This is a genomic window from Terriglobia bacterium (genome assembly GCA_020073085.1).
In the GTDB taxonomy this organism is placed as follows: domain Bacteria; phylum Acidobacteriota; class Terriglobia; order JAIQFV01; family JAIQFV01; genus JAIQFV01.
Genome location: JAIQFV010000017.1, coordinates 1 through 57,671, shown reverse-complemented (window position 1 = coordinate 57,671; position 57,671 = coordinate 1). Strand labels below are relative to the sequence as shown.

The following is a 57,671-nucleotide window of genomic DNA, read 5'->3' as shown; positions in this document are numbered from 1 at the left end:
TGAGCTGCTGCTTCAGAGTGGCCAGCTCCTGCATCAACTCGTCGTCAAGGTGAAGCCGGCCCGCGGTGTCGATCAGAAGCACGTCGTAGCCCGAGAGGCTCGCCTCCCGCAGCGCCGCTTTCGCCAGGGCCAGGGGCTCATCGATCCCTTCACCGGGAAATATCTTGGCTTCCACATCGCGCGCGATGACGTTGAGTTGTTCCCGCGCGGCCGGTCGGTAGACGTCAACCGAAAGAAGGAGCGGCCGGTGGCCGTTCTTCATCATCCACTTGGCGATCTTGCCGACGGAGGTGGTCTTCCCGGACCCTTGAAGCCCGACCACCAGAAAAACGGACGGCGGGTTCTTTGAGAAAAGAAGCCGCGCTTCAGCATCCCCCAGCGTGGCGATCAGTTCGTCCCGGACAAAGGAGATGACCTGCTGCGCCGGAGACAGCGCCGTCATCACCTCCGTTCCGAGACACTTGGCTCGAACCCGGTCTATGAAGTCCTTGACGACCTTGAAGTTGACGTCTGCTTCGAGCAAAGCCAGGCGAATCTCACGCATGGCAAAATCGACATTGTTTTCCGTCAGCTTCGCTTCCCCTTTCAGGGTCTTGAAGGTCCGCTGAAGTTTTTCAGTCAAGATATCAAACATTGAATTTCTTGGTCCTCTCCTTGTCTCTGCCCGATGAATCGGCTGGTGCCTCCCGGCTTCCGTCCCGGGACCGGCCCTGACATCGTTTCAGTATACAACGCCTACACACGCCCGCCAACCGTCGCTGATTTCCACTCTCAATTTCTACCCGACGGCTGCTTGGGAGACAGGGTCTCTCTCAAACGGCAGTTGCACCTCGCCGGTTCCCTCGTCTCCATCGATTCCAGCTTTTAGGGCTCAACTCGAAACCGCCTGCTTCAGGCCCCGAAGGTATGCCAGAACGCACACGATCTGGGCGAGCACGGCACCCGCGGAATCAATCGCCACATCGATGGGAGAGGCCATCCGCGTCGCGACAAAGGACTGATGCAACTCGTCGGATGCGGCGTAGAGAACACCCACAAGCAACGAACACAACGCCCAATGCCAGGCCCGGGTGTCCCGGGATCCTCCGCGAAAAGCACGGAACAGCGCCACCCCGAGGATAAAATATTCTGCCACATGCCCGCTCTTGCGTATAGCCCTGTGGACCAAATCCACCATTTGCGGGGAAATGTCGGGAACCAGGAACCGGAGCAACGGTCCAAAAAACAACGCCGTGTTCTCCGAAGAGAATGTCCCGGTGGACATCAGAAAGATGAAGGCCATGACAACAATGACCGGAATCCAAGATTTCAGATATAGGTTGGAAATCATTTCAATCCGCTCACTACGCGCGATAACGTCCTGGAGATGACTTGCTCGGGAGCGCCACTATACAATAGGAAGGCGCTTGGGTATATTGGATTCCCCGGTGGACCTCCATTCTCCCTGCCCCGGAATGTTCGGCTGACTGATCTCCCCGCGTGTTCTCCCCGCGTTGACCCTCAGATGAAATTCTGTTATTTTAACTGTTCTTTCTTGAGAAGTTTTTGTCATTCTCCTGGTGTGGATGCAGGGATTCAGTCGGCAGTTGTTTGCTGCACCTGATCACAGGTTTTCGAGACTCTTCATCCCTGTATCCGGGTTTAGCCCAGGTTCATGCGGATTCATACGGAAGCAGGACGTATTGAACGGAAGCACTCGTTTTTTTCCGAAATCCAAAATCCGCATTCCGAAATGAAATCGGCCGCCGCATGTCGTTGTGAGAATCGTTCTGCACAGATTGGAACAGTGAGATTCTATGATCCAAATCACTCTGCCTGATAACAGTCAGATCCAGATGCCCGACGGGGCCACGACCGGTGATGTGGCACGAACGGTGAGTCCGCGCCTGCGCGAAGAGGCTTTGGTGGCCAAGGTGGACGGTGTCCCGCGCGACCTTACCTACCAGCTCAAAGGCAACGAGCGCGTGGAAATCTTGACCCCGCGCTCCAAAGACCCTGATGCTTTGGAGGTGTATCGTCACAGCACCGCACATCTGCTGGCGGCCGCGGTTCTTGAACTCTTCCCCGGAACCAAGCTGGGCATTGGCCCCGCCATTGAAAACGGCTTCTTCTATGATTTCCACCGTGACGAGCCGTTCACCCCCGAGGATCTCGAGAAGATCGAGAAGAAAATGAAGGAGTTGGCCGACCGGGATCTGCCTTACGGCCGGAAAGAGTTTCCTAAAGAAGAAGGGCTCAAGATGTTCCGGGAGATGGGCGAGGGGATGAAGTGCGAATTGATCGACGAGAAGGCGGATCAGGTCTTCTCCTGTTACACCCTGGGCGATCACTTCATCGATTTCTGCCTGGGGCCCCATGTACCGTCCTCCAAGAAGATCAAGGCGTTTAAGTTGTTGTCACTGGCAGGCGCTTACTGGAAGGGCGATGAACACAAGGAACAGATGCAGCGGATTTACGGCACGTCGTGGTTCAGCCAGAAGGAGCTGGACGAGTATCTGAAAAAGCTGGAGGAGGCCAAGCGCCGCGACCACCGCCGGTTGGGCACTGAACTCGACCTCTTTAGTATTGAAGAAGAAGCCGGACCCGGGCTCATTTTCTGGCACCCCAAAGGCGGCCTAGTGCGGAAGCTCATGGAAGATTGGTCGCGTGAAGAACACCTGCAGCGTGGATACAACCTGGTCTTTACCCCGCATGTCATGCGACTGGATCTTTGGAACCGCAGCGGCCATACCGGCTTCTATCGTGAAAACATGTTTGGCGCGATGGAGGTCGAAAAAGCCGAATACCAGCTCAAACCAATGAATTGTCCCGGGCACATCCTGATTTACAAATCGCGTCTGCGCAGCTACCGCGATCTCCCGCTCCGTCTCGCCGAGCTCGGCACGGTTTATCGGTACGAGCGCTCCGGCGTGCTGCACGGGTTGTTGCGCGTTCGCGGGTTCACCCAGGACGACGCTCATATCTTTTGCACGATGGACCAACTCGAAAAAGAAATCGAGGGTTGTGTGGACTTCGCCTTTGCCGTGCTCCGAACTTTTGGGTTCGACCGATTCGAGGTTGAACTGTCGGCGCGGGATCCGGCCCACCCGGAGCATTACGCCGGCACGGCCGAGGAATGGGAACGCGCTGAGGGGGCGCTCCGCAACTCGCTGAAGCGGATGGACGTTCCGTTCAAATACATGCCCGGCGAGGCGGTGTTTTACGGCCCCAAGATCGACATGAAGCTCGTCGACGCCATCGGCAGACCGTGGCAGCTTTCGACAGTCCAGTTCGATTTCAATCTCCCCCGGCGGTTTGAACTGGGGTACATCGGCGAAGACGGCAGCCGACACCAACCGGTCATGGTCCATCGGGCACTCTGGGGATCGGTGGAACGGTTCTTTGGCGTGCTCATTGAACATTACGCCGGGGCCTTCCCCACCTGGCTGGCACCCGTTCAGGTACGCCTGCTGCCCATCAGCGAACGCCACCTGGGTTACGCCAGGGAGGTGCTCGGGCGGCTTCAGTCAGCGAGGGTTCGCGCCGAGGTGGATGAGCGGAACGAAAAGGTCAACTTCAAAATCCGGGAAGCGCAACTGCAAAAGATCCCTTACATGCTCGTCGTCGGGGACCGCGAACAATCTTCCGGGACCGTGGGCGTCCGCAGCCGGAGTGAAGGTGACCTCGGACCTAAATCCATTGATGAATTTCTGACCTCGCTGGAGCAAGTCATCGCGAGCAAAGCGCCGGCTCCCTGACCCGCCCCTTTTGATTTGACAATCGCCGGGGAACAGGTGAAAATTGCGTCGCTTGAGAGGTCCTGCTCTTTCAGGGCAGAGATCCATCTCTCGAGGGTGTGTGGCCGCTTCCGCTTACACTTGCAGCCCTAAACGTTAAACCATCAAGCCGCTCGGTCCCCGCCGGGGAGGAGACGGCAAGGAGGAGTTTTATTTACGACAAGTCGATTCGCACGAATGAGCGCATTCGTGTCCCGCAGATTCGGGTGATTGATGATCAGGGGAGTCAACTCGGAATCATGCCGCCGTATGAGGCGCTCAAGATTGCGCGTGAACGCTCGCTCGACCTGGTTGAAATCTCGCCGCAAGCCCAACCGCCGGTTTGCAAGATTATGGACTACGGCAAGTACATCTACCAGCTCAACAAAAAAGCGCACGAGGCGAAGAAACACCAGAAACAAATCCAGCTCAAAGAAGTCAAGTTCCGGCCTCAGACCGATGAACACGATTATGAGTTCAAGAAAAACCACATCCTCGATTTTTTGAAGGATGGGGACAAGGTCAAGGCGAGCGTGCGGTTTCGCGGGCGCGAGATGGCCCACAAGGAGATCGGGCGGAAGCTGCTGGATCGACTCGTCACCGATGTCGGCGAGGCGGGGATCGTGGAGTTCTTCCCCAAGTTCGAGGGACCCAACCTGTTCATGGTCCTGGCGCCGAAAAAGAACTAAGCCGGGGAACAGCTTCAAACCGACTCCGGGGATCAGGAGCGTCCAAGCTGCGGGTTCCCGGTTGTTGCTCGAATCACGGAGTGACTCGGGTGTCCCCGCCCGGAAGCAGGCTTGCCTGATTTGTATTTTCAAAGGGAGTTTTCATGCCGAAACTAAAGTTGAAAAGCCATCGCGGGGCCGCCAAACGATTCAGGTTGACCGCGACGGGAAAGGTCAAGAGGGGTCATGCCTACGCGCGTCACCTCCTGGCCTCAAAAACCACGAAAGTGAAACGCAAGCTCGACAAGGACACCCTGGTCAGCAAGGCGGATGAAAAATCGGTCAAGCGCATGCTGGTTTACGGCTAGGCTGAGAACCGGCCTTCCGGCTGCCCGTCAGAATTGCCATCGATCGCGAACGGCCCGTTTCATCGATTTTGATCTTTGATTCATTTCATTTCGTGCGAGCAGGCGGCTTCCTTCGCTACGTCGAATGGAACACACGGTGCCTGCAAGCCGATTCCACATCGAAAGGAGAAAACCGTGCCCCGAGTTAAACGAGGTCCCAAGCGCGCCCGAAAGCGCAAGAAGATTTTAAAACTGGCTTCCGGATACGTCCTCACCAAGAGCAAACTCTACCGCTCCGCCAAAGAATCCGTTCAAAAAGCCCTGAAGTATTCCTACCGTGACCGCCGTGTCCGTAAACGGGACTTCCGTCAGTTGTGGATTATTCGCATCGGCGCTGCGTCGCGCGAGAACGGCCTTTCTTACAGCCGGTTTATTGCCGGGTTGAAAAAAGCCGGAGTCGCGCTCGATCGCAAGATCCTCGCCGACCTGGCCCTGAATGACGCCGCAGCGTTTGCCAAACTTGCGGAAACCGCCAAACAAGCGAGTTCAGGTCCGGCGTCCGCATAAGTCAGCGTCTTCTCCCTGCACGGGCTCTGGCTCTGACAGGGGAACCCCCTGGAGTTCCCCGGGCGTCGATCAAAGACTCCATCGGGATCGAATTATCTATGACCCTGGATGAAAAGCTCCAAAAACCGCTTTCGGAAATCGGCGTGACGTCGCCCGGGCAGTGTCAGTCTCTGTTCGAAGAGTTGAACCAAAGGCTTCAAAGAGACTCGGCGGCTGCCGATTCGTCTGCAAAAGTCGAGGAGTTCAGGATCGCCTGGCTAGGACGTAAGAACGGCCGCCTGTCTTTCTTGAGCGATAACTGGTTGAAGACGGCGCCGTCTCCTTTGAAACCTTTTCTTGGCAAGCTGCTAAATACCCTGAAAGGCGATGTGGAAAGGATTTTTAATGAACTCAGGGCCAAGAACTCCGGCAGAATTGACCTGCCATTAAGTGATGACCTCAAGAATTGGAAGGCCGGGGTCGAAACGGAAGTCCGTGTCAGCAGCTCTGTCACTGGGAACATTGAGGCGTCGCAAAGGAACCCGGACATCACCCTCCCCGGCCTGTCGCGTCAATTCGGCGCCAAGCATCCCCTCACCCTGGTGCGTGAGCAGATCGAGGAGATCTTCATCTCCATGGGCTACACCGTCGAGGAGGGGCCGGAGATCGAAACCGCTTATTACAATTTCGAGGCCCTCAACACGCCCGACAACCATCCCGCGCGCAGTGAGCAGGATACATTTTTCATCAAGGATGGCGGGGCGGGACGCGACGAGTTGCTCCTGCGGACGCACACTTCGCCCGTCCAGATCCACACCATGGAGCGTCTGAAGCCGCCCGTCCGGGCAATTGTTCCCGGCAAGGTCTACCGGCGCGACAACCCCGACGCCACGCATACCCCGATGTTCCATCAGATCGAAGGGTTCGCCGTCGATGTCGACATCTCTTTCTGCGAATTCAAAGGCACGCTGGAGTATTTTCTGAAGGCCTTCTTCGGCCCTGAGAAGCGGGTGCGCTTCCGCCCGAGCTATTTCCCGTTTACGGAGCCCAGCGCGGAAGTGGATATTTCGTGCGGCATCTGCGGCGGGACGGGCCGCACCAATCAGGGAGTTTCCTGCCGGGTCTGCAAACAGAGCGGCTGGGTGGAAGTGATGGGTGCGGGAATGATTCATCCGGCCGTCTTCCAATATGTCGGCTACGATCCGGGAAAATATTCGGGATTCGCGTTTGGCCTGGGACTGGATCGCTACACGATGCTGAAGTTCAATATGCCCAGCCTCGATTATTTTTTCAACAACGACATCCGGTTCCTGGAGCAGTTCCGATAAGCATCCACCGATTACGTAGATTGCACCTGGGAATCGAAGAAAAGATCGGACTGCCGCAGAATTGACTCGCCATCGGGGTTTCTTCGGCTTCCTTTGGAATCTGTGCTATCCGCGGACTGATGTACCATGAAGATTTCTTATCAGTGGCTCAGGCAATTCGTCGATGTCCCCGTCGAAGCCCGGAGGCTCGCCGATGACCTCTCGATGGCCGGCCTTCCGGTGGAGTCGATCGAGGCTCACGACGACGACTTCGTCATCGAGCTGGAGCTGACCGCCAATCGAGGTGACTGCTTGAGTCACTGGGGAGTGGCACGAGAGGTGGCCACAATTTACCATCTCCCTATGAAGCCTCCCCAAATCGCTTTTCAGGAGACCGACCGTGTGGTGAGCGAGTCCGCCACGGTCGAAATCTCCGATCCCGAACTTTGCTACCGGTACTGCGCCCGGGTTGTGACCGGGGTAACGGTGGCTCCTTCCCCTCCCTGGCTGGTCCGGCAATTGGAGGCGGTAGGCCAGCGTTCCATCAACAACATCGCGGACATCACTAATTACGTGCTCTTCGAGATGGGTCACCCGCTGCATGCGTTTGATCTGTACCGCCTCACCGGACGAAAGATCATCGTGCGGCGCGCAAAAAACGGTGAGCATCTCACTACCCTCGATGGGGTGGATCGAACCCTGTCCACCGAAAATCTTGTAATTGCGGATGCCGTGAAGCCTGTCGCCCTGGCTGGCGTCATGGGTGGAGCAGAGAGCGAGATTTCAACGTTGACCCGGAACGTGCTGATTGAGAGTGCCTGGTTCCTGCCGACCTCGATCCGCAAGACCGCACGGACCTTTGGGATGCACACCGAGGCGTCTCACCGCTTTGAACGCGGGACCGACATCGAAAATGCCGTCACGGCCATGAATCGATGCGCCCAGCTGATCCAGGATGTTTCCGGAGGTTCCATCCAAAAGGGATTCATCGATTGTCATCCCACTGTGGTGACGCCTCCAGACCTCGTCTTGCGGCAGGCCGAGCTAAGACGGCATCTCGGCATTGATGTCGAGTCCGAGCAAGTGGATCGAATCCTGAGCTCACTGCACTTTACGGTCGTCTCGAGACAACCCGAAGGCAAGACGTGGCGCACGCCCACCTGGCGCAATGACGTCACCCGCGAGATTGATCTCATTGAAGAGGTTGCCCGACATTACGGATATGACAAGTTTCCTCCCCGACTGCTCCGGACCTCGACCCGCGGCCAGAACCTTCCGTCCGCCGCCGCCGTCTCCCGATTGAAGGAGCGTCTGGCAGCTTTGGGTTATTTCGAAGTCATTGCCTTCCCGTTTCTTGACGTGGAAGAAGCTGCCCGATTTACGCGGCGCATACCGGTTGAACTGGCGAACCCGCTTTCCGAAGTCGCGGGCGCTTTGCGGCCCACGGCCCTCCCGTCACTGCTGGAGATGGTGCGCCGGAATCTGAACCGGGGCCAGCGTGACGTCCGCGTGTACGAAGTCGGAAAAATCTACTTTCGATCGGAAATGAACAAAATGGTGGAACGGTCTGTTCTCGTGCTCGGGGCCGCGGGAGATTACCGCCCCAAGGTTCTGCATGAGGTCCGCCCCGAACCTTACAAATTCCAGTACTTCAAGGGGGACGTCGAACAGACCCTGGGCCTGTTTGAAACACCGGATTTGAAGTTCCGCATACCCGAGAACCCGTTTCACACTTACCGCCAGGGCCATTCCAGTGATGTTTTTGTCGAAGGAAACTTCATTGCCACCTTCGGAATGCTGGACGCATCACTCCTCGAACGCTATAAAATCAAACAGGACGTGTTTGCGGCAGAAATTGATTTGGAATGGTTGCTGAAGAAAGGCCTGCGTCAGATCGCGTTCAGCCCCTTGTCCCCTTTCCCGGCAGTGGAACGGGACCTTTCGTTTGTTCTTTCAAGCGAAATTTCATTTGAGAAGGTACTGACGACCCTTTCACGGCTCCGGGTTGAAAACCTTTTCGAAATCAAGCCGGCCGATAGTTATCATCATTCATCACTGGGTGATGGAAACTACAGCCTGTCTCTCCGCTTCGTTTTCCAATCTCCCGATCGGACGCTCGTCGAGCAGGAGGTCACACCTCAGGTCGAAAAGGTGATGCGTGCCCTCGAAACAGAGCTAGGTGCCAGAATAAGGAAAGAAACGTGAACCCCAAAGACCAGTTCGCAGAGCTCGAGCGCAAGATTCAGCAGGCCGGAGAAAGGCTGAGGTCCGCCCGCCAGAAGCACGCCGATCAAACAGGTGATATGGAGCGCCTGCGTTCCGAGCTGCTGGCGCTGGAGCAGGAAATTAAGGGCTTGAAAAAGGAACGGGAACTGGTTAAGAATAAGGTGGAACAGATCCTCAGCGCCATCAATCGCGTGAGCGGTGAATGAATAATCCCGACGACAGTATCCCGGTTGAAATCTACGACCAGACCTACTACCTGCGCGGGGGGCCTGATCCGGGATATGTGAAGCGGCTGGCCGAATCCCTCGACGAAAAAATGCGCGAGATTGCGGACGCCACGCGAACGATCGATTCCTTGAAGGTGGCGGTACTCGCCGCACTCACCATGGCGGACGAGGTGGAGCGGTTGAAACAGGAGAATGTGGAGCTTTCCGCCATGCTCACTGAGAAAACCGAGGCTTGCATCAAATTACTCGATTCCGTAATGCACGATTCGTAGTAAGATCGAGACAGCGTTTCCACAGGTTAGGAGTAGTCTGCAGGGTGCGTCAGGTGGTACGTTAATTTTTGAGCCTAACTATTTGAACGGGAGTCCGCGTCTCATCGCTGTGTGCTCAGTCCCGCCAAGCGAGACTGCCTAATGCGCTGAGTAGGGCACCCACCTTTGAAGCAGGGTTCAAATAGACGACCCCAACGGCCCACGTGGATTACTCCTAAGGTTTTTCCCGCCGTTAGCCGCAGAGAGTCATAAAAACACTGGATTGCCTGGAGGCGAGGTATCCGTGTGTTTCTATTGCTCTTTTGTGGCCATTCGCGTTTTGCAGTCGTTTTTCTCCGTTTGCTTTTCGACGAGATTTGCGTAAACTCACGGATTGCCGTTTTGAAACAGCGCGTCTTCCTGGGACGCCGTTTGAAAGGTTGATCGAATGAATATTCTGGTCATCGGCGATGTAGTGGGCCGGCCGGGACGTGATATGGTCCGCGACCATGTGGATCTCCTGCGGCGCGATCGCAAGATCGATCTCATCATCGCCAATGTGGAAAACGCCGCTGCGGGGTTTGGTCTGACACCCCTTATTGCAGAGGATTTCTTCTCCTGGGGGGTCGATGTGCTGACCTCGGGAAACCACATTTATGACAAGAAGGAAATCATTGAGTACATCGCGCGGACCGCGCGCCTCCTGCGCCCAGCCAATTATCCGCCCCAATCCCCTGGCTCGGGCCTCTTTATCGGGAAGACCTCGAAGGGTATTCCCTATGCGGTCATCAACCTCCAGGGCCGCATCTTCATGCCCCCGAGTGACTGCCCCTTCCAGACCGCCCAGAACACCCTTGAGAAGATCCCCGATGACGTGAAGGTTCGCCTGGTTGATATGCACGGCGAGGCCACCTCTGAGAAACAAGCCATGGGATGGTATCTTGACGGGAGGGTTTCGGCCGTCGTCGGGACCCACACGCACGTCCCGACCGCCGATGAACACATCCTTCCCCGCGGAACCGCCTTCCTGTGCGATATCGGCATGACCGGCCCCTACGATTCCGTCATCGGCGTCGACAAGAACCAGATCATTCAAAAATTCTTCGATCAAATGCCCCGCCGCTTCGAAACCGCAACAGGAGATCCGCGGTTGAGCGCTGTGCTGATCGAGGTGGATGAACTGATGGGCCGCGCCCGCTCCATTGAGCGTGTGGTCATCCGAGGATAGCTAACAGGACCGCGAATCATGATCGAATACAGGGTTGGTAACGACCTGAACATCGACGAAGTGATTGACCTGTACCGGGCATCCACGCTGGGTGAACGCCGGCCCATCGACGACAAGGATCGCATGCTCCGGATGGTGAAAAACGCCAACCTTGTCATCACGGCATGGGACCACGATCTTCTGGTCGGTATTTCCCGGTCGCTCTCAGATTATAGTTATGTGACTTATTTGTCCGATCTGGCCGTCCGGCAGTCCCACCAGAAACAGGGGATCGGCAAGGAGCTGATTGTAAGAACACAGCAGGAAGCGGGTCTCGCAGCGACCCTGGTTCTGCTCGCTGCGCCCGCCGCCGAAGAGTATTATCCCCACATTGGATTTACGCACCATCCCCAGGCGTGGTGGTTGAGGCCCGGGGAAGGCGTTCGATGAGACAGGAAACCTTGCAAGCGGTTGTTTCTCCTTGGCGAACTGCCCTCTGGGGACGTCGTCTCCCTGAATCCACAGAGGCCTAACCACTTAAACTCCCCGTGCCACCCCCATAGTCTTTGAACTGGAAATATTTTGCGACTTCCAGCTCGAGGTGTCCGTAGCAGGGGTATGATGAGCGCAATCAATATTGTGGAAAGACCGCCCTTCTATTGGCCACGGCCACAAGCCAATATTCCGATGCCAGTATCGCCCACAGCTACCGACCAGGAGATTGCACTGCAGGTTCGCGGTGGAAATCGCGAGGCGATCAGCATTCTGATAAACCGGTACTCCCCTTCACTCTACCGCTCCCTGGTCCATCTGACGGGGGACCCCTCGCTGGCGGAGGACATCCTCCAGGAAACGTGGCTGAAGACGATGGAGCACCTCGACCGTTATGATCGGGGATAATGACGTAGTTTCTTCTGATACTCATCAGCTGGGGGCGCGGCATGCTGTTCGACCGTTATTCGTTTCAGGGAACGGAACGGTTTCGGGAGAACGAGGAGCCTTTGCTGTCCTTCGCGATCCGGAAGGTCGTGCAGTCATCATCACTGAGGTCGACTGATTTTCGGGGCAGAGGCGAATGGCACGATCAGGGTGAACTCGACCTCCTCGCCGACTAACGTAGACGTAATCCACAGCCCCTTCAATACAGGCGGGGAAAGACCCCGTATCCCCCTGGCTGAACCCGGGGGGAATGGTCCCCTCCTTGCGGGATTGACTCCCCTCGCTAGTCCTCCGGCTGAAAAAGCCCCTACCCTTGAAACCTTTTTTGTTATAGCCTTTGGGCAGGAATTCGGTGGTGCTACCGCCGAAACGAAAGAGGAGGCCTTCGAACTTTCGCCCTGACCGCCACAGGCCGGGAGGTTGCCGGATTGTGCAGCACCTTTATGGGCCTGACAGGGCATCTCAATAAACGGGTGAAATTACCCGGCGCATCAGAAGACATATGGGCAAAAGACAGCATAGAGGGTCTTCGTGCGCCCCTTTGTCCCGATGACCTATGAAGAAGCGAACCGCATGGATCTGGATCGTCGCCCTGGTAACCCTGGGAAGCGGGCTCTTTAACATTGTCTCGGTGATGGATCCCGCCTTGCCCCACCACCGCGAGATTTGGGGACTCGTCGTCCCATTGGAGTTTCTCCGCCTTCGCCGATTTTTGACCTTGTTCATTGGATTTGCACTCGCCGTCTCCTCCCTCAACATTTACAAGCGGAAGAAGCGGGCCTTTCAAGGGGTGCTGGCACTGGGATGCCTCTCCGTCATTGTCCACCTCCTGAAGGGACGCGACTACGAGCATGCCCTTCTTTCACTGGTTCTTGTGATCGTGCTGCTGTTGAACCGTAAGAGCTTCACAGTCAAGAGCAGTATCCCCGATCTCCCGGGGGGACTCCTTCGCTTCGGGACTGCGGCACTGATCGCCCTGGCATACGGCGTGGCTGGGTTTTGGGCCCTCGATCCAAGACATTTCGGCATTAATTTCAACATTTGGGAATCCATCCATCGAACCCTGTTGTTTTTTTCATTGCTCGGCGATCCAGCCATCACTCCACACACGAGGTATGCTCACTGGTTCGTCGACTCGCTCTATGTCATGGGCATCACCGCCTTCAGCTATGCCGGCTTTTCCCTGTTTCGACCCGTGATCTATCAGTATGCGATGCTCCCCCACGAACGGGCCCACGCGGTCCATCTGCTCGAAGAACATGGCCGCTCGTCCTTAGACTATTTCAAGATCTGGCCCGATAAATCGATTTTCTTCTCCCGGTCGCAAAACTGCTTCCTGGCTTACCGTGTTGCAGGGAATTTCGCAATTGTGCTGGGGGACCCGGTGGGTCCGGATGAAGAAATTGGACCAGCCATCCACGAGTTTACCGACATGTGCAGGGAAAACGATTGGGGGATTGGCTTTCATCAGACCCTGCCTGATTTTTTGTCCGTGTATTATCGCTTTGGATTTAAGAAGCTTAAGATCGGGGATGACGCCGTGGTGGATCTGGCGCAATTCAGCCTGGAAGGGAAATCCATGAAGAAATTTCGTCATACCATCAACCGGCTGGAAAAAGCCGGAATCCACACCCGTCGATACGACCCTCCCCTTCCCGATGGGGTGCTCGCTCAGGCCAGGGAAGTCTCCAATCAATGGTTGCAGATCCCCGGCCGTCGCGAGCGCGGATTCACGCTGGGCCAGTTCGATCCCGATTACATCCGCAAGACCCCCTTGTTTGTCGCCGCCGGAAGAGATGAACGGGTCCTGGGCTTTGTGAATATCATCCCTTCGTACCGAAAAGGGGAATCCACCAGCGATCTCATGCGGCATAGGACCGACGCCCCAAATGGAATCATGGATTACCTTTTTTTGAATCTGTTTTCCCATCAACGGGAGCAGGGATTCGAGAGATTTGATTTGGGCATGGCCCCGATGTCGGGTTTTGCGGAAAAGGAAGCGGCTTCACCGGAAGAGAGAGCTGTCCATTTTTTCTTCCAGTATCTGAATTTTCTCTTCAGCTACCGCGGTCTGCGGCAATACAAGGCCAAGTTTGCAACTTCCTGGGAGCCCCGATACGCCATCTACCGCAACCCCCTTGACTTGCCTCGACTGGCCATCGCTTTGAGCAAGGTCAGCGCCTCCGTGGAAGAGGAAATCCTGTATGCCTAGACGTCTCATCGCGACCACCCTTCTGTGCTTCCTGGCGGCGGAGACAGCCTGCTTCGCCGGGGGACCCGCGCCCGTCCATTACACGTGGATCATTCGTGGCCAGAAACAAGATGTCTACTTGATCGATGGAAGCCCTTCCACAGCGACCCCTCGTCCGAAGATCCTTTTTGTTCCGGGAGACGGGGGTTGGCGAGGCTTCGCTATCACGATCGCAGAGACGATGGCTTCCTGGGGAAACGATGTGTATGCGCTCGACACAAAACGTTATCTTGAAGGTTTCAGCGGGAAGACCAGCCTGACGGTTCCGGATGTCATGAAAGACTTCAAGTCAATGGCAGAATTGATTGTGAAGGACAAGAAAGAAAGTCTGACCCTGGTGGGATGGTCGGAAGGGGCAGGGTTATGCCTGCTCACGGCGGCAGCTCCAGAGAACAAGAAGAGCTTTAATGGACTGGTTACCATCGGCCTGGGCCCTGTTAATATTCTGGGCTGGCGGTTGGCGGATTACCTCACTTATGTGACCAAGAAAATCCCCCAGGAACCCCGCTTTCAAAGCGCCGAATATCTCCCGCAAGTGACTCCCCTTCCCCTCTGGATGATCCAATCAAGCCACGACGACTACGTGCCTGTCTCAACGGCCCGGGACTTGTTTTCAGCCGCAAAGGAACCCAAACGGTTTGAACTGATTGAGGCCAACGATCACCGTTTCGATGGAAACACAACGGACTTCTTTAGAGCTCTTCGAAAAGGCATTGAATGGATCCAGTCGGCGACACAGTGAAGGACGCAGCTCTCTCCCGGCCGGGAGGTGTTCGGCGGTGGATCCAACCGGCAGCCGGATACGCCATCGCCCTCGCCTGCTTGATTTGGGTCTTCCATGATATTCGCGCCGAATACCTGTTCCGGAACATGAAGAGCATCCGCTGGGAATGGGTCGCCTTAGCCATCCTCTTGGATGTTCTGAACTACGTCGCCCAAGGGTGGCGGTGGAAACTGTTGCTCGTCCCCGTGGGACACACGACCGTCTGGCGCTCGACGCAGGCGATTTACGTGGGTCTCTTTACGAATGAAGTGCTGCCGATGCGTTTCGGCGAATTGGTCCGCGCCTACCTTGTATCGCGATGGATTCCTGTCCCCTTGAGGGCGGTCGTCCCCTCCATGATGGTGGAGCGATGGCTTGATGGTATCTGGATGGCCCTCGCCATCGGGCTCACCGCCATCCTCGTCCCCTTGCCGAAAGACCTCCTCGAAGCCGGAGATGTCCTGGGGGTCCTCGTTTTGGTGGCTACCGCCTTGTTTGTGTTTGTCGTCCTCCGCAGGCAAAGGGCCGATCCCGGACCGAAAGATGAGAAGTCAGAAGGCTTGGGACTGTGGCGTCGCGCGGGCTCGGTAGTGACTGGTCTTGCTGGCGGATTGAAGGCGATCGGCCTGTCGCGTCCGTTTTACCTGGCCACGATCGTCTCCCTGGTCATGCTGGGACTCCAAGCGGTGTCATTCTGGCTGGTCATGTGGGCTTACGGATTGCCGCTCTCGTTGTGGGTGGGTGCGGTCGTTTTTCTGATTGTGCATCTCGGGACAGCTCTGCCCAATGCGCCCGCCAATGTGGGCACCTACCAGTTCTTCACGGTGGTCGGTTTGACCCTCTTTGGTGTGGACAAAACGCTTGCGACCGGTTTCTCCGTCGTAGTGTTTGTCCTGCTGACCTTCCCGCTCTGGATTCTTGGATTTGTGGCCTTGAGCCAAAGCGGAATGACCCTGCTGGCCATCCGAAAAGAGATCGCCAAGCTGCGCCCGGGTATGAACTAACCCTGAATTCCAAAGTCAGGGCCCGTAGTTTGGAGTGCGGCCCGCCGCGGCGGGCCGCTTTCCTGCCGTGAATCTCGCTTTGCGCTCATTCGCTCCGCATGGCAAGCTGCGCCGAACCAAGGAACCAGCAAGCTCGCGCACTCCTGCTGCGTCCGCTAATTTATGGTCCCGCATAAAAAGGGACTGTCCCTCATAAAAAGGGACTGTCCCTAGTGCCTGTCCCTAGGGACTGTCCCCTGAGATTGAAGCGCAATCGTCGGGGCGAGCTTTAGTGGGAGCGCTTGAATGGATATGAATCGACTGAAATGGTCCATTTTGCTGGCATTGTTTTCTGCCCTCCTTCTCTGTATCTTGCTTTTCCTTCATGTCATCATGAAGATAATCTTCGGCTTTTACCTTGGGACTTTCATCGTCGCAGTTCTCACATTTGCACTGTTTTATTCGATCATGTCAATTGCAAAACAAAAATCAAGAAATTCAAATTAGGACGTTGCCGCTTGCCTCGCCGAACCGAAGCACGAGCAAGCTTGCGCACTATAAATGTGGAATGGTGCATTTAGCCTTGACGCGCCTCAAAGAAGTCGATAAGGTTTGTGTTGGAAGGCCTGTTTCCCCCGCTTAATTTTTCCCCCTCGATCTCAACTACCCCCTCATGAAGACATGACCATGTCAACACTCGAAACCCTATCGCTCGGAACGGAATGTGCTGCAACCCTCACGCTTGACGCCGCGTTCAACGTCCACAGAATTCTTGGGCCCGGCTTGCTCAAATCAGTTTATGAGCTTTGCCTCTCGTATGAACTGAAAAGGCGCGGGGCGAAGGTGCAGAATCAAGTCATCATCCCGATTACCTATAACGGAGTCCGGCTGGAGGGAGGCTTAAGGATCGATATGCTCGTGGATGATCAACTCGTCGTTAAAATCAAAGCGACGGAAGCTATCATCCCACTCTACGAAGCCCAGCTCCTCACCTCTCTCAGACTGAGCAGAAGACGTCAGGGTTTGTTGATCAACTTCAATGTTCCCCAGCTGAGAGACGGGATCCGGAGAATCATGGCGTGATTCGATGGCTGCGGATTGCGCATAGTGTTGCCGTCTCCCCGGCCGAGGGACCGGAAAAGGCGACGCGCCATATCGGTCACTTCCCCAACCGTGATACACTGGAGTTCCACGGAGACTAAGGTCGCCGTGAACAGGTGTCTGAACTGCGGGGAAGGCCTTCTCCCACCGACTGCAATGCCGCCAGGAAAAACCAAATCACGAAAGACTCACCCACAGGCGCCTGTCTCCCATCGTGTCCACGACTTCCGGGACATGTCGAGTCGAATTCTTCAGTTGGCAACACGAGGTCTCCTGCGAATTGATTTCCTGCGGGAAGTCTCAGAGATCTTATTGATTTCTTCCAAGTGTGACTCTGTTGCGATCCAATTAGAGGAGCACGACAACTGCTACTGGACCGAACTGCAGCGTCGTCGCAAGCCCCCGTTCCATTACGAAGTGATTCCGGACCGGCAGGGGATTGGCAGCGTCCGGAACGGAGACCTCAGACAGGATTTGCCTCTGAAGGCGTGGCGCTCGGCGCTCCTTGGGCGCATCCGAGCTTTGACCCTTCCGCCCCTGACAGAGAAAGGAAGCCTCTGGATAGGTGATGTGCAAAAGCTCTCAAACGATCGTTCGCCGGTCCGGAAGAAGGTCTCCGGACGCCCCCCGCGCGCCCCGGGAGATTTTCGTTCCCTGGCCATGATCCCGATTATGGATGATCGAAAAAAGATCGGCTTGATTGAAATGAGGAGCGCTCGTCCAAATTTCTTCTCAAAGGATCAAATCGAGCTGTATGAAGGGATCGCACAAATATTAGGCGTCGCCCTCGTCCACCGGATCACCCAGGTGAAACTGCGGGAACGAGTCAAAGAATTGACCTGTCTGTATGGGATTTCTCAGTGGGTGGAACGTCCCGGCGTTTCCCAGGATGAAATCCTTCATGGCATTGTGGCCCTGCTTCCTCCCGCCTGGTTGTATCCGGAGATCGCCTCGGCCCGAATCCTTCTCGATGACCGCACCTATGCCTCAACCAACTTCCAGGAAGGATGTCATCAGCAGAAGGCTGAGATCATTGCCAACGGAGACCATCGCGGCGTTGTCGAGGTGACGTACTCGGAGCAGAGGCCGGAGATCGATGAAGGGCCTTTTCTCAAGGAGGAGCGAAGCTTGATCGACACCGTGGCCAAGGAGGTGGCCCTTCTCATCGAGCGCCTCCAGGCTGAAGAGGAAAAGATCAAGCTGCAAGACCAGCTCCGTCATGCCGACCGGTTGGCGACGATTGGCCAGCTGTCTGCAGGAGTGGCCCATGAGTTGAACGAACCCCTGGGCAGTATTCTGGGGTTTGCCCAGTTGGCCATGAAGTCGGCGGAGCTGCCCCAGCAGACTGTTCAGGATCTTGAGAAAATCGTTGCGGCCACCCTCCACGCCCGTGAGGTGGTCAAGAAACTCATGCTGTTTTCACGACAATTGCCTCCCCGGACCGATAAAGTCGATTTGAACCAGATGGTCGAAGATGGCCTTTACTTTCTTGAGACCCGCTGCATTAAAGCGGGGATCGAGCTCGTGCGTGACCTGCACCCCGATTTGCCCAAGGTGACCGCCGATCCCTCGCAGCTCCACCAGGTGTTGGTCAATCTGGTGGTCAATGCCCTGCAAGCCATGCCGGAGGGCGGCCGGTTGACCATCAGGACGATGGCCTCGAACAGCCACGTCTCTCTCATCGTGGAAGACACCGGGACGGGAATGACCAAGGAAGTCTTGCAGCAGATTTTCATCCCTTTTTTTACCACCAAGGAAATCGGGGAGGGAACCGGCCTGGGCTTGCCGGTGGTACATGGGATTGTGACTGCCCACGGGGGATCGATCAAGGTGGACAGTGAGGTCGGTCACGGCTCGCGATTTGAAATTCTCCTTCCGGTCTCCTATGGGTTCCACAAAGAAGGGGTTGAATCTAATGGTATCTTCGAATGACAAGGAACAGATTCTGGTAGTCGATGATGCGCCGGAAACCCTCGAGGTCCTCCAGCGAAACCTGGCCTCCAAGGGGTATCGGGTCTTCACCGCTCCCGGTGTGACCCAGGCGATTCACGTTCTGGATGCCACCGCCGTCGACCTGGTCATCACCGACCTCAAAATGCCCAAGATCAGCGGTCTGGATTTGATCCGTCATGTCCGGGAAAACTTCAAAGACACCGAAGTCATGATGATCACCGGATACCCTTCGATCGGAGGGGCGGTCGAAGCGGTCCGGTCGGGCGCCGAAGACTATCTCGTCAAACCCTTTACTGACGACGAGCTGTTTGCCGCCGTCTCCCGGGCCCTCGACAAACTGCGCGTGCGGAGATCAGGCTACCATCCGCTTCCCCCTCCTCTGCCAACACATCTCGGGCTGATCGGCGAGTCCGAAGCCATGAAGAAGGTTTCGGTCGCCATCACGAAGGCCGCCACCACTCTAGCCACCGTGCTGATAACCGGAGAGAGCGGCACGGGTAAAGAACTGGCCGCACGAGCCATCCACTATAACAGTCCGCGCGCGTCGGCCTCATTCGTCCCGGTCAACTGCGGCGGGATTCCGGAGGAACTGCTCGAAAGCGAGCTCTTCGGTCATCTCAAAGGGGCCTTCACTGGCGCCACCGAGACCCGTGCCGGCTTTTTTCAGACCGCCGACGGAGGAACGATCTTCCTCGACGAGGTCAGTGAAACCAGCCTGGGCATGCAGGTGAAACTGCTGCGAGTCCTCCAGGACAAAGAGGTCTGCATGGTGGGTTCCAGCCGGACTCGAAAAGTGGATGTCAGAATCCTCGCAGCGACCAATAAGGATTTGCAGGCCCTGGTGAAGAAAGGCGTCTTTCGGCAGGATTTGTACTTTCGACTCAATGTCATCACCATCGACATTCCCCCCTTGCGCGAGCGGGGGGACGACATTCTTCACCTCACCAAGCATTTCGCCACCAAATTTGCAAAGGAGCTCGGCAAAACCGCTCCCCGTTTTTCTGCGAATGCCCTGGAGGTGCTCCGCAACTACCACTGGCCGGGAAACGTGCGCGAGTTAGAGAATGTGATTCAGCGACTCGTGGTCATGACCGAAGGCGAACTGATCGAGGTGCCCGATCTGCCCTCGCTCATGCGGTTCTCGGCACTCAGAGGCAGCGGATTGGATCGAACCCTGGCCCAGGTCGAGACGGAGTATATTCGCAATGTGCTGGAAAGCGTCGGAGGCAACAAAACCCGCGCTGCCGAAATCCTCGGAATCGATCGCAAAACCCTTAGGGATAAACTCAAGGACCTCCCAATCTCTGGTGACTGAACACCCATCTGACCTCATCTCACGCACATCCCCAAGAGAACGCCGAATCGCACCCTCGCGTTAAATGCCCGCTTCGGCTACTCCACTGGAGAGATTCTCTCCGGTGGTCGAATCCTCTCCGCATCTCAACGTCAAAACTCTGAGGCGCTTTTCTCGAGAGGCGAGGCAGTGGGGTGAAACCTCTTTCAGCAACCCTTCTCCCTGCATGAAGTTAAGTCATCCTTATTGCTCCTTCTTCGCAATCCTCTCCTTCATCACTCATCGCGTAAAGTTTGGCCGAACAGTTGCCATATATCTCTGTGGGTGCCATTGGGTGTGACACCCACAGCAAATCATGGACTGGAGAGGACCTGTTCATGAGGGGGCATGCATCAGCCGACAACCAGACTCCTCCCTTGCGGTCACGAACGCTGATGAATGCCTCCAGATTTTTCAGATGGATTAACCACAAGGGGAGGCAGGCAGGAGAATATGTCATCCACGCTGAGAAAAGTCATTCCAGAGATTGATCAGGAACCAAAGGGTAAGACTGCAGCCCAGGAAGAAGTCGTTGAGGTCTACGGAGGTATCTGCGCATCCTGTGTGGAAGGGCCCAGTTGTACCTTTCCAAGGGACCTCGACCACCCTCCCGTAGAATGTGGAGAGTATGTGTCGTTTCCACCCATTCAGCCGAAAGTCGCTGTTGATCTCTCCAGGGCCGATCGTTTCCGGGCGAATCGCACTGTGACGGGAACGGCCGACTCCAGCAAGTCTCCCGGACTCTGCGCCAGTTGTGACAAGCAAACAGGGTGCACTTTTCCAAAGCCCGAAGGAGGGGTTTGGCACTGTGTGGAATACCGATAAGCGCGGTGGTGCATCTTTCCGGAGACGTTCGCAAAACACTTCCGGACTAAGGCGGCTATGACCACGGAAACCATCCCAGGTGTCATTGGAATAAGCGTCTCGGGCATCATCGAGAAACATGCAGGCGACCGGGGCGGACTGATCTCCATTCTCCAGGAGATCCAATCCCGGTACGGCTATCTTCCCGCCGAAGCGTTGAAGACCGTCGCGGTACAGACCGGCCGCTCTCTCGTGGATATTTACGGCGTCGCCACCTTCTTCCGTTCCTTCAGCCTGAAGCCGCGCGGGAAACACGTGACGTCGGTCTGCCTCGGGACAGCGTGTCACGTTCGAGGGGGCGCCGCGGTTGGAGACAAGTTCAAAAAGGAACTCGGGATCGCGGTGGGGGAAACCACAGCGGATCGCGAGTTCACGCTGGAAACGGTCAACTGCCTGGGGGCCTGTGCCCTGGGGCCTATTGTTGTGGTGGACGGGCACTATTTTTCTAATGTGAGCCCGGTCAAGGTCAAAGAGATTGTGGAGAAAGCCAAAGCCGGCCTGGACAACGTGGAGATTTTCCGCGACCAGCGGATCTTTGCCGTTGAGGTGAGCTGTCCCCGCTGCAATCACAGTTTGATGGACTCAGATCATCCCGTGGATGGCTATTCTTCAATCCGCGTGACGGTCTCTTTCGGAAACGAACATGGCTGGCTGCGCCTGTCCTGCCTGTATGGAAGTTACACCGTCGAATCGGAATTCAAGATTCCGCCGGACATTGTGGTGAATTTCTTCTGTCCCCATTGTCACACTGAGCTGATCGGGGCTTCCAGTTGCCCCGAGTGTGAGGCTCCCATGGTCCCGATGATCGTTCGCGGGGGCGGCGTTGTCCAGATCTGCTCGCGGCGCGGTTGTAAGGGTCATATTCTCGACATGGGCGGCAGCCTCCCATTTTGAAGCCCGTGAAAATCCGGGCACGAGGGCGCGCAAGGCGAGACGGCAGGAAAACAGGAAACCTTCATGGAAAGATTAAAATCGATTGATGAATTCAGGGCGCTGCAGCGTCGTATCCTGTCCGATGTCAATCCCGATATTCCCATCATCGTGATTTCAGCGGGCACATGCGGGCAGGCCAGCGGCGCGAATGATTTGATTCGCGTTTCCAAGCGGGAATTACTGTCCCGAAGACTGACCGACAAGATCCGCCTGCGCATCACGGGCTGCCAGGGATTCTGTCAGATGGAGCCGCTCGTCGTCATTCAGCCGCACGGCACCTTTTATCCCCGTGTCGGCGTGAAGGAGATGAGCCAAATCGTCGAGGCTGTCGCTCGGGGACAGGTGCTTCGGGACCTGCTCTACGTGGATCCCGAAACCGGGGCGATCCTTGAAAAGCAGGATGACATCCCGTTCTTCGCCCGGCAGACGCGGACCATCCTTCGCGGGAATGAGAAGGTCGATCCGATTCGCATCCATGACTACATCGAAAACGGCGGCTATTCCGCACTGATGGATGTGCTGGCCCGGCAAAATCCTATCTGGGTCATCGAGCAAGTCAAGGCGTCCGGCCTGCGCGGCCGTGGGGGCGCCGGCTTTCTCACCGGGCAGAAATGGGAGATGCTGGCAGAGCAGCGGAACGGCCGTGGAAAATTCCTGGTGTGCAACGGCGACGAGGGCGATCCCGGCGCCTATATGGACCGCAGCGTGCTGGAAGGCAATCCCCACAGTATCATCGAAGGAATGCTGATTGGCGCCTACGGCACCGGAGCCACTTCAGGCGTCATTTACGTACGCAATGAGTACCCGCTCGCAGTCAAACACCTTGTTATTGCGCTCCGACAGGCGAACGAACTCGGGTTGCTCGGCCGCGATATCCTGGGAACTGGATTCTCGTTTGACATCCAGATGGTCAAGGGGGCTGGAGCTTTTGTGTGCGGCGAGGAGACCGCCCTCATCCGGTCCGTCGAGGGAAAGATGGGAGAACCTCGCCAGCGGCCTCCCTATCCCGTGCAAAAAGGGATCGACGGCAAACCGACCGCTATCAACAACGTTGAGACGTGGGCGAATGTCCCCGCCATCTTCATCCAGGGGGCGGACGAGTTCGCAAAGATTGGCACCCTTCAGAACACCGGGACAAAGATCTTCAGCCTGGTCGGAAAAGTTCGAAATACCGGCCTGGTCGAAGTCCCGATGGGAATCACCATCAATGAAATCGTCAATACCATTGGGGGTGGACCCGCGGGCCCGAGCCGGATCAAGGCCGTTCAAACCGGCGGCCCATCCGGCGGTTGCATTCCCGCCAAAATGTTTGACCTCCCCATCGACTACCAGAGCCTGGCCCGCGCCGGGTCGATCATGGGATCCGGCGGGATGATCGTGATGGATGAGAACACCTGTATGGTGGATGTCGCCAAGTATTTCATGAATTTTCTCAAGGACGAGTCCTGCGGCAAGTGTTTTACGTGCCGAAAGGGCACACAGAGGATGTGGGAGATCCTCGACGATATCACCCGGGGGAAAGGAACGGCTTCACAGCTCGAGCTGCTCGAAGAATTGGCGACGGTGGTGAAGGACACCACGATGTGCGGCCTCGGACAGACCGCTGCCAATCCGGTCTTGAGCACCCTGCGGTATTTCCGGCAAGAATACGAGCACCATATCCGGGAGAAACGATGCAGCGCCTTTGTCTGTAAAGATCTGGTCGGCGCACCATGCCAGTCGGCCTGTCCCCTGGGTACCGAGGCGTGGCGATACGTGGCCCATCTGGCTCGCGGGGAATATGAAGAAGCCTATCGGGTCATTCGAGAGACCAATCCATTCCCCTCGGTGTGCGCGAGGGTGTGCGATCACAAGTGCGAATCGAGATGCCGGCTTGGGACCAGCGGGAATCGTCCGGTGGCCATCCGCGCGCTCAAACGGTTTATCACCGACCATATGGATCCCTCCGTTTTCAAGGCTCAGCCGCACGTCCCGGTTTCGCCGGACAGTCCTCCTGTGGCGGTGGTGGGCTCCGGCCCGGCTGGATTGACTGCCGCCCACTACCTTTCCCTCGACGGTTTCAGGGTGACCGTGTTTGAAGCGGATAAGGAACCGGGCGGAATGCTCACGAGTGGAATTCCGGCCTATCGTCTGCGCCGGGATGTGCTGCAGCGTGAGATTGAGTCTTTGCTCGACGAAAAAATAACCCTCAAGTGCAACACGGCCCTGGGTCGCGACTTCACGGTCGACACCCTGTTTGAGCAAGGGTACAAGGCGGTCTTCCTGGCCTTGGGCGCCCATAGGAGCCGGCGGCTGAATATCGAGGGTGAGGATCTCGAAGGGGTCTATCCCGCCATCCAATTCCTCAAGGAGTTTAACCTGCAAGGGAAGAAACTGGCCAAGGGACACGTGGGAATTATTGGAGGCGGCAACTCGGCAGTCGATGCGGCCCGCGTGGCTTTGCGACAGGAAGGGGTCGCGAGCGTCACCCTCTTCTATCGCCGTCAGCGGCACGATATGCCTGCTTTGATAGAAGAAGTCGACCTGGCGATCGAAGAGGGCATCCAACTGGAAACCCTGGTCACCCCCGTCAAGATCGAGTCCAGGGACGGCCACCTGACCGGCATTCAATGTGTTCGGAACGAGCTGGGGACAAGGGATTCGAGCGGCCGCCGTCAGCCCAATCCGATTCACGGGACCGAGTTCTTGCGTCTCCTGGATACATTGATCATCACCATCGGCGATGAGCCCGACATCGAGTACATCACCTCCATGGGTATCGAGATCAACGAGCGAGGAACCTTGCGAACCGATCCGGATACCCTGGCAACCTCCCGGGCGGGTGTGTTTGCCGGCGGCGACGTGGTGACCGGACCGAACACGGTCGTCGATGCGATCGCCGCGGGAAAAAAGGCTGCCGTGAGGATCGGCCGCTATCTCCGGGGCGATGAAATGAAACCCTCCGAGCCAGTTCGGGTGCCTCAGGTTTATGTGGAGCCTTGCGGAATCTCGGAGGAGGAAGCGGGCGAACTTCGTCGCGCCGAGCCCCCCACCCTTCCCATCGAACTCCGCACGCAAAGCTTCTCCGAAGTGGAGTTGCCTCTGCTGGAAGAAGACGCCCGGCGCGAGGCCAAACGCTGCCTTCGATGTGATCTGGAGTTCACCGGGCCCGGCGCGAGTGAGCCCGAGTTGGCAACGGCAGGAGTGAAAACCGTATGATTGAGTTGACCATCAATGGACTGAAGCTGTCCGTCGAGAAAGGCACGACGCTCCTCGAAGCGGCCCGGTTCCTGGGCTTTCCTATCCCGACTCTGTGCCACATGGACGGGCTGACGCCATACGGCGCGTGCCGCCTTTGCGTGGTTGAGATTGGGGAGAACCCCAAAGCAAGGCTGGTGTCCTCGTGCACTTATCCCGCCGAGGAAGGGCTCAAAGTCCGCACCGCCTCCTCGCGGGTCATGAGAGCACGCAAGATGATCCTGGAGCTCCTGCTGGCCTCCTGCCCGCAGTCCAAGACGATCCAGGACCTGGCCTCCGCTTACGAAGTCCGCCAGCAAAGGTTCAAGCAAGAGTACGACACCTGCATCCTGTGCGGTCTGTGTGTCCGCATGTGCGAGGAACAGATGATGGCCAAGGCCATCGGTTTCCGTGGACGAGGGGAACATCGAAGCATCGGAACACCCTTCGATGTCCAATCGGACGTGTGCCGCCTCTGCGGCGGCTGCATGTATGTCTGCCCCGCCTGCCAGCTCCGGTGCACTTACACGGAGCCGGAAAAAGCCATCTGTGGCGGCTGTGCCAATCTCAGTCCGCCCTGCCTCGAGAAGGAACCCTATGACGACATGATGTGCTACATGAAGCCTTGTGTGGCATGCGAAATCGGAAAAGATTAAGAAGACCAAAGGAGAGCAGCACTATGTCACTTTCAAAAATCAACGCCTCAGCGGCAACCTTGACCAAGAACCGGACCGAGGGCTCCATTGTTCCCGCCTCCGGAATGTGCGTGACCTGCGTGGACGGCTGCATTGGAATGTGCGAGATTGGCAAGTCGGCCTATCGCGGCCACGAGGTGAGTTATCCACAGCCGTTTGGGGTGATCACCACGGCGGGCGAGAAATCTTACCCGGTGGACTATTCCCACTTCAACATCATGGGCACCGCCGCCGGCGCACACGGCATCGAGGCCGATAGCGACAAGGCGATCTTTCCCAAGGTGAACCTGGACGTGGCCATCGGCCACGATCAGGGAATAAAATTCCATCTACCCTGGATCATCCCCGGGATCGGCTCAACCAACATCGCCAAGAATAACTGGGAGGGGCTTGCCATCGGCTCGGCGCTGGCCGGGACCGGGCTGACGATTGGTGAAAACGTGGCGGGGATGGACCCGGAAGCACAGTTTAAGGATGGGAAGGTCGTCGACACGGTCGACCTGAAGCGCCGTGTGAGACTCTACAAAGATTACCAGCGCAAGGGGTACGGCGCCATCATCGTCCAATCCAACATTGAAGACACCCGCCTGGGGGTGCATGAATACGCCATCGAACAGCTGGGCGTGGAATGCGTCGAGATGAAGTGGGGACAGGGGGCGAAGGACATCGGGGGCGAGGTCAAAATCAATAATCTGAAGAAGGCCCAGGTGCTTTTCGACCGCGGGTACATTGTCCTGCCCGACCCCACCGACCCCCTCGTTATCAAGGCTTTTGAACGCGGTGCCTTCAAGGAATTCGAGCGCCACTCCCGTGTGGGCATGGTCACCGAAGAGTCTTTTGCTCGGAGAGTTGAAGAGCTTCGCCGGGCGGGTGCCAAGTATGTTTTCCTGAAGACCGGAGCTTACCGTCCTGTCGACCTGGCTCGCGCCATCGTGTATGCCTCCAAGTACAAGATTGACCTCCTCACCGTCGATGGCGCCGGCGGCGGCACAGGGATGAGCCCCTGGCGAATGATGAACGAATGGGGCGTACCTCCCGTAGAGTTGCATTCCCTGCTGTACCAGTACGCCAAACGGCTGGCCGGGGAGGGGCGATATGTTCCCGCGCTTGCCGTTGCCGGAGGATTCACGTTCGAAGATCAGATCTTCAAGGGACTCGCGCTGGGCGCACCCTTTGTCAAGCTTGTGGGGATGGCTCGGGCCCCCATCGCGGCCGCCATGGTCGGAAAGACCATCGGACGGGCCATCGAAGAGAATCAGTTGCCCGTCTACGTGGAGCGCTTTGGCGACACGCGGGATGAAATCTTTGTCACCGCCACAGCCCTCAGGCAGGAGCTGGGGGATGAAGTGTTCGAAACTCTGCCCACCGGCGCTCTCGGGCTGTATACCTACTACGAGCGGTTGGCCCAGGGGTTGCGGCAACTGATGGCGGGAAGCCGGAAGTTTTCCACGGAATATCTAACGCGCGATGATCTTGCCGCCCTGACCCCGGAAGCCGCTACCATCAGCGGGATCCGTTATGTGATGGACGTGGACAAGGAGCAGGTCGAGGAACTTTTCAAAGGCTAGGATACAGCCAGCTCTCCGCGCAAAACCGTCACCGCCTGACCGCCCAGATGAACCCGGTCTCCATCGACGCGGACTCGAATCACCCCGCCGCGGGCGGAGGCTTGATAGGCCAGCATTTCTTTCTTCTTTAGTCGATTCGACCAGAAGGGTCCGAGACAGCAGTGGGCTGAACCGGTGACCGGGTCTTCATTGATGCCGACGGCCGGAGCAAAAAACCGGGACACAAAATCGAACTGATGTGATTCGGATCGAGTCGTCACAATGACTCCCCGGACAGGAAGGGTTCCGAGTTGTGTAAAATTCGGCTTCAGGCCCCGGACCGCCGCCTCTGAACCCAGTTCCACGAGGTAGTCAAACTGGTTTCTCCCCACGTACTTCGGGACGACACCCAGGGCTTCCTGGAGCCCAGGGGGCGTCTCTGCCGGCTCTTCCGCTTTTGCAGGAAAATCAAGCTCAATCCACTCCCCAACGCGATCAGCCGTCAACAATCCGCTCCGCGTATGAAAGCGCGCTTGGACTCCTTGGGGCAGATGTCCATCCTCCCACAACACATGAGCGCCCGCCACAGTGGCATGACCGCACAGATCCACTTCGGCCGCCGGAGTAAACCATCGCAGATCATACCCGTCTTCCCTCTTCCATAAGAATGAGGTTTCGGAGAGGTTCATCTCCCGGGCCACATCCTGCAACCAGCGGTCGTCCCGCCGTTGGGAAAGCACACATACGGCCGCAGGGTTTCCAGCAAATGGTTTGTCGGTAAATGCGTCCACTTGAACAATTCTAATCCCCATAAGCTCCTTCCTTGGCCCTGGCATAGGATTGTACAAAGGTCCTTGACCATGCCGAGAGCAGTCTGGCCACTGCTTACGATGAAAGCAAGGTTTTTACCCTGCCCTCTCCGTGTCGTCCGCGTTCGTCCGTGTCCCCTATGAACGGATCATCGTCAGCACCATCTTGAATTGTTTTAAAGCCCTCACGGCATGGGGCTGACCGGCCGGCATAAGAATAATTTCCCCGGACTTCAAGACGTGAGGCTTTCCGGATATTGTGACTTCTGATTCCCCTTCGAGCACGTACACCAGGGCGTCAAAGGGCGCCGTGTGCTCGCTCAAGGCTTGACCTTCATCAAAGGCGAACAGAGTGACATTCCCTTTATCTTTTTTGACGATTTGCCGGCTCACGATGGAGCCCGGCTGATAACTCACCAGGGTCATCAAGCTGACCGGCGCTGATTGCATGGCGTTTTCTTCCATAGCTCCCTTCCAAGAGAAACGATGACTGACCGGTTTCTATCGAGTTCGATTTTGGGCTGTTTGAACCAAACCTTCCACACTTGCCGCAAACATACGCTGCCACCGCCTCGCCACCAGCGGGCGGATCCAACCCATCTTCCTGCCCTGGAACACTTCGGTGTTGGTGACCCGTGTCGTTCCATCGGGCTGTCTCTCGAATGACCAAATATGGCAGGATTTAATACCACCCTCGTTCTTTGACCACACAACCCTCCGGCCCTTATTGACCGATCCAACTTCTTCCCGGGAAATCACCTCCCCCACGGGAAACCCCAAACTGAGCTTCTGCTCGAATTTCGAGCCGGGCTTCCATTCGGCGTCACCGACCCAGCGCGCGGAGACATGCAGCGGATGCGACCATACCGGCCACTCCTCCAGTCGGCTCCAAGTCGCCCACAGGACTGGGGCTGGAATCGCCGCCTCCTTTTCGGCCGATAGAATCAAGGTGTCCCAGCGGGGAGCGGTGACTCCGATCTGCTCGAGGGCCATCCGGACATCCGGATTGCTACTGGCCAACATCTGCATGTTGCCATTGGTAAAGTAGAGATCGATGACAAAGACCACTGTTCCCAAAAGTATGAGCGCGATTAAAGTGAATAGAATCTTTCGCATCATGAACTCAGTCCACTTCACACGTCAAGAAACCGCTTTTGGGCTATCTGTCTGCGAGATCGTGCAACAAAGATCTCGATGGGGCACGAAGAAGGCGCAGTCAAACCAGATATTGTATCAGATTCAGAGAGATCTCCGCTTCCGGAATGAAACCTCATCCGAAGGAGATCGTCACGCGATTTCCGGATCCCCCATGAGTTTGGCTTACTCCGGCACACCGCATCAGTGGTAAGATACGATGGATCGACCCTCGTGCCCGGTGTAGAGCACATCATCACGCCGGAGACAGCGCCTGCGCGGACAATCTTCCAGCTGCAAATAATCCCATTGTGAGGAGTCAGATGAAATCAACGGTATCCATTTTCCTTGTCATCCTCCTGTTCATTCCCGAATTATTGTTTTCAAAGCAAGCGGCCGCTCCCGGCAAGTCTTCCACTCCGAAAGAAGCGGCGGCCAAGCCGGAAACCTCCGCGCTCCCCCCGGCACCCTCCCTGCTCTCCTCTGCCCTGTGCGGCAAAGGAGTTTATCTCTTCACCATGAACGGGCAACCGGTGGGGCGTGAGGCGTTCGAGGTCGCCTGCGCTGCGGAGGGAGGTTTTTCCGTCAAAGGGCACACGGACCTGAGAGTGCCAGGAGCCACCGTTGATCTCGAATCGACACTGGAGCTGGACAAATCGGCGATCCCTTCGAAATTCACTGCAAAAGGAACCATAGCGGGGACCCCCACCGATCAGGTTCTCATTCTGAGAAATGGGACGGCCAAGTTCTCAGTCAGTGGCTCCGAACGGGAAGTGCCCTACACTCCCGGCTCATCGTTCATCGCACCGAACATTTTCTATTTACTCCCGTTCGTCGCTGCACGGTATGACACGCGCCAAGGAGGACCGCAGGAGCTTCCGATCTTCCCAAGCATGAAAATGAGGATGGAGCGACTGGCCCAGGATGAGGTCCAATCGACGGGGATCACGGCCCAGGCAAAGCCGGAAACCTTTGACCGGTACAATCTCCAATTCGGTGTAATCAGCACACTCTTCTGGACCGATTCCAAAGGACGCGTCGCGGTGATGTCGGTCCCGATGCAGAACTTTGTGGCGGTCCGCGAAGAGTATCTGGGTTTTGTCGAACCGCTGCGGACCGCCATGGCCGCGGCGGCTAGAGCTGTTGAGCCCGATTATTCCGCTCCTCCCGACGCTTCTTTTTCGGCGGAAGACGTAACGGTGAAGTCGAGAGATATCACCCTTGCCGGCACACTCCTGTTGCCCAAGAATGGCAAGGCGCCCTTCCCAGCCGTGGTCACCATTACTGGATCGGGCCAGCAGACGCGGGACGAACCCATCCCAATTCCGGGGCTTGAAAAGTACCGTCCCTTCCGTCAAATCGCCGAGTCTCTCGCCAGCCAGGGCATTGCGGTGCTGCGCGTGGACGACAGGGGGATTGGAAAGTCTTCGGGGCGTGAGACGCTTCTGACTGTGACGACCTTTGATTTCGCGGACGACACGCGGGCCCAGGTCGCCTACCTCCGCAACCGGCCCGACATCGATCCCAAACGAATCGCGCTCGTCGGCCATAGTGAGGGAGGCATTATCGCGCCGCTCGTGGCCTCGACCGATCCCGCCCTCGCAGCCATCGTCCTCATGGCCGGCACGGCCAAACGCGGGGATGCAGTTATCATCGATCAATCGGCAGACCTGCTCGATCGCGATCCGACGCTTACGAAGGAGGAAAAGGCCAGGCGTCTGGCAGAACAACAGGCGATGCTCCGGACGATCGCCGAAGGCGGCGATATTTCGAAACTGCCGGACACGGTCAAGAATGCCTGGTACAAGAATTTCCTTACTTATGATCCCTTGCCGACGATTCGCAAGGTGCGCCAGCCGGTGTTGATTCTACAGGGGGCCCTCGACCGGCAGGTCACCGCCGATCAGGCCGCGGCCCTGGAAAAAGCGGCACGCGAAGCAGGCAACAAGGATGTCTCAGTTCACGTCTTTCCAAGCCTTAATCACTTGTTCCTCCCCGCAAAAACCGGGTCCTTTAGCGAGTACACTTCTCTGGCCACCACCTCGATAGACGATGACGTGCTCAAGGTGTTGAACGACTGGCTGCGCGAGAAGCTCAAAGTGAAATAAACGCGAGCAACATCGAGGTGCTCTCCTCCTGAGGGAGCGAGGAACCCGCCCTCCTTCCTGAACTCAGACCACGGAGCGATCCGCACTTCTGTCCAGGCCCGCTGTGTCGCAGCGTTGCGCCCTTCCGTTGCAATACGATAGCGAAATCCGCACACCAACCCCTCTCTCATTTAGAAATCCGTGAAGATTTTGAGAAACAAACCGATCAATATGGTATCGGGATAATCCGGGTTCGACCGGATCGTTTTGACAGAGATTTCCGCCTATGTTCAAGATGAAGGTCACCAGACAGCTCGTCATCCTGCTCTCCTTGAGCATCGTGGTGGCGATTGTCTTTGCCTTCCGTCTGACCCAACATTTCTCGAGACTCTCTGTAGAGAGGACACGATTAACCCATAATCTCCAGGAAACCTTTGCATTGAACCTGCGCCTTCATCAGGGAATTGAACGCGAAATCCATCTCCTCAATCACCAGTTGGGTCAGTTAGATCCCCGATTTAACGAAGCCATCAATGAAACCAATTTTCAGCTGGGCGAAATGATCATGCAATATGTGAAGCTGGACCTCGGAGAGGAGGAGCGTTTGACCGTGGAGCGGATCCGGAACCTGCATTCCGAGCTGGCGGTGTGTTCCTCCCAGATTTATGCCCAGTTACATCGAGGCGAGCGAGCAGAAGCCATTGCTCGAATCCAGCAGGTGGAGGCGTTGGGTGACAATATCGCGAAGGAATTTGGAACGCTGGATGCGCTCCAGGTACAGAAGTTGCAGGCCATGTCGGATCAGATGGACCGGACCGCCCGCGGGGGCGTGGTCAGCCTTTACGTTTTTGCCGCCCTGTTCTTCCTGATGCTGGTGGGGTTCACCCTGGTTTTACGACACCGCATCCTGCACCCCTTAAAGCAGGTCCTCGATGCGGCCGACCATATACGGAAGGGAGACCTCACGGCCCGCGCTCCACGGGCCCGGGACGATGAAATCGGACAGTTGGCCCTGGGGTTCAATTTCATGGCCGAATCGCTGGCGGAGAATTATGCCGAATTGGAACGTAAGGTCGAGGAGCGCACGCGGCAGCTCAACGATCTACAGGCACAGTTTGTTCAGTCCGAAAAAATGTCGGCCATGGGTCAACTGGTGGGCGGAGTGGCCCACGAGCTGAACAACCCTCTCACCGTGATCCTCGGCTTCGCCGAACTTGAAAAAATGAGGTTGACCAGCCGAGGGGCCGATCCCAGCACGATCAAGGTGATGGAGGACATCTATTCCCAGGCGGACCGGTGCCGACGGATTGTTGCTAACCTTCTTCAGGTCGCCCGTCGCCAGGAACCTCAACGGGTTCCCACCCGGATTAACAAGGTCGTGGAAGAGGTTCTTCAGTTGCGCGACTACGAATTGCAAAGCAGGAATATTCAATTGGTGCGAGAGTTCGATCCCACCGACCCCATCCTCCACGCCGATCCGCAGAAGATCCAACAGGTGGTCTTCAACATCCTGAACAATGCGATCGACGCCATCCAGGATAAGAGCCAGGAGGGGAAGATCTGGGTCCGCACCCGCGCCCTGGGCGGGACCATCAGCCTGGAGTTTCTCGATAACGGGACCGGAATCCGTGAACCCCGCCGCATCTTCGATCCGTTCTACACCACCAAGGAAGTAGGCAAAGGGACGGGTCTGGGACTCAGTGTGTGCTATAGCATCGTTAAGGAGCACGGCGGGGCCATTCGCGCGGAAAACTGGGAACAGGGGGCTCGCTTTCTTCTCACCTTGCCGGTGGGCAGTGCTCCTGAAGTGCAAAAGGTGGAGACCCCAGCCCTCCCTTATCCCGCGAAAGGGGGGAAGGACAAGGGGACCGTCCTGATCGTGGACGATGAGGAAGCGCTGCTTAAATTGCAGGCCTCGTTTCTCACGAGCGCGGGGTTCAAGACCCATGGAGTCAAAACGGGAGAAGAAGCCGTTCAGGTTCTGGAGAACCAGCAGGTGGACCTCATTGTTTCCGATGTACGGATGCCCGGGAAGATAGACGGGGTACAACTGTACACGTGGGTTTGCCAGCATCGGCCGGAATTGCGAAAGCGGTTTGCCTTTGTGTCGGGCGATGTGGTGGCCATCACCACAGGGGAACTCTCGTCCCTTTCGGAGGTCCCTCAAATCCTCAAACCATTTCAACTGGGAAACTACTCCCGGGTGATTCACCAACTGCTGGAGGCTTGAAGGCAATTCCTATGAAGCGATTCTTGATTGTTTTCTTTCTGGTGGCGCTGACGGCAGGTTCGGTCTCCTGTCCCTCCCGACCCCGACAGGTGGTGGTCGGTGCGGTCGTCAACAACACACAGTATCCGGCCCTCGAGCTTGCCGTGAAACAGATTAACGCCGCCGGAGGAATCAATGGCGTCCCGCTTGTGCTCGTCGGCGAAAAAGGGAAAACGCTCAGTCCCTATGACGCACAGAGTGTCTTACGCCTGGGAAAAATCTTTGCAGATACCAAGGATCTCGTCGCGGTCATCGGTCACAGCGACAGCGCGGCCACTCTCTCCTCCGCCGCCTTCTACAATCACCAGGGAATCCCGCAGATTGTGACCATCGCGTCGAACCCGGCGATCACGAACGTCGGATCCTGGACATACCGCCTCTGTCTGTCCGACACGGCACAAGCCCCCGCCCTGGCGGAGTACGCCGTCAAAGACTGGGGGAAAAAGCGGATCGTGGTCTTCTATGTGAGCGATGATTATGGAAGAGGCATTGCTCAGCTTTTTGAAAAGCGGGTCCGTGAACTGGGTGGCGAGATCGTTTCGAGTATTCCTCATCGAAATGTCTTGCAAGCCGATGACAAAGAGCTCATTCGATCCGTGCTGTTCCAACTCAAGAATCACGGTCCGGAGCTCTTCGTTCTCTTTCAAAGGGCGGAAGCTGCCCTTTACACCATCCGTCAGATTCATGAGGTACAAATCCCAGCCGAGATCCTGGGAGGAGATGCGCTCAGCACGCTCGCATCCCTCAAGGAGCCCCCCCCGGAGATTGAAGGGGTCCGCATGTCCGAGTTTTTCTACCCTCGCCCCGAAGATAAGCAGACCATGAAATTCATCCACGATTTGCAGGAATTCGCCCACGAGGATCCGGATTACGGGCATGCCTTTGCCTTCGACGCGGTCTACCTGATTCGGGATGCCATTCAATTCGGCGGGTACAGTCGCGAGGGCGTGAAATCCTATTTGGATCGCATCATCCGGGAGCACAAACTGATGAAGGGCGTCACGGGGACCTATCGGCTTGCCGCCGACCACGACGCCCGGCGCTCGCTCTTCATCGTCGCAATGCACGGGGGGCGTCAGGAGCTCGTTAAAGCAGTCGAGGTGAACTAGACAGCCTGCGGGTGGCAGAACGAGGAAAAGGAATTTGGCGCCCTCGTGTTAACGCCCGGGGCCAATCCGCTACCGGCCAACGGTGCTGCTGTCCCCCAACTTCTTCAACTCTTCATCGAATAATCGAATATGTTCCGGCGTGGTCCCGCAGCATCCTCCCACGACCCTGGCGCCCGCTCGAATAAGAGCCGGTACTTTGACGGCCATGCCTTCGGGAGTCCGTCGATAAACAATCTCCGTCCCCACTAACTCGGGCTGACCCGCATTGGGCTGCACAATGATTGGCTTCGACGTGAAGCCACTCAAGGCGCGCACAATCTGCTCATGATCTTCCATTTCGAGCGCCGTCCCACAGTTACAGCCAATCACATCCGCGCCCGCATGGTCCATCACCTCCGCTGCCTGTTGAGGGGAGACCCCCATCATTGTGCGAAAGCCATCCCGGACCTTGGCGAATGTCATCGTCGCGAAAACGACTGCGGCCCCGGCTTCCCGGGCCGCGCGAATGGCCAGGTCCATTTCTTCTGCCGAGCTCATGGTCTCAATGAGAATGAGGTCCGATCCCCCCCCGAGCAAGGCTCGGGCCTGCTCCCTGAATACATCGAAGACCTCCTCGGCGCGAGTGTCTCCGAGCGGTTCGAGAAAACCTCCGAACGGCCCAAGGCTGCCCATGACCCAAGCCCTGCCGGCGGCCGCTTCCCGGGCAAGGGTGGCTGCCGCTCGATTGAGCTCGTCGATCCGCGCCTCCAAACCATATTGAGACAAGGCCAGGCGATTTCCGCGGAAACTGTTGGTGGTCAGAAGGCGGGAGCCCGCTTCGAGATAAGCCCGGTGGAGGGATTGGATCCTCTCAGGATGGTCAACGTTCCATAACTCTCCGAGGGCACCCGGTTCGAGTCCCATCTTCTGCAACTCCGTGCCGATGGAGCCGTCGGAAAGTAGAATTTGAGTCTGAAGTGATTCCAGGATGTCAGTTTTCATGAGCGGCTTGTCCACATAATCTGTGTCGAGCATGGAAACAAATCAATCGTACCTTCCGAACCGCTCCACTGCTTCATGCAGCTTCAGGATATTGTCCGGCGGGGAATGCGGGGCGATGGAGCAAGCAGAGCTCAGAATGTAACCACCGCCTGAAGCTGCCACCTCGAGGCAGTGCTTGGCCTCATCCAGAACCGTCTCAGGTGTGCCGTTCAGCACCACGTTGACCGGATCCAGATTCCCCTTGATGAAAAGTTGGCTGCCGATCCGCTCCTTGGCGTCAGCCAGTTCGACATTGCCCAGAGGCGGCGGATCCAGGGTGTCAATGCCCAGGGTGCCAGTCGCCTGGATGAGTTCCAGTCGATCCCCGATCTGTCCGCAGGTGTGCGTGTAGACCGGCACGTCAAACTCTGAACGAATTCCTTCAATCACTTTCTTCTCGTAGGGCAGGACAAATTCGCGATAATGATCGGGGGAGATGAAGCCGGCCCCTGCAAAAGCGGACGATATCAAAACAGCATCGACCCCTCGTGCCGCTTGCCCGCGCCCCAGGGCGATGGTCCCCCGCGTGAGCGCTTCCAGACAAGCCTTGACCTTCCCGGGATCATCCACGAGGGCCATCAGGCCGTGAGTGTAATTCAACAATTCCAGGAACTGGGTGAATGGGGAAAAAATCTCGCTGTGGATTGAAACTTCCTCTCCCGTACGCTGCAGGATGTATTCGATGGTGTCAAACTGCCAGGGTGGAAAAAAATCCTCCTCCCGGGCGGGTTCGTCGAGAAATCCCCAATAGGAGGGATAGGTAATTCCGTTCATTGCGTGCGGTTCGATATAGAAAAGTTTCTCCGGTTCGATTGTTTCAAAGGGAACAGAGTACTGGGCCCCATCCTCGCGATAAACATGGGGGTTGTCGTCGCGGGGGCACACCGTCGTACATCCGTTCGCCCAATGGATTTTCTTTTCTCCGGCGCACTCTTCAACGCGGCGGATGTAGGAGCTCCAATGGGGATCGCGCCCGGGAAGATTGACCAGAATGCCGTCGAAATGGTACCGGCGCTGCATGGTGATCAAAGCTTCTCCGAATGCCTCCGTAGAATGCCAGACCTCAATCTCCGGGAGACCACAGTGGAGGAAATAGTGGCCCAGCGTCAACTGGCACATCACCGGGACTCGGTCCGGTAATTCGTGACGCATCGCCGCTGCGACTCGCTCCTTGCTGTTCAAATCCGCTCTCCTTTACCCGGATGAAAGCCGGGGCCTGAAGGCATACCGAACCGCTCTGCTCCCGGGATACTCATAGTCACTCCCTCAGGGGGCGGTCTTCAATTTCTTCATCAGATCGGCGGCCTTTCCGGCCGCCTCAGCGGCATCTTTCCCATAGGCGTGGGCCCCAATCTCATTCGCAAATCTCAGGGTCACCGGGGCTCCGCCCACCATGACCTTCATACCCTCCAGAAGACCGGCGGCCCGGAGGCCTTCGATGTTGATCTTCATTTGAACCATGGTGGTGGTCAGCAGCGCAGACATGCCCAGGATGTCCGGCCGATGCGCGCGTATCGCGGCGATGAACTTGTCAAGCGTGACATTCACCCCGAGGTCGATGACGTCGAACCCGGCCCCTTTGCACATGATGCCAACCAGGTTCTTGCCAATGTCGTGGATGTCCCCTTTGACCGTTCCCAAAACACATTTTCCAACGGGTTCAATTCCACACGCTTTCAGAATGGGTTCCAGGGGAGCCATCCCGGCTTTCATGGCGCGGGCTGAGACAAGGACTTCGGGGAAAAAAATCTCGTTGTTCCTGAATTTCATCCCGACAACATTCATCCCGGCAATCAAACCCTCCTCCAGGATGACCCGGGGTGAAAATCCTTCTTCCAGAGCCCGCCGGGTCAAGCTCTCTACCGCGCCGGAGTCGCCGCGGACCAGGCTCCCGGAAATTTCTTCAAGCTCCATTGAAAGACACTCCTGCAGGGACTCGGGGGATCCTTGAATCACCGTCCATTGACCCTAATTCTCCCCAACACGCTGAAACAAAAATCCGCCCCTCGATCCGGGCGGATTGCCCACAATGACAGTTCATGAACCCAGGCTCAATAGGCCCCCACGGGAGAATTGCGGGTTTCGTCCGGCGGCAGCTCGGGAGGTTTCACGTAATCGACGGGAATCCTGCCGGTCAGCGTCTTGAGCCACGCGCTGATGAACCTGACGTCATCATGGCTCAATGATTTGCCCAACTGAAACTCCGCCATCAGGTCCACTGCCTTGTCCAGAGTTGCGACGGAACCATCGTGATAGTAAGGGGCCGTCTTCTCGACATTGCGCAGCGAAGACACCTTAAACCGCATCCTGTCCGAGTTGTTCCGGGTCACCTGATAGCGTCCCGGATCGGATTTATCAGGCCACTCTTTCATCGTTCCCAGCTTCGCAAAGATGCCCGCACCGACGAGAGAGCCGGAGTGGCACTTCTGACAACCGGCCTCCATGAACTTGTTGAATCCGATCTTTTCCGCATTGGTCAAGGCAGCCTTGTCCCCCTTGAGAAAATCATCCCAGCGGGAGGCGGTCACCAGCTTTCGTTCAAAGGCGCCGATGGCCTTTCCCACGTTGTCATACGTCATAGGGTCCTTGTCTTCAGGAAAGGCTTTCATGAAGGCGGCCATATATCCCGGAATGGATTTGAGAACTACCACAACGGCCTTGTCATCGGGCATCGCCATTTCTACCGGATTCAACACCGGCCCCTTGGCCTGTTCTTCGACGTCAGGCGCGCGCCCATCCCAAAATTGGGCGACGTGAGCGGCGGCATTGTAGACGGTCGGGGAATTGCGTCCTCCCAACTGCCCCTTGAATCCCTTCGACCGCGATTCGTTATCCACTCCATACTTATCCAGTTGGTGACAGTCATTGCAGGAGATATCCTTGCCCCGGGATAACCGTTTGTCAAAATACAGCATTCGCCCCAGCGCTATCTTTTCCTCGCTGAGAGGGTTCTTCGAAGAGATGATTACTTCAGGCAAGGGTTGAAACAGCTTCAGGTCTTCGGGGTTAATTTCGACGCCGGAAAAATTGGCGGATTTGTGCTGGGCGACTAAGAGCAACGGCCCCACACTTTCATTGCCTGATATGCCTGCGAACGCAATGAAAAACAAAATGACTACTACAAGTAAGATGAATTTCTTCATGCTCGAACCTCCTTGATGGAGCGCCTCCATGATGAACCCGTTTGAGGAGTTTCCACTCGATGAGAAAATGAAATTCGGGTTTGTTGGGAAGATCAGGTCACCGGCTCTTCTAGGAACCGTGTGAGGGCCGGAACAACCGTGGGGACTGTTTCCCCGGAATGAAACACCTCTCGATGGCTAAAGGTGCCCTGCAGCCTCCCCCGGGGGACATGAAATATCCATGAAATCAACCCTCAGGCTTGCGATCCTTATTCTACCGCAAAGCGTTGCCGTCAAGCCTCAAATTTCATTCTTCACCCCGGGACACCTCTGGGGCGCATGCCCTCGAAAACCATGAATCAGCCGATAGGGGCGGCCTGGCTTCCCTATTTGACCGCTGCGAGCGGCGCATGCCGCCTGGCCACAGTCCTCATTTTTTCCCGACAAACTATGTTGAACAAGCTCAGTGCCCGGTCGGCGGTTCGAAACGTCGGAATGCCTTGCTCTACGAGCAACTGTGCCATGGGATCGTAGAGCGGGCCGCTGTCAATCACCACGAGCCACGGTTTGGAAAGCTCCTCATTGAGCCGAACCATCCGCATGACAATCGAGTCCTCGCGAAGTAAATCCTCGCGATGCCCGGGGCCCGATGGCAGGGTATTGAGGGCCGCGGTCAGAGGCACGCAGCCCATAATTCCGGCATCCACGTGGGCATCCTCCATGACCGTCCGGATGGCCCGTTCGTAGGCGAGATCCCCCGTCATGGGAGTCAGGTCAATGGGATTGTGAAGGTCGACCACCTGATCAATTCGTGCTTCCTTGAAAATCTCCTGGAGTCGAACCACCGTGGCGGCTTCGAAAGAGGCCAGCCGGAAATTCCCTAAATTGTCGGCTATCGCCACACATTCGAACCCCGCATTGGAGAGGGCTCCCAGCCGCCAGCCTTTCACTTCCTTTTTCCTGAAATAGCCGAACAACCTCGTCAGGTCCTCGAAGTCCGAAATGGTTTCGGCGACAATCACTCCCCCGCACTCCGCCAACTGGCGGGTCACGGCGTAGTCACCCGCGATCGAGGCCGTATGGCTTGCCGCGGCATGAGCGCCCGCCGTGGTCCGCCCTGCCCGGTAAAAAATGATCGTTCTTCCGCTGGCCGTGATTTCCGCGGCGGCCCGGAGGAACCTCAATCCGTCCAATGGTCGAAAACCTTCAACATAGACCGCGAAGATTTCAATCTCGGGATCGTCCTTCAAGTAGGTCAGGTAATCGCCCAACGTCAGGTCCATCTGATTGCCGACCGTGATGGAATACTTGGGATTGATGTCCTGGAGCTTGCTGGCCTCGGCCACCGCAAATGCGCCGCTCTGAGACAGGATCGCCACGGGTGAGACCGGGCCTTTCGACACAGGGAGCTTATATTCCGGGATGAACATCGTGTCGTACCGCCCCGGACGCGAGGTAATGCCCAGGCAGTTTCCGCCGTTGATGACCGGTCCTCCCCAGTCACTGCTCCGGGCCTCCTTCAGGGCTTCCTGCATGCGCGAAACAATCGCCACGGTTCCGTGCTTTTCCTCCAGCCCGCCGGGAATAAGGATGATGCTCTCCGCCCTTTTTCTCTTGATGATCTCGGTGATCACGGCAGGCGCTTGGGCCGCCTCAATGCTCAGGATAAAGACATCCACGGTCTGCGGCATCGAGGCGACGTCCGCATAACACCGGCATCCTTCGATGGTTTGAACGCCGGGCTTAATGACGGCAATTTGCTCTTTGTCAAAACCCTCGCGAATCAGGTTGTTGAGAATGATGTGGCCGGGATTGAGCTTCTCGGAGACGCCGATGATCGCCGCCGACCGGGGCTGTAAAAGATTTTTGAGCTTGCGGATGGGTCGGTCGACCGTCTTCTCCTCAGGCTCCCTCCCCAATTTGATCAGGATATCCAATGCCATCAATCCCCGGGGTGTGATCACGAGCGGATTGATTTCACACTCGGAAATCAATTCGGGCATGAAGGTGGCCGCCAGTTCTCCAAATCTCCGCACCACGTCCGTGACTTGGTCCAACTTGACACGGGGCCGCTGGCCCCTCAAGCTTCCGGTAATCAATTGCGTCACAGCAGGTTGCTGGAGAACCAGGGCAAGGTCGTCTTGTGCCGTTATCCCCGGTGAATGAATCGAAACATCGGATCCTGGCTTAAAATGATTCGCAAGAAATTCCGCATAGATTCCGCCCGGCCCGAAGGTAATGACCGGCCCGAAATCGTCCGTCCATCGGGCTCCCAACAAGAGCTCATTCCCCAGCAAGGAATCGTAGGGGACAAATTGGTTCAGAGTGAATCCCACGAGGGCTTCCCCGCGGAACTTTCTCTCCATGGCACCTACCGTGAGGACAATGGCATCCAGTTGGTTGGGAACAATGGCGATTCCCCCGACGTCGCTCTTATGCAGGATCAGCGGCGAGATCACTTTGATCACGATCCTGTTCCCGGTGAACAGGGAGAGATCAGCCTTCGCCACCTCCAGGGTATCCTTCACGAAGAGGTGGAACGGCACCTCGATTCCCATGGCTTCCAGGATCGCCATGCCTTCGGTTTCCAGGAGAGCGATTTCGCCACGGTCTTTGGAGCTTTGAAGTATTTGTGAAATTTGTTTCAAATTGAGGGTCATCCCCGCGCCTCCGGCCGGATCATGCTTCGATACCCATTCGCAGCACCGGCGCACTCGCTCCTGAATGTTCAATCCAGTTCTCTCGAACTGCTCAGGATTCTGCTCCGATGAGGAGGCTTAATGTATTGGAATGGATTGTCGGGCTCGCGAAGGTCACGGCGTGCTGCAGGAGGGGGGCAAGGGGTCTTATTGCGATAACCTTTAAATTATATAAAAAATGCTTTGAACTCTAAAATGGTTATCAGCGAATTTCTAAATTAGAGCATGCCCTGGCCATTCACCACCAGGATATAAATTCTTCAGCCATTCAACTAAAGCCCGCCCCACTTCAATGAAAAACCAGTCGACCGATGAGACCTTCCTCAACTGCCTCGAACAATATTCAACATTAAGCCTTTCTGAGATGCGCCCATCCCATATTTCGAACGGATCGATGCGTCCATACGCTACAGCTTTTCCGACACATCCATGAGAATTTTAGACAACTTCGCTCCTGTTTGCAATCGGAATTCGAGCCCACGCCGCCTGGAACAGCCGGCGAGAGTCTTCAGAATTGTCTCCTACGGTCCGATTTCCACTTCCTCCATCGAATGCCCACTTAAATGCTTCCAATTCAATATGATACGATGATTCGTTTTCGTAATACTTGACCAGAAGTCTTCCCCCCCTTGCTTATCACATTTTCGGAATCCCGTTTTTTGGGGGCTGGATGAAATGCTGAAGAATCAAGATCAGGAGGGCGTTCACAATTACCACGCCTAAACCGGCATGCAATCCGTGTCTTGCGGAAAACTGTCCGACGGCCCAAGGCAACGTCATGCCTCCACTCAAAGCAATCCCAAAGAGAATTCCGAAGACTGTTCCTGAATACGCCTCGAAGCGGCTACTCGCCATGCCCAGTGAAGTTGGAAAAATACTCGCAAAGCTCAACCCCAGCAAAACAACTCCGGCGATGGCGGCAAGAGTGGATGTGGCCAGGAGCAACACCAACCCTGCGATGGCGGAGCCCAGGGCACTCACCTTTACAAGCGTCAAGCTGTTCATGCGCAAAAGCAGCCGGCTCGAGATGACTCGGCCTGCCATCATGGCCGCCCAATAACCGGAAAGAATATAAGAGGCCACAGAGATGGAACTGCCCATATTGCTTTTGAAGTAAGTCGAAGCGTACCCGCCGACAATGAATTCGTTTCCCGATTCGAAGAAAAGGAGAGAACCCAGCAGGAGCACCACTGGATTGCGAACCAATTGAACGGACTCTGCCCAGAGTGAAGTCCGACGCGTGGGAAGCGGTGGAAAGGTGAGACCAATGAATACGAAATTGGGAACAAGTGCAAGGACGAGGGCAAGGTAGAGAATGGGAGCCAGGCCCAGCCCTTTGATCCCAGCTCCCATGATGAAGGGAAGGGACAGCGCGCCAAACCCGAAGTAGACCCCCAGCAGATTGAGAGCCGATGCTTTCCCCCGCGGGTCTCTCTCCAAGTCAGCCACCAGCGTATTGGCCGCTCCATTGAGAGCTCCTCCACCGATTCCGAGCAGGACTACCCCCACCAGCACAGCCGTATAACTCGAAGCGCGGTTGATCAACAAGAGCGATAGGGCGACAACCAGCGATCCCGCGATCAGGATCGGCTTCTTCCCCATCCAGTCCATGAGCACGCCAAGACCGACCATGCTGACAAGCATTGCGAAGTTCATGCCGAGAAAGAGATTGCCCGCCTGGGCTAGATCCAGGTGAATCCGCTCGCCCATCAAAGGAAGGATCGATCCGAGCAGGGCCAGGACGACGCCGTACACGAACATGGCGGCATTCGAGCCGATGATTAACCAGTTCTTCCGAACGAAAGGTTCTGTCTGGATCCTGGCCATACTGATTCTTCATCACAGAGGTGCAGAGGATGCCGCGCGTGGTCCGTCAGACTGTCATGGTGACATTAAGCTCTCCCAAAAACTCCGGGGGGGCCGGGCGGGGCAGGACTTCCGTTGTAGTGATCCAACCAAATCCCGGGGACCCATCACGGATCCGCCGTGTCTTGATTCAAGTCCGGTATAATGCTTCACCTGGCGCACCAAAATCAAGTTTCGGTTTGCACATGGGATTTCACTGATTCCTGAAAGATGAATCTGTTTGACGGCTTCCATCCCCGCAGTCTCAGAAAGGAACGCTTCATGCCGAGAGAAAATATTTCGAGCGGAACGACATGGGAACCCATCGTGGGTTACTCGCGTGCAGTCCGAACGGGTCCTCATATCCATGTATCGGGCACCACCGCCACCGGAGAGACGGGCGAGATCGTCGGGGTCGGCGATCCTTACGCGCAAACCATCCAGGCTCTGCAAAATATTGAACGCGCCCTGCGGAATGCCCGGGCCGGACTGAAGGACGTGGTTCGGACAAGAATGTTCGTGACCGACATCGAGGACTGGGAGATCATCGGAAGAGCTCATGGGGAATTCTTTGGCAGCATTCGACCCGCCACCACAATGGTCGAGGTCAGCCGATTGGTCGATCCGGATATGCTGGTGGAAATCGAAGCGGACGCCTATCTCGGGGAATAAGCGCTTTCTGTTTGAAGCCGGGTGCAGGGTGCCGGGTGCCGGGTGCCGCAGGCATGCGCTTCTCAACATGCCTGCGAATGCCAGCCCCGCTGATTTGTCGGAAACTTCGTGGAATCCGGGTGCCGCAGGCATGTGCTTCTCAACATGCCTGCGAATGCCCGCCCCGCTGATTTGCCGGAAACTTCGTGGAATCCGGGTGCCGCAGGCATGTGCTTCCCAACATGCCTGCGAATGCCAACCCCTCCCGTCACCATCCCTCCTGAAGATGATGACATCGCCACTCCTTCCTGCAGAGCCCATGGATGGCCTTCGGAATTTCTGCAGGCGCAGGCATGCAAAAAGCGCATGCCTGCGGCACCCCGCCGCGGCGATCTGCGCTTCTATTCCGCACTCTGCAATCCGAAACCCGCATTCCCCATTCACGCCAAATCGAAAACCAGCACTTCAGCAGTCTCCGTCCCCGTCAACTTCAACTGCGTTTCGTTGCTGACTGCGGCGCCATCTCCGGCTTTCAGGGCAACTTGATTCAGCCTCATGGCGCCGCGGGCCACCTGCACCCAGGCATGTCGATTGGGCCGAATCGAAAAGGTCGCCCGTTCTCCTGCATCGAACAACCCGGCGTACAGTTCAACATCCTGGTGGATCGCAACCGCGCCGTCGCGGCCGCTTTTTGCGGCAATCAGACGCAACCGGCCGCGCCTTTCCTCCGCCTTAAATTCACGCTGTTCATAACTCGGGGTCAGCCCCTTTTTCTCCGGCAGTATCCAGATCTGCAGCAGGTGCACCCGTTCCGATTTGGACGGATTGAATTCGCTGTGCGTGATGCCGGTGCCGGCGCTCATCCGCTGGACTTCGCCCGGCCGGATCACTGATCCGTTGCCCATGCTGTCACGGTGTTCGAGGGCCCCGTCCAGAATATACGTTATGATTTCCATGTCGCGGTGAGGGTGCGTCCCAAAACCGCCGCCGGGCTCGACGCGATCTTCGTTGATCACCCGCAGTTGCCGGAAGCCCATGTGGTCAGGGTCGAAGTAGGTATCGAACGAAAAAGTGTGATAGGTGTCAAGCCACCCTAAATTGTTATGCCCCCGTTCATTTCCAGGTCTTACGACAATCATTTGAGACTCCTTCTTCGGATTTGCAGGATTCTTTCATGGATCAATTTTGGGTCGTCAGAGTATCCGGCCTTCCGACATCCTGCTTCAGGCTTCCGGCTTCTGCCTTCCGGCCTCCGGCTTCATGATCTTCTTGCAAAGGATCGCGCTTCTACTTCAATCCGGCATCTTCTGAAGCTCCCAGAGCCAGCGCCGACCAGTCCATTGATTCACGGCCCTTGGCGAGCGCCGTGATATACCGGTCGTGCAGCAGGCTGGCCAGCGGCATGGGGACGCGCGACGACGCAGCGGTCTGAAGCACCAGGTCGATATCTTTGAGCCCCAGCGGCATCCGGAATCCCGCGGGCGTGTAACGCTCCTGGGCAATGGCCTTCCCATAGTTCTGATAGACCGGACATGCAAACAAGGTTTGTCCGAACAGATCGGCAACGGTGGCACGGTCGATCCCGTTCTTTTGGGCCAGTGCAAAGGCCTCCGCCATCGCCTCCATGGCCGAGGCGATCAGAAAGTTGCCCGCGAGCTTCACCACGTTGGCGGCCCCCGGATCCTCCCCAAAGTCAAAAACGCCCTGACCCAGGGCCTTGAGGACCGGTTGGACACGTCCTTTGGCGGCCGCCGGACCGGACACACAAATCCACAGCTTGCGCGCCGCCGCCGCTTCGGGTCTTCCGAAGACCGGGGCGGCGACATAGCTCGCGCCTTGGCCTTGATGATGCTCCGACAATTTTCGGGAGGTCGCGGGCGAAATCGTGCTCATCGATAGGTGAATCCCTCCCTTCCCAAGGCGCGCCGCCATCTCACTTCCTTCGCCTGCAATCTCCTCGACCACCTCATCGTCGGAAAGCATGGTGATGGCAATGGAGCCGGGCTCCGCCACCTCCGACGGCCGGGCCCTCCACTGGGCGCCGCGGGCAATCAGCGGGTCCGCCTTCTCGCGGGTCCGATTCCAAATGCGGACCGCGTAACCGGCCTCCGCCAGGTTGCCCGCCATGAACGACCCCATATTCCCAAGACCGATGAAACCAATGATTTCCTTCATGCCCCGTCCCTCCTCATCAGGACCCACCTTGAGAAAAAGTCTCTCCTCGCTTTCAAGCCTCATCCCCCGCTCTCCGCCGGCCGCAGGCCCGCGGGATGATTCATCGCGGACTCCGCACCTGCTTCAGCAGCCCGATCAGTGCCCGCAGGGTCCGCTCCGGCACCTGGCCGACCTGCTGGCGGTGCATGCCGGCCACCGGCTCATCCAGTGTCTTCAGCCGCCTCAAGCCGGCCTCCGTGATGCGTGTGGTGATGACCCGGCGATCCTTCTTTTCGCGGGTCCGGGCGACCCACCCGCGGGCCTCCAGCCGGTCGAGCAGCCTCGTGATGTCGGGGTCGCGCGTCACCATGCGCTCCGCAATCCGGCGGCAGGGCAGGCCTCCCGGCCCGGCGCCCCGCAGGATTCTGAGCACGTTGTACTGGGTCGGCGACAGCCCGGCCGGTTTCAAGGCCGCTTCCAGCCGTTGCCGGAGCGCCTCGGCCGACCGCTGGAGCTGGAGATACAGCTCTTCCCCGAGTGGCCCCGGGAACTGTTCCCGTCCCTTTCTCCGCGGTGTCGGCGCCGGCATCACGGCATAATAGTCGTTATAACGACATTTGTCAAGAGGAGGGATTCGGCTCCCCGGGGACCGGGGGTCTCGCCGGGCGGCGGACTGCAGGGGAGACCGCTCGAGGGGGAGACCATGAAGGAGACGGCAGCTCGTTCGAGAGGAGAACAATTCTTGCAGCCCCTCGCTCCCCGCGGGTCGCCGCTGGAAGCGGATCGGCGCCGGATCCGCGCAGGGTCCGAGAATGTCGTCTGCCGCATTCCGGGAACAGTGCGGGGAACGGGGGCGATAGGGGGTTCAGCGCGCGGGAAAACCTCGACCCGTGCACCGGGGAGGTTCCCGTTTCCTCATGCGGATCAAACCGTCATCGGGCGGCCCGTCGCTTCGCGAGGGTGAGGCCGAAGCCTTTCGCCTGGGTCTTCAATTTCTCCGCCAGCCCGTTGCAGATGGTGTGGCACAGCGTGAGGATCATCGGATCGGAAATCGAAAAGTGCGCCGATGTCCCCTGCGACCGCCGCGCGACCACCCCCGCCTCCATCAGCACCTTGAGGTGCTTGCTGATATTGGCCTGGTTGGCTTCGAGCTGCCGCACCAGCTGACCCACGGTCAGCTCCCGCTCCTGCAGCGCGCGCAGGATCTTCAGGCGCATCGGCTCCGCCAGGCAGCGGAACCGCGCCGCCACCATTTCCAGCGCCTCGTCCGTGAGCATGGATGGATCAATCACCACGGGTGCCCCTCCTTTGTGAAAAAAAACACTTGACAATATTACTATATTACTATTCAATTATCAAGTGATGATTGCTATAGTGGAATGTTTCAATGGTTCGGAACGGAACACGCCGGCGCCCTGTCCGCCCGGGACGCCGGGCGGGGTCCACGGCGGGGGGAGCAGAGGAAGGGCGGGCGATTTTTGCTTTGCCCTGTCTTGTGAAAAGGTTCACGAACACACGATCCCTCGGCTGCGCTCCCACCCCCTCGCCTTTTGAACTGAACTTCATTCATAACCGGAATAACGCTTATTCATCGGAGACAGACCATGCGAAAAGGACTCAAACTGCTCGTCGCCCTCATCAGCCTCGGACTCTGGATGACCCTCGCCTTCGCCGTCTCGTCCGCCTCCTCCGGCAGCGAGACCAAAGGCCGCTTCTTCTTCAGAAAAACCTGCAAGACCTGCCATACCAAGGGAGCCGCGGGATCCGAGATCACGCCGCTCAGCAAGACCCAGACCCAGTGGAAAGCCTACTTCACCGCAGCCAAACATGCCAAGGGAAAAGAACAGCTCATTAAACTGATGAGCGCCGAGGAGCTCGTGGACGTCGCCACCTACTTGCAGGCGCACGCTTCGGACTCTCCTCAGCCTGAAACCTGCGGCAAATAGCAAACCGGTCCCGTTGGATCCGGGATGAACGGACCCAGGTCTCTCCACGCCGGCCTGACCCCTTCACCGCCGGACGGCCCTGTCCCCGCGGGCCTCACGGTTCCATGACCAATCCCGCTCCTCATCTCTCGGAACAAGGAGACTTTATGCGTAAATTAATCCTCATCATCGCTTTCATCGCCATCCTCGTTTCCCCTTTATTGATCCAGGCTCAGACCAACGACGAACTCAAGAAACAGATTGAACAGTTGAAGCAACAGCTCCTGGCCCTGGAAGAAAAGGTCAACGCGGCGCAGCCCGCCGCGGCCGCCGCCCCGGTCGCCGACATCGCCGACCTCAACGATCGCCTGGAAAAAGTGGAATCCAAAACCGCCGGAAACAACATCAAGTGGGGCGGCGACATGCGGGTGCGCTTTGACAATCTGAATTGGAAGATCAACCCCTACCAGCAGTTCACGGGAACCACCAGCGCCCCGGTCGCGGTCCCCGAGCAGAACCTCAATAATTCCGGGCAGTACTCCCTGCGGCTGCGCCTCAAGATGAGTGCCGACATCAATGAGAACCTCAAGTTCATGGGACGGCTGAGCATGTACAAACTCTACGGGGGATCCGACGTTCCTCTCTTCAACGGCCTCCCGGGCACGGTTCTAAATTCGTTCAATTCCAGCCGCATCCCCAGCAACGAAGTCATCCGTGTGGAGCGCGCACTGTTGAAATGGGACATCCCCAATGCGCCCTTCACCTTCTCCTTCGGCCGCATGAACAGCAGTGACGGCCCGCCCCTGGAGTTGCGTGAGGGCACCGAGCGTCAGGCCACCCCTCAGGCCATCATGGTGAACGCCGAAGTCGACGGCATGCATATCGACTACCATCTCGACAAGATCGGCTTTCCCGAGGGGACCAACATCGGCGTGTGCGGCGGCATCGGCTACGAATCCGGGTTCGGGGGCGGCGGCCAGGTCTCCGAAAATTACACCATCACCCCCTTCGGCCTCGGACACATCAATGGCATGAAGGACAGCCGCGTGGTGGGATTCACTTATGACATGCCCCTGCTTTTCCAGACCGGAAAAACGGTCAGCAGCACCCGGCTTCTGGTGGGCTACAACCGCTTCACCAACATGACCGACATCCCGTACGGCGCCTTGAACAACTTTCCCGTCCCCGCTGCCTTTGCGTTTCCCACTACGCAGTATGTGACCGCCACCAACAACCTGGGCAACATGGACCAGTTGGGAGCGACGTGGATGCACACCATTGGAGATAACTTCACGTACTTCCTCAGCGGAGGCTATATCAAGTCCCATCCAAATGGAAAAGTCAGCCAGTACGGCTTTGGCGGACTCCTGGGCGACCCGCTCCATTCCCGCAGTGGAACGGGGGTTTATACCGGGATGAAATACTCTCCGGCGAAGAATCTCTCGGTGGGACTGGAGTTTAACCATGGCTCGCCCAACTGGTTTACTTACACCCCGACGGCCGGCGAACCGAGCGACAAGCTGTCCGCCCGCGGCAACGTGTGGGAAACCTACCTGCACTGGACGATGGTCAAGAACCTTGTGCTCAAAGCCGGCTACATCCATTACAACTACTCCACCGCCTTCAGCGGCTGGCACATCGCCCCCGGGCCCCTGGAATTCTTCAGTCTCGACAATCCCAATGTTGTGAATTTCTATCCCTTCCCGAAGAAGGTCAGCAATATCTACATGATGTTCGAAACAAGGTTCTAGCGCGCGTGGGACCGGGGATACTCATCTCCGGTCCCGCCTTCGAGGGAGGGTGGAATGGGAAAGAATCAGCTTGACCGGCGGAGTTTCTTCCGGATGACCACGGGAGGCGCGCTCGGGGCGGCCCTGGCCACTCAGGCGGGGTGCTTGAAGCCGTTCATCAAGGAGACCGCACCCGTCCCCCAGCGCCTCGAAGTCCCCACGACCTGCGAACTCTGTCCGAATAAGTGCTCTGTCATCGCCGTCGTCCATGAAGGGGTCATTCAGAAACTGAATCCGAACCCCGAGAATCCCAAGTCCCGCGGCATGCTCTGCGCGCGGGGAAATGCGGGCATTCAACAGGTGTACGATCCGGCCCGCATCAAGCGCCCGCTGATTCGCGCCGGCGAGCGGGGGGAAGGCAAATGGCGGCCAGCCAGCTGGGAGGAAGCCTTTGACTTCGCGGCGGGAAAGCTTTCGGCGATCAAAGAAAAATACGGTCCCCAGGGAACGCTGTGGTCCTCGACGGAAAGCTTTCAGGAAATCTTCTTCAAGAACCTGGGACTGGCCTTCGGCTCTCCCAATATCGTCCGGCATCCCACCTTGTGTCTGGCCTCGGTGAACCTGGCCTACTCCGCCACCTTCGGAACGGTTCCCTCCTTCGATCTCCTCAACTGCAATTACGTCATCATGTCCGGCGCCAACCGCTTCGAGGCCTTCATCACACCGGACACGATGGACCTGATCGACGCCACCATGAACCGGAAGGCCCGCCTGATTTGTCTGGACCCGCGCTTCACGGTGACGGCGGCCAAGGCGGACGCCTGGTTTCCCATCAAGCCGGGAACCGACATGGCCTTCATCCTTGCCATGCTGAATGTGATTGTCGGCGAAAATCGCTACGACAAGGAATTCGTCAATTCCTATTGTACCGGTTTCGACAAACTCATCGAACACGTCAAACCCTACACGCCGGAGTGGGCCGAAAAAGAGACCGAGATCCCCGCGAAAGAAATTCTCCGGATCGCGCGCGAGTTTTCTGACGCCGCCCCGCGGGCGGTCTACTACGCCGGGAGAAGGTCCTCCTGGTATCAGAACGATTTCCAGATGCGCCGCGCCCAGGCCATCCTCAATGCCGTGGTCGGCAACTGGGACCGGCAGGGCGGCATGGTACCGAATAACAAGATTGAACTGGGGGAATATCTCTTCCTGCCCTGGGACGATCCCAAGGCGCCCCGCATCGACGAGCTCGATAAGAACTTCCCTCTCGCCGCCAAAGGAGATGGGGCGTACCTCAAACTGCGCGAGAACGTGCTGGCGGCTTCCCCCTATCCGGTCAAAGGGTGGATGATCCACAAGCAGGATCCCATGAACGCCCTGCCCGACCAGGCGCGGACCCTCCGCATGATCGAGCAAATGGAATTTGTCGGGGTGGTCGACATTCAAATGAGCGACACGGCATGGTATGCCGATGTGATTTTTCCGGAATCGACCTACCTGGAACGCCTCGATCCGGTGGAGGTGCTGTCCGGGATCTGGCCCGTGGTCGTCCTGCGACAACCTGTGATCAAACCGCTCCACGACACCCGGACCACGCTCGAGATCGTTCAGGGCCTGGCCAAGCGGCTGAAGCTCTCGGATTACTTCGACTACACCATCGAGCAGTGGATCGACGCCCAGGTCAAGGAGCTCCCGTTCCAAATGCCCCTGGAATACTTGAAGAAGCACGGAGTCTGGGCGGCGCCCGATGTCCCGAAATACGGAACCACCCTCAGTCCGGACCACCGGTTTGTCACCAAGTCCGGCAAGATTGAAATCTACTCCGAGCGGCTGCAGGAGTCAGGCTATGATCCCCTGCCGGTCTATCAATCCCCGACGGAACCTCCTGCCGGAAAGTTTCGCCTGGTCCTGGGCCGGAAGGCCTTCTTCACGCACGCCAACAACACGAACAACCCCTGGTTAAATGAATTCTCCCCCGAAAACGACCTCTGGATCCACCCGACCTCCGCAGAAGCCATTGGAGTGAAGGAGGGCGACCGGGTCGAGGTTGCCAGCGCGGTCGGGACGGTCCGCATCAAGACGCGGGTGACCGAGGAGATCCGTCCGGACTGCGTATTCATGTTGCACGGTTTTGGAAAACGAACGAAATGGCAGCGACTCGCCTGTGAGGTGGGCGCGTCCGATGCCCAGCTTCTGGAGACGGCGTGGGACAAGGTCTCGGGGAACGCCGCCCTTCACGAGACCTTCGTGAAAGTGAGAAAGGTTTAGGCGAATCCTTATGGCCCCGCAACCCAAACGCTATGCCCTGATCGTCGATTCAAAAAAATGCCTGAACTGCAAGGCCTGCGTTGTCGCCTGCCGTGCCGAAAACCAGGTCCCCTTGGGCAAGAGCCGGGACTGGATTGGAGAAGAACATCACGGGACGTGGCCGAAGATGCTGGCCGCCTTCGAACCGGAACAGTGTCATCACTGTGCCAGCCCGGCCTGTGTGCGGGTGTGTCCGACCGGGGCCTCATGGCAGCGGAAAGACGGCGTCGTGCTCGTCAACGACACGGAGTGTGTGGGTTGCCGCTACTGCATGATTGCCTGCCCGTATGATGCCCGCTTCTTCCGCGAGGATCGCGGCGTGGTGGAAAAATGTACCTTCTGTGTCCAGCGTGTGGACCGTGGAGAAATTCCGGCCTGCGTGGAGACCTGCCCGTCCAAGGTGCGCGTCTTTGGTGACATCAATGACGCCGACGGAAGGCTTCGGGAAATTCTCAACACCCGTCAATACCGGCTGAAGAAACCGGAAACGGGCAATGGCCCGCAAATCTATTATCTGTTGTAGGGGGAGAGGGCTATGAAACATGTCGAGTGGGGATGGCTGATCGTCAACTACCTCTTTCTAGGCGGGCTGTCCGCAGGGATCTTCTTCGTCTCCGCCCTTGCCACTTACCTCCAGGAGAAAGACGAATTCATTCATTCCCGGATCGCGAAATACGGCGCCATGATGGCGCCGTGGCCCGTCGCCCTCGGATCGCTCCTGCTGATTTTTGACTTGGGGAACTGGTACCGGTTTTACAAGCTGTTTACCCACCTGAGGTGGGAAAGCCCGATGTCGATCGGCTCCTGGTTGCTCCTCTTTTTTACGGCGGTCACCCTGCTCTACTTCTACGCCTGGTTCCCTTCGGACCGGCGCGAAATGCTCTTCGCCAGGCTTCCCCGGAAGCTTGCATTTCTAAAGAAGCTCAATCGTGACCTCTCCGCCTGGCGCCGGTGGCTGGCGATGATTGGGTTTCCCGTCAGCATTGCCGTGGGGATTTACACTGGAGTCCTCCTGGGGGCGGTCCAGTCACGGCCTTTCTGGAACACGAATCTTGTGGCCCAGATGTTCTTGTTCTCCGCACTCTCGACCGGCTGTGCCACCCTGATCTTTGCGCTTTCCTGGAACCGTAAGAACCTCGACCCGCGTCAGGCGCGTTTCCTCTACACCCTCGATATCTGTTTCATCACCCTCGAATTCTTCATCGTGCTGCCCTATATTATTCACGGAGAGCTATCGGTTCGCGCCGTACAGGATTCATTGGGGCTCATCCTGGGGGGTCCCTACACGCTGGTCTTTTGGGTGTTTTTTATGGGACTGGGATTACTGCTGCCTCTCGCGATCGAGGTGTGGGAGATGGCGCCCGTCCTGCTCTCGAAGGCTTCCCTCCACCACAACAAGCCCCTCGCCGCGTTTGCGGCCCTGCTGGTCCTGATGGGCGGTTACCTCCTGCGCTACATCTTCGTCTATGCGGGACAGCTCAGCTCGTTCAGATAAGTCGCTGCGGCGCCGCAGACCGCCCGATGTGGGCGCCGCAGATATGCGCTCTTTGCCCGGGTACCGCAGATATGCGCTCTTTGCCCGGGTGCCGCAGATATGTCCGCCTCGGCGGACATGTCTGCGAATCAATACTCCTCAGGTCTCTACTCCGAATTATCAAGAATTTCCCCTCACCCCGAACGTCTGGAGAGCAGCCCTCGACTGTCTTGCAGGCGCAGGCATGCCCACAACGCATGCCTGCGGCACCCCGATTCAGTCATTCCTCGGGTGACGCTGCCCCCCCGGGTGCCGCAGATATGCGCTCTTTGCATGTCTGCGAACCATTACTCTTCAGGTCTCTACTCCGAATTATCAAGAATTTCCCCTCACCCCGAACGTCTGGAGAGCAGCCCTCGACTGTCTTGCAGCGCAGGCATGCCCACAACGCATGCCTGCGGCACCCCGATTCAGTCATTCCCCGGGCGCCTCGGCGGTTACCGTGGATCTTTTCTACAATCCATCCTACAATCAATTTCATTTGTCCCCTCGGAATCGCCTGTGGCACAATCTCGTCATCATGCGAATCACCAGGGTGTACACGCGGACAGGCGACAAGGGAGAAACCGGACTGGTCGGCAATCGAAGGGTCCCCAAGGACTCCCGCCGGATCGAAAGCTACGGGATCGTCGATGAATTAAACTCCGTCCTCGGCGTGGCACGCGCCTTCAACCAGAAGTTTTCCCCGCCCAATGCGTCCCAACAACGGCTGGAGACGGAACTCAAGAAAATTCAAAATGAACTCTTTGTCGTCGGCAGCGATCTGGCGACGCGCGTGGAAGACCGGTGGGAGAATATGCCCCTGGTCGGGCAGCGCCACATCGACGCGCTGGAGGCGCTGATGGATGAGTTGGAAAAAGAATTGAAGCCGCTCGAAGAGTTTATTCTCCCGGGAGGAGGCCTGGTGGCCGCCACATTGCACCAGGCCCGGACCGTCTGCCGGCGGGCCGAGCGCGCTTGTGTGGCACTCGGTCGCGAGGAACCCCTCGGGGATTATCTGATCCCCTATCTCAACCGGCTGGGGGACGCCCTCTTCGTGCTGGCACGATGGATTTCGCTCAGCGAAGGCGAAGCAGAGACGATGTGGGAGCGGGAGAAATAGGTTATTCCCCCAGCGAGCTCGAGCAGGCGCTTCCACTGGGCGTCAGACACGGGCATAACGGAAAGGCGCGAATTTCGTACCAGATCAAAATCTTTAAGCGCCTTGTCGGCTTTGATTTCAGCCAGTGTCACTTCCCGATTCAACCTCCGCCCCGGTTTGATATCAACGACCACCAGCTTGGGATCTTTCTGCTTCGGATCCGGATAAGGATTCGATGTAACAATCGCAACTCCCACGATTTGTTTCTCGTCGCCGGTGTGATACACGAGGGCTTCGTCTCCCTTCCTGACGCCACGCAGATGCTTCAACGCCAGGTTGTTCGTGATGCCATCCCAGACCGCTTTCTTGCTCTCGACCAGGTCATCAAATGAATAATGCGTGGGTTCTGTCTTGAAAAGCCATCGTGACATGGTAAGCTCCCGGGTTGAAAAAAGTGGGCAGTGAGCAGTGGCCAGTGGTCAGTTAAGAGCGAGGTCAATCGAATCACTTCACTAGTGTTTCGAAGTCGAAATGAAATTGACTCAGTCAACCCAGTTGGATGAGCATCCCGCTGATCACTGCCCACTGCCCACTTCTTCTACTGCCTTACCACCGCATCGAACAACACGTGCACCACCAGAAGAATTCCGGTGAAGATCGATACCAGCAAGTGAAGCGAGGACAATCGGCGTGTCATGGCGGAAGGTCCGGCTGCACCTTCCCGCTTTCTCAAGATCAAAAGGAGAATTCCAAGGAGAAGCGAGAGGGTCAGAAGTAACAGCAGGATCCCGCGGAGATCCATCGCAAAATTAAAGAGGCCGTGGTGCAGGAGGACAATCCCCGCCGCAACGCCACAATACGCGTGAGTGATCATCCACGACTCGAAGCCTGTGGCGGGCCCCTGACGAAGACGCCGTCGCAAGGGAAATACAAGAAGCAGGACCACCCCAGCCCCGCCAACCAATCCCAACCCCAACTGCCATTGGCTGGAAGAAGGCGATCCGCTGAGCATATAGGCCTGGTAGATGTAGCGAACAACGAACCCCACCCCGACAATCAGAAGGACTCCAAAGATGTGGACCATCGATGTTGGTGTTTTCTGAGGTTCGGTCATGGACTCGCTCTCCCCCGCTCTCTGCGATGGAGTCTACCTTGTGGTGCGAATTGATATTCGATGAAGATTGCCTCGGTCGAGTGCTGGCGGCCGCGACCTTGCCCAGATCTTACCTTGAAATGTTCACCAAGAGTCAGAGCTTAGTACGAGTTCTATGTCTTGACAAGCCTTACGCGGCAGGAGGAAAGAATGACCTCGGGTGCCGTAGGCATGCGTTGTTGGCACGGCTGCGCTGCAAGATACTCGAGGGCCGCTCCCTGGACGTTCGAGGAGAAATTCTTGATAATTCAGCGTTGAGACCCGAAGGGTATTGATGCGCAGACATGTCCGCCGAGGCGGACATATCCGCGCACCCGGCGTCCGATGATACGGCATTCCCGGGCAAGTCGGCCGCCCTCGCCATGCGGCACCCCGGCAAGAGAACTCAAATCATAGAATAGTTCAAAAGGACATCCGGAGATCAGCGAGCGCCATGGGTATGGAACAGGAGGAGGCGAAAGACGGGGTGGACGCCACGCCCGGTTCAGGCGCGGGCCGGTTCCCCCATCCGGCCGGGTTGCAGGCTGGGCTGAGGAGTTGGGACGGCGACGGGATCGATGTGTTGCGGATCGCGCCAGTTATCAAGCGTGGCGACCTGATGGACACAGGCCACGGTACAAAACGGGGCGCAGGCCTTCTTCGTATAATATTCGCGTCGAACGTCCTCAAGGCTGTATTGCTCCAGTGGAATGGCCGGATAGCCGCGCTGTTGAGAACAATAATGCACCAGCCCCTCTTCGCAGACGTAAAGGTAACGCGCGCCGGCGCGGCAGCGCCACTCGTTCGGCTTTCCCCGCGAGAGGTTGTCCTGGAACTTGTGGATCCGGGCATAGCTTTTCTTGCCGAGGAGCCTCATGGCGTGCTGAATTCTCTGCTCCAGCCCGTTGAGCGGTTTCAAAGTGCCATTTCCGTCATGAATCACACCCAGGGAGGTCGTGAACCCGAGCTCGACGGCGCGCCGTGCGACGACGAGGGCATCTTCCGGATTGGCAATCCCTCCTCCGATGACCGAATTGATGTTGACGCCAAACTCGGCGTGCCGTTGCAGGTTGACGAGTTTGGAATCCAGAACCTTCAGGCTCTTCTTCGACACCTGGTCCGGGTTCACATTGTCGATCGAGACCTGCAAGAATTCCAATCCGGCCTTGTTCAAGGACCGAATCCGCTCAGGCGTCATCAGATAACAGTTGCTGATCAATCCGGCAATCATGCCGTGACTCCGGATGCGCCGGATGATGTCCTCCAGGTTGGGATGGAGCAACGGCTCGCCGCCGCTGATGGTGATAATCTTCGTGCCCAGCGCAGCCAATTTGTCGACGCGCTTGAACATTTCCTCGAGCACGACCGGTTGCGAGAAGTTGTCGTACTCATTGCAGTACGCGCAGGAAAGATTGCACCTTCGCATCGGGATGAGATGAGCCAGAAGCGGATACGGAGTGAAGAAAAGGCGGCTCAAGAGGACCCGGGTGACATGAAAATGACGCAACGCTTGCTTCAGCTTTTTCCGAATCCTCATGGGATTGATGGCAGCAGCTTCTTAAGAGTTTGGGATGACAGCGCGGGAAGGATACTTCACAGGAGGGAGGATTTGAACTTTCCGCCAGAGAACTGAACGTTTAAGCCTTCCATCGGGCCATTTTGGAAGGTGAACGGCCAGGCGGGTGAATAAAGCAAAATCCAAATTCCAAAGTCCAAAATCCAGATAAATTCCAAAGTCCAAAATCCAAATTCCAAGCAAAACCCAAAATCCAAAGCCCAAAATCCAAACAAAACTACCCAGGCCCGAAGGGCTGGCAGAGTGTAGATAGGATGAGAAGGCCAATCTCCGCGGAGTACCGGTACAATGGTCTCCAAGGAAAAAAATCAACCCGGGCTTAAAAGCCCAGAGAGAGGAGATTGGCCATGACGGATTATAACAAAGCGGGACGGGTGA

The 57,671-nt window shown here is 57.2% G+C and carries 51 protein-coding genes and 1 other RNA gene (1 of these 52 running past the window's edge); 33 read left to right on the top strand and 19 right to left on the bottom strand.

Annotated elements, in window-relative coordinates; genetic code table 11:
- Positions 1-634: the start of a signal recognition particle protein gene (ffh, locus tag LAO21_16795; GenBank protein MBZ5554378.1), read on the bottom strand. Its footprint begins 713 nt before the window's first position; the window shows 634 of its 1,347 coding nt (coding positions 1-634); its start codon is at positions 632-634; its stop codon lies off the left edge, out of view.
- 33 nt (positions 635-667) lie between these two features.
- On the opposite strand from ffh, the gene LAO21_16790 reads away from it, so the two are divergent.
- Entirely contained in the window at positions 668-868 is a 201-nt protein-coding gene (locus LAO21_16790) for a hypothetical protein (GenBank protein ID MBZ5554377.1), read from the top strand.
- A gap of 3 nt (positions 869-871) precedes the next feature.
- Here the strand turns inward: LAO21_16790 and LAO21_16785 are convergent, their stop codons facing one another.
- Positions 872-1,282, bottom strand: a complete 411-nt coding sequence (locus tag LAO21_16785; protein ID MBZ5554376.1) for a VanZ family protein — start codon at positions 1,280-1,282, stop codon at positions 872-874.
- A gap of 514 nt (positions 1,283-1,796) precedes the next feature.
- Between LAO21_16785 and thrS the strand changes: the two genes are divergently transcribed.
- The 22 genes from thrS to LAO21_16675 all read left to right on the top strand — a co-directional run bounded on the left by thrS (position 1,797) and on the right by LAO21_16675 (position 27,133).
- A complete protein-coding gene (gene thrS / locus LAO21_16780; protein ID MBZ5554375.1) occupies positions 1,797-3,737 on the top strand; it encodes a threonine--tRNA ligase in 1,941 nt (646 codons plus the stop codon).
- Positions 3,738-3,943: 206 nt separating this feature from the next.
- Positions 3,944-4,444, top strand: a complete 501-nt coding sequence (infC, locus tag LAO21_16775; protein MBZ5554374.1) for a translation initiation factor IF-3 — start codon at positions 3,944-3,946, stop codon at positions 4,442-4,444.
- A gap of 143 nt (positions 4,445-4,587) precedes the next feature.
- On the top strand, positions 4,588-4,791 hold the full coding sequence (rpmI, locus tag LAO21_16770) for a 50S ribosomal protein L35 (protein ID MBZ5554373.1): 204 nt from the start codon (positions 4,588-4,590) through the stop codon (positions 4,789-4,791).
- A 174-nt stretch (positions 4,792-4,965) separates the two neighbouring features.
- Positions 4,966-5,337, top strand: a complete 372-nt coding sequence (gene rplT, locus LAO21_16765) for a 50S ribosomal protein L20 (GenBank protein ID MBZ5554372.1) — start codon at positions 4,966-4,968, stop codon at positions 5,335-5,337.
- Positions 5,338-5,435: 98 nt separating this feature from the next.
- Positions 5,436-6,644, top strand: coding sequence for a phenylalanine--tRNA ligase subunit alpha (gene pheS / locus LAO21_16760; protein ID MBZ5554371.1), 1,209 nt, complete (start codon positions 5,436-5,438; stop codon positions 6,642-6,644).
- A gap of 126 nt (positions 6,645-6,770) precedes the next feature.
- Entirely contained in the window at positions 6,771-8,828 is a 2,058-nt protein-coding gene (gene pheT / locus LAO21_16755) for a phenylalanine--tRNA ligase subunit beta (protein ID MBZ5554370.1), read from the top strand.
- Positions 8,825-9,055, top strand: a complete 231-nt coding sequence (locus LAO21_16750) for a hypothetical protein (GenBank protein MBZ5554369.1) — start codon at positions 8,825-8,827, stop codon at positions 9,053-9,055. The genes pheT and LAO21_16750 overlap by 4 nt, the downstream gene beginning before the upstream one ends.
- Positions 9,052-9,348, top strand: coding sequence for a cell division protein ZapA (locus tag LAO21_16745; protein ID MBZ5554368.1), 297 nt, complete (start codon positions 9,052-9,054; stop codon positions 9,346-9,348). The genes LAO21_16750 and LAO21_16745 overlap by 4 nt, the downstream gene beginning before the upstream one ends.
- 31 nt (positions 9,349-9,379) lie before the next feature.
- A non-coding RNA gene (gene ssrS, locus LAO21_16740) (6S RNA) lies at positions 9,380-9,562 on the top strand.
- Between the two features lie 213 nt (positions 9,563-9,775).
- Complete coding sequence (locus LAO21_16735) at positions 9,776-10,555, top strand: TIGR00282 family metallophosphoesterase (protein MBZ5554367.1); 780 nt, start codon at positions 9,776-9,778, stop codon at positions 10,553-10,555.
- A gap of 18 nt (positions 10,556-10,573) precedes the next feature.
- Complete coding sequence (locus LAO21_16730) at positions 10,574-10,984, top strand: GNAT family N-acetyltransferase (GenBank protein ID MBZ5554366.1); 411 nt, start codon at positions 10,574-10,576, stop codon at positions 10,982-10,984.
- A gap of 171 nt (positions 10,985-11,155) precedes the next feature.
- Complete coding sequence (locus tag LAO21_16725) at positions 11,156-11,434, top strand: hypothetical protein (protein MBZ5554365.1); 279 nt, start codon at positions 11,156-11,158, stop codon at positions 11,432-11,434.
- Positions 11,435-12,029: 595 nt separating this feature from the next.
- On the top strand, positions 12,030-13,685 hold the full coding sequence (locus LAO21_16720; GenBank protein ID MBZ5554364.1) for a phosphatidylglycerol lysyltransferase domain-containing protein: 1,656 nt from the start codon (positions 12,030-12,032) through the stop codon (positions 13,683-13,685).
- A complete protein-coding gene (locus LAO21_16715; protein MBZ5554363.1) occupies positions 13,678-14,466 on the top strand; it encodes an alpha/beta hydrolase in 789 nt (262 codons plus the stop codon). The genes LAO21_16720 and LAO21_16715 overlap by 8 nt, the downstream gene beginning before the upstream one ends.
- Positions 14,442-15,491 carry a flippase-like domain-containing protein gene (locus tag LAO21_16710; GenBank protein MBZ5554362.1) on the top strand — a complete coding sequence of 350 codons (1,050 nt, stop codon included), beginning with the start codon at positions 14,442-14,444 and terminating at the stop codon, positions 15,489-15,491. The genes LAO21_16715 and LAO21_16710 overlap by 25 nt, the downstream gene beginning before the upstream one ends.
- A gap of 666 nt (positions 15,492-16,157) precedes the next feature.
- Complete coding sequence (locus LAO21_16705) at positions 16,158-16,553, top strand: GxxExxY protein (GenBank protein ID MBZ5554361.1); 396 nt, start codon at positions 16,158-16,160, stop codon at positions 16,551-16,553.
- 273 nt (positions 16,554-16,826) lie between these two features.
- Positions 16,827-18,503, top strand: coding sequence for a GAF domain-containing protein (locus LAO21_16700; protein ID MBZ5554360.1), 1,677 nt, complete (start codon positions 16,827-16,829; stop codon positions 18,501-18,503).
- Positions 18,487-19,839: a sigma-54 dependent transcriptional regulator gene (locus LAO21_16695; GenBank protein MBZ5554359.1), complete on the top strand. Its 1,353-nt coding sequence runs from the start codon at positions 18,487-18,489 to the stop codon at positions 19,837-19,839. The genes LAO21_16700 and LAO21_16695 overlap by 17 nt, the downstream gene beginning before the upstream one ends.
- A 900-nt stretch (positions 19,840-20,739) precedes the next feature.
- Positions 20,740-21,615 carry an NAD(P)H-dependent oxidoreductase subunit E gene (locus tag LAO21_16690; protein ID MBZ5554358.1) on the top strand — a complete coding sequence of 292 codons (876 nt, stop codon included), beginning with the start codon at positions 20,740-20,742 and terminating at the stop codon, positions 21,613-21,615.
- A 63-nt stretch (positions 21,616-21,678) separates the two neighbouring features.
- Positions 21,679-24,852 carry an FAD-dependent oxidoreductase gene (locus tag LAO21_16685; GenBank protein ID MBZ5554357.1) on the top strand — a complete coding sequence of 1,058 codons (3,174 nt, stop codon included), beginning with the start codon at positions 21,679-21,681 and terminating at the stop codon, positions 24,850-24,852.
- Positions 24,849-25,526: a (2Fe-2S)-binding protein gene (locus LAO21_16680; protein ID MBZ5554356.1), complete on the top strand. Its 678-nt coding sequence runs from the start codon at positions 24,849-24,851 to the stop codon at positions 25,524-25,526. Before LAO21_16685 ends, LAO21_16680 begins: the two co-directional genes overlap by 4 nt.
- A gap of 23 nt (positions 25,527-25,549) precedes the next feature.
- A complete protein-coding gene (locus LAO21_16675; GenBank protein MBZ5554355.1) occupies positions 25,550-27,133 on the top strand; it encodes an FMN-binding glutamate synthase family protein in 1,584 nt (527 codons plus the stop codon).
- Here the strand turns inward: LAO21_16675 and LAO21_16670 are convergent.
- The 3 genes from LAO21_16670 to LAO21_16660 all read right to left on the bottom strand — a co-directional run bounded on the left by LAO21_16670 (position 27,130) and on the right by LAO21_16660 (position 29,040).
- Positions 27,130-27,924: a PhzF family phenazine biosynthesis protein gene (locus LAO21_16670; GenBank protein ID MBZ5554354.1), complete on the bottom strand. Its 795-nt coding sequence runs from the start codon at positions 27,922-27,924 to the stop codon at positions 27,130-27,132. The genes LAO21_16675 and LAO21_16670 overlap by 4 nt on opposite strands.
- Positions 27,925-28,059: 135 nt before the next feature.
- Entirely contained in the window at positions 28,060-28,371 is a 312-nt protein-coding gene (locus LAO21_16665) for a cupin domain-containing protein (GenBank protein ID MBZ5554353.1), read from the bottom strand.
- A gap of 51 nt (positions 28,372-28,422) precedes the next feature.
- Complete coding sequence (locus tag LAO21_16660) at positions 28,423-29,040, bottom strand: SRPBCC family protein (GenBank protein MBZ5554352.1); 618 nt, start codon at positions 29,038-29,040, stop codon at positions 28,423-28,425.
- Positions 29,041-29,378: 338 nt separating this feature from the next.
- On the opposite strand from LAO21_16660, the gene LAO21_16655 reads away from it, so the two are divergent.
- From LAO21_16655 to LAO21_16645, 3 genes are all read left to right on the top strand, one after another.
- The gene (locus LAO21_16655; protein MBZ5554351.1) at positions 29,379-31,163 is read left to right on the top strand and encodes an alpha/beta fold hydrolase; all 1,785 of its coding nucleotides are present in this window, start codon (positions 29,379-29,381) and stop codon (positions 31,161-31,163) included.
- A gap of 274 nt (positions 31,164-31,437) precedes the next feature.
- Positions 31,438-33,372, top strand: coding sequence for a response regulator (locus tag LAO21_16650; GenBank protein MBZ5554350.1), 1,935 nt, complete (start codon positions 31,438-31,440; stop codon positions 33,370-33,372).
- An 11-nt stretch (positions 33,373-33,383) separates the two neighbouring features.
- On the top strand, positions 33,384-34,520 hold the full coding sequence (locus LAO21_16645; protein MBZ5554349.1) for an ABC transporter substrate-binding protein: 1,137 nt from the start codon (positions 33,384-33,386) through the stop codon (positions 34,518-34,520).
- A 69-nt stretch (positions 34,521-34,589) separates the two neighbouring features.
- On the opposite strand, the gene LAO21_16640 is transcribed toward LAO21_16645, so the two are convergent.
- The 6 genes from LAO21_16640 to LAO21_16615 form a co-directional block, all read right to left on the bottom strand.
- On the bottom strand, positions 34,590-35,534 hold the full coding sequence (locus tag LAO21_16640; GenBank protein MBZ5554348.1) for a homocysteine S-methyltransferase family protein: 945 nt from the start codon (positions 35,532-35,534) through the stop codon (positions 34,590-34,592).
- A 9-nt stretch (positions 35,535-35,543) separates the two neighbouring features.
- Positions 35,544-36,722 (bottom strand): uroporphyrinogen decarboxylase family protein, encoded by a 1,179-nt coding sequence (locus tag LAO21_16635; protein MBZ5554347.1) that lies wholly within the window; start codon positions 36,720-36,722, stop codon positions 35,544-35,546.
- 84 nt (positions 36,723-36,806) lie between these two features.
- Positions 36,807-37,454, bottom strand: a complete 648-nt coding sequence (locus LAO21_16630) for a corrinoid protein (GenBank protein MBZ5554346.1) — start codon at positions 37,452-37,454, stop codon at positions 36,807-36,809.
- Between the two features lie 137 nt (positions 37,455-37,591).
- Complete coding sequence (locus LAO21_16625; protein ID MBZ5554345.1) at positions 37,592-38,683, bottom strand: cytochrome-c peroxidase; 1,092 nt, start codon at positions 38,681-38,683, stop codon at positions 37,592-37,594.
- A gap of 365 nt (positions 38,684-39,048) precedes the next feature.
- A complete protein-coding gene (locus LAO21_16620; protein ID MBZ5554344.1) occupies positions 39,049-41,322 on the bottom strand; it encodes an acetate--CoA ligase family protein in 2,274 nt (757 codons plus the stop codon).
- Between the two features lie 675 nt (positions 41,323-41,997).
- Complete coding sequence (locus tag LAO21_16615; protein MBZ5554343.1) at positions 41,998-43,188, bottom strand: MFS transporter; 1,191 nt, start codon at positions 43,186-43,188, stop codon at positions 41,998-42,000.
- Positions 43,189-43,488: 300 nt separating this feature from the next.
- On the opposite strand from LAO21_16615, the gene LAO21_16610 reads away from it, so the two are divergent.
- Positions 43,489-43,878, top strand: a complete 390-nt coding sequence (locus tag LAO21_16610) for a RidA family protein (GenBank protein ID MBZ5554342.1) — start codon at positions 43,489-43,491, stop codon at positions 43,876-43,878.
- A 419-nt stretch (positions 43,879-44,297) separates the two neighbouring features.
- Here the strand turns inward: LAO21_16610 and LAO21_16605 are convergent, their stop codons facing one another.
- From LAO21_16605 to LAO21_16590, 4 genes are all read right to left on the bottom strand, one after another.
- Positions 44,298-44,996, bottom strand: a complete 699-nt coding sequence (locus LAO21_16605; protein MBZ5554341.1) for a pirin family protein — start codon at positions 44,994-44,996, stop codon at positions 44,298-44,300.
- Positions 44,997-45,144: 148 nt separating this feature from the next.
- Positions 45,145-46,032 (bottom strand): NAD(P)-dependent oxidoreductase, encoded by an 888-nt coding sequence (locus tag LAO21_16600; protein MBZ5554340.1) that lies wholly within the window; start codon positions 46,030-46,032, stop codon positions 45,145-45,147.
- 100 nt (positions 46,033-46,132) lie between these two features.
- Positions 46,133-46,600, bottom strand: coding sequence for a MarR family transcriptional regulator (locus LAO21_16595; protein ID MBZ5554339.1), 468 nt, complete (start codon positions 46,598-46,600; stop codon positions 46,133-46,135).
- A 343-nt stretch (positions 46,601-46,943) separates the two neighbouring features.
- On the bottom strand, positions 46,944-47,288 hold the full coding sequence (locus LAO21_16590; GenBank protein ID MBZ5554338.1) for a metalloregulator ArsR/SmtB family transcription factor: 345 nt from the start codon (positions 47,286-47,288) through the stop codon (positions 46,944-46,946).
- Positions 47,289-47,615: 327 nt separating this feature from the next.
- Here LAO21_16590 and LAO21_16585 point away from each other — a divergent pair, with 327 nt between their 5' ends.
- From LAO21_16585 to LAO21_16560, 6 genes are all read left to right on the top strand, one after another.
- A complete protein-coding gene (locus LAO21_16585; protein ID MBZ5554337.1) occupies positions 47,616-47,957 on the top strand; it encodes a cytochrome c in 342 nt (113 codons plus the stop codon).
- 146 nt (positions 47,958-48,103) lie between these two features.
- Positions 48,104-49,687, top strand: a complete 1,584-nt coding sequence (locus tag LAO21_16580; GenBank protein ID MBZ5554336.1) for a DUF3373 domain-containing protein — start codon at positions 48,104-48,106, stop codon at positions 49,685-49,687.
- Positions 49,688-49,741: 54 nt separating this feature from the next.
- Complete coding sequence (locus LAO21_16575; protein MBZ5554335.1) at positions 49,742-51,931, top strand: molybdopterin-dependent oxidoreductase; 2,190 nt, start codon at positions 49,742-49,744, stop codon at positions 51,929-51,931.
- 10 nt (positions 51,932-51,941) lie between these two features.
- Complete coding sequence (locus tag LAO21_16570) at positions 51,942-52,493, top strand: 4Fe-4S dicluster domain-containing protein (GenBank protein ID MBZ5554334.1); 552 nt, start codon at positions 51,942-51,944, stop codon at positions 52,491-52,493.
- Between the two features lie 12 nt (positions 52,494-52,505).
- Positions 52,506-53,465 carry a polysulfide reductase NrfD gene (gene nrfD, locus LAO21_16565; GenBank protein ID MBZ5554333.1) on the top strand — a complete coding sequence of 320 codons (960 nt, stop codon included), beginning with the start codon at positions 52,506-52,508 and terminating at the stop codon, positions 53,463-53,465.
- A 559-nt stretch (positions 53,466-54,024) separates the two neighbouring features.
- Positions 54,025-54,606, top strand: a complete 582-nt coding sequence (locus tag LAO21_16560) for a cob(I)yrinic acid a,c-diamide adenosyltransferase (protein ID MBZ5554332.1) — start codon at positions 54,025-54,027, stop codon at positions 54,604-54,606.
- On the opposite strand, the gene LAO21_16555 is transcribed toward LAO21_16560, so the two are convergent.
- From LAO21_16555 to LAO21_16540, 4 genes are all read right to left on the bottom strand, one after another.
- Positions 54,510-55,016 carry an EVE domain-containing protein gene (locus LAO21_16555; protein MBZ5554331.1) on the bottom strand — a complete coding sequence of 169 codons (507 nt, stop codon included), beginning with the start codon at positions 55,014-55,016 and terminating at the stop codon, positions 54,510-54,512. The genes LAO21_16560 and LAO21_16555 overlap by 97 nt on opposite strands.
- Before the next feature lie 167 nt (positions 55,017-55,183).
- Positions 55,184-55,699, bottom strand: a complete 516-nt coding sequence (locus LAO21_16550) for a hypothetical protein (protein MBZ5554330.1) — start codon at positions 55,697-55,699, stop codon at positions 55,184-55,186.
- 523 nt (positions 55,700-56,222) lie between these two features.
- Positions 56,223-57,254, bottom strand: coding sequence for a radical SAM protein (locus tag LAO21_16545; protein MBZ5554329.1), 1,032 nt, complete (start codon positions 57,252-57,254; stop codon positions 56,223-56,225).
- A 21-nt stretch (positions 57,255-57,275) separates the two neighbouring features.
- Positions 57,276-57,671, bottom strand: a 396-nt coding sequence (locus tag LAO21_16540) for a hypothetical protein (GenBank protein MBZ5554328.1), incomplete at its 5' end; no start/stop codon positions are given.

What these genes read in the sequence shown, in the direction of transcription:
- LAO21_16790 (MBZ5554377.1), top strand. Translation starts at nt 668, where the DNA reads ATGAATCGGCTGGTGCCTCCCGGCTTCCGTCCCGGGACCGGCCCTGAC.
- LAO21_16785 (MBZ5554376.1), bottom strand. Translation starts at nt 1,282, where the DNA reads ATGGCCTTCATCTTTCTGATGTCCACCGGGACATTCTCTTCGGAGAAC.
- thrS (MBZ5554375.1), top strand. Translation starts at nt 1,797, where the DNA reads ATGATCCAAATCACTCTGCCTGATAACAGTCAGATCCAGATGCCCGAC.
- rpmI (MBZ5554373.1), top strand. Translation starts at nt 4,588, where the DNA reads ATGCCGAAACTAAAGTTGAAAAGCCATCGCGGGGCCGCCAAACGATTC.
- pheS (MBZ5554371.1), top strand. Translation starts at nt 5,436, where the DNA reads ATGACCCTGGATGAAAAGCTCCAAAAACCGCTTTCGGAAATCGGCGTG.
- pheT (MBZ5554370.1), top strand. Translation starts at nt 6,771, where the DNA reads ATGAAGATTTCTTATCAGTGGCTCAGGCAATTCGTCGATGTCCCCGTC.
- LAO21_16745 (MBZ5554368.1), top strand. Translation starts at nt 9,052, where the DNA reads ATGAATAATCCCGACGACAGTATCCCGGTTGAAATCTACGACCAGACC.
- LAO21_16735 (MBZ5554367.1), top strand. Translation starts at nt 9,776, where the DNA reads ATGAATATTCTGGTCATCGGCGATGTAGTGGGCCGGCCGGGACGTGAT.
- LAO21_16730 (MBZ5554366.1), top strand. Translation starts at nt 10,574, where the DNA reads ATGATCGAATACAGGGTTGGTAACGACCTGAACATCGACGAAGTGATT.
- LAO21_16725 (MBZ5554365.1), top strand. Translation starts at nt 11,156, where the DNA reads ATGAGCGCAATCAATATTGTGGAAAGACCGCCCTTCTATTGGCCACGG.
- LAO21_16720 (MBZ5554364.1), top strand. Translation starts at nt 12,030, where the DNA reads ATGAAGAAGCGAACCGCATGGATCTGGATCGTCGCCCTGGTAACCCTG.
- LAO21_16715 (MBZ5554363.1), top strand. Translation starts at nt 13,678, where the DNA reads ATGCCTAGACGTCTCATCGCGACCACCCTTCTGTGCTTCCTGGCGGCG.
- LAO21_16710 (MBZ5554362.1), top strand. Translation starts at nt 14,442, where the DNA reads ATGGATCCAGTCGGCGACACAGTGAAGGACGCAGCTCTCTCCCGGCCG.
- LAO21_16705 (MBZ5554361.1), top strand. Translation starts at nt 16,158, where the DNA reads ATGTCAACACTCGAAACCCTATCGCTCGGAACGGAATGTGCTGCAACC.
- LAO21_16695 (MBZ5554359.1), top strand. Translation starts at nt 18,487, where the DNA reads ATGGTATCTTCGAATGACAAGGAACAGATTCTGGTAGTCGATGATGCG.
- LAO21_16690 (MBZ5554358.1), top strand. Translation starts at nt 20,740, where the DNA reads ATGACCACGGAAACCATCCCAGGTGTCATTGGAATAAGCGTCTCGGGC.
- LAO21_16685 (MBZ5554357.1), top strand. Translation starts at nt 21,679, where the DNA reads ATGGAAAGATTAAAATCGATTGATGAATTCAGGGCGCTGCAGCGTCGT.
- LAO21_16680 (MBZ5554356.1), top strand. Translation starts at nt 24,849, where the DNA reads ATGATTGAGTTGACCATCAATGGACTGAAGCTGTCCGTCGAGAAAGGC.
- LAO21_16675 (MBZ5554355.1), top strand. Translation starts at nt 25,550, where the DNA reads ATGTCACTTTCAAAAATCAACGCCTCAGCGGCAACCTTGACCAAGAAC.
- LAO21_16670 (MBZ5554354.1), bottom strand. Translation starts at nt 27,924, where the DNA reads ATGGGGATTAGAATTGTTCAAGTGGACGCATTTACCGACAAACCATTT.
- LAO21_16665 (MBZ5554353.1), bottom strand. Translation starts at nt 28,371, where the DNA reads ATGCAATCAGCGCCGGTCAGCTTGATGACCCTGGTGAGTTATCAGCCG.
- LAO21_16660 (MBZ5554352.1), bottom strand. Translation starts at nt 29,040, where the DNA reads ATGATGCGAAAGATTCTATTCACTTTAATCGCGCTCATACTTTTGGGA.
- LAO21_16655 (MBZ5554351.1), top strand. Translation starts at nt 29,379, where the DNA reads ATGAAATCAACGGTATCCATTTTCCTTGTCATCCTCCTGTTCATTCCC.
- LAO21_16650 (MBZ5554350.1), top strand. Translation starts at nt 31,438, where the DNA reads ATGAAGGTCACCAGACAGCTCGTCATCCTGCTCTCCTTGAGCATCGTG.
- LAO21_16645 (MBZ5554349.1), top strand. Translation starts at nt 33,384, where the DNA reads ATGAAGCGATTCTTGATTGTTTTCTTTCTGGTGGCGCTGACGGCAGGT.
- LAO21_16640 (MBZ5554348.1), bottom strand. Translation starts at nt 35,534, where the DNA reads ATGCTCGACACAGATTATGTGGACAAGCCGCTCATGAAAACTGACATC.
- LAO21_16630 (MBZ5554346.1), bottom strand. Translation starts at nt 37,454, where the DNA reads ATGGAGCTTGAAGAAATTTCCGGGAGCCTGGTCCGCGGCGACTCCGGC.
- LAO21_16625 (MBZ5554345.1), bottom strand. Translation starts at nt 38,683, where the DNA reads ATGAAGAAATTCATCTTACTTGTAGTAGTCATTTTGTTTTTCATTGCG.
- LAO21_16620 (MBZ5554344.1), bottom strand. Translation starts at nt 41,322, where the DNA reads ATGACCCTCAATTTGAAACAAATTTCACAAATACTTCAAAGCTCCAAA.
- LAO21_16615 (MBZ5554343.1), bottom strand. Translation starts at nt 43,188, where the DNA reads ATGGCCAGGATCCAGACAGAACCTTTCGTTCGGAAGAACTGGTTAATC.
- LAO21_16610 (MBZ5554342.1), top strand. Translation starts at nt 43,489, where the DNA reads ATGCCGAGAGAAAATATTTCGAGCGGAACGACATGGGAACCCATCGTG.
- LAO21_16605 (MBZ5554341.1), bottom strand. Translation starts at nt 44,996, where the DNA reads ATGATTGTCGTAAGACCTGGAAATGAACGGGGGCATAACAATTTAGGG.
- LAO21_16600 (MBZ5554340.1), bottom strand. Translation starts at nt 46,032, where the DNA reads ATGAAGGAAATCATTGGTTTCATCGGTCTTGGGAATATGGGGTCGTTC.
- LAO21_16595 (MBZ5554339.1), bottom strand. Translation starts at nt 46,600, where the DNA reads ATGCCGGCGCCGACACCGCGGAGAAAGGGACGGGAACAGTTCCCGGGG.
- LAO21_16590 (MBZ5554338.1), bottom strand. Translation starts at nt 47,288, where the DNA reads ATGCTCACGGACGAGGCGCTGGAAATGGTGGCGGCGCGGTTCCGCTGC.
- LAO21_16585 (MBZ5554337.1), top strand. Translation starts at nt 47,616, where the DNA reads ATGCGAAAAGGACTCAAACTGCTCGTCGCCCTCATCAGCCTCGGACTC.
- LAO21_16580 (MBZ5554336.1), top strand. Translation starts at nt 48,104, where the DNA reads ATGCGTAAATTAATCCTCATCATCGCTTTCATCGCCATCCTCGTTTCC.
- LAO21_16575 (MBZ5554335.1), top strand. Translation starts at nt 49,742, where the DNA reads ATGGGAAAGAATCAGCTTGACCGGCGGAGTTTCTTCCGGATGACCACG.
- LAO21_16570 (MBZ5554334.1), top strand. Translation starts at nt 51,942, where the DNA reads ATGGCCCCGCAACCCAAACGCTATGCCCTGATCGTCGATTCAAAAAAA.
- nrfD (MBZ5554333.1), top strand. Translation starts at nt 52,506, where the DNA reads ATGAAACATGTCGAGTGGGGATGGCTGATCGTCAACTACCTCTTTCTA.
- LAO21_16560 (MBZ5554332.1), top strand. Translation starts at nt 54,025, where the DNA reads ATGCGAATCACCAGGGTGTACACGCGGACAGGCGACAAGGGAGAAACC.
- LAO21_16555 (MBZ5554331.1), bottom strand. Translation starts at nt 55,016, where the DNA reads ATGTCACGATGGCTTTTCAAGACAGAACCCACGCATTATTCATTTGAT.
- LAO21_16550 (MBZ5554330.1), bottom strand. Translation starts at nt 55,699, where the DNA reads ATGACCGAACCTCAGAAAACACCAACATCGATGGTCCACATCTTTGGA.
- LAO21_16545 (MBZ5554329.1), bottom strand. Translation starts at nt 57,254, where the DNA reads ATGAGGATTCGGAAAAAGCTGAAGCAAGCGTTGCGTCATTTTCATGTC.